The organism is Ruegeria sp. AB9 (genome assembly GCF_056542585.1).
The window spans coordinates 113,244-158,329 of the sequence record NZ_JBQGAA010000010.1; the positions used below are offsets into that span (position 1 = coordinate 113,244).

At 57.2% G+C, this 45,086-nt stretch carries 43 protein-coding genes and 1 pseudogene (1 of these 44 only partly in view); 26 read left to right on the forward strand and 18 right to left on the reverse strand.

The window, feature by feature from the left end; translation table 11 throughout:
• On the forward strand, positions 1-627 hold the end of the coding sequence (mdoH, locus tag ACR0K5_RS18195) for a glucans biosynthesis glucosyltransferase MdoH (RefSeq protein WP_480631059.1). Its footprint begins 1,245 nt before the window's first position; only the last 627 of its 1,872 coding nucleotides appear in the window; its start codon lies off the left edge, out of view; it ends in the stop codon at positions 625-627.
• Here the strand turns inward: mdoH and ACR0K5_RS18200 are convergent, their stop codons facing one another.
• Positions 628-1,452, reverse strand: coding sequence for a CE1 family esterase (locus ACR0K5_RS18200; protein ID WP_480631060.1), 825 nt, complete (start codon positions 1,450-1,452; stop codon positions 628-630). It abuts the gene before it with no gap.
• Positions 1,449-1,922, reverse strand: coding sequence for a rhodanese-like domain-containing protein (locus ACR0K5_RS18205; RefSeq protein WP_480631061.1), 474 nt, complete (start codon positions 1,920-1,922; stop codon positions 1,449-1,451). The genes ACR0K5_RS18200 and ACR0K5_RS18205 overlap by 4 nt, the downstream gene beginning before the upstream one ends.
• 223 nt (positions 1,923-2,145) lie before the next feature.
• Between ACR0K5_RS18205 and ACR0K5_RS18210 the strand changes: the two genes are divergently transcribed.
• From ACR0K5_RS18210 to selD, 8 genes and pseudogenes are all read left to right on the forward strand, one after another.
• Positions 2,146-5,016, forward strand: a complete 2,871-nt coding sequence (locus tag ACR0K5_RS18210) for a monovalent cation/H+ antiporter subunit A (protein ID WP_480631062.1) — start codon at positions 2,146-2,148, stop codon at positions 5,014-5,016.
• Positions 5,016-5,375: a Na+/H+ antiporter subunit C gene (locus tag ACR0K5_RS18215; RefSeq protein WP_480572934.1), complete on the forward strand. Its 360-nt coding sequence runs from the start codon at positions 5,016-5,018 to the stop codon at positions 5,373-5,375. Before ACR0K5_RS18210 ends, ACR0K5_RS18215 begins: the two co-directional genes overlap by 1 nt.
• Positions 5,372-6,916 (forward strand): monovalent cation/H+ antiporter subunit D, encoded by a 1,545-nt coding sequence (locus ACR0K5_RS18220; RefSeq protein ID WP_480631063.1) that lies wholly within the window; start codon positions 5,372-5,374, stop codon positions 6,914-6,916. Before ACR0K5_RS18215 ends, ACR0K5_RS18220 begins: the two co-directional genes overlap by 4 nt.
• Positions 6,916-7,413 (forward strand): Na+/H+ antiporter subunit E, encoded by a 498-nt coding sequence (locus ACR0K5_RS18225; RefSeq protein WP_480631064.1) that lies wholly within the window; start codon positions 6,916-6,918, stop codon positions 7,411-7,413. The genes ACR0K5_RS18220 and ACR0K5_RS18225 overlap by 1 nt, the downstream gene beginning before the upstream one ends.
• Positions 7,410-7,679: a K+/H+ antiporter subunit F gene (locus ACR0K5_RS18230; protein ID WP_480631065.1), complete on the forward strand. Its 270-nt coding sequence runs from the start codon at positions 7,410-7,412 to the stop codon at positions 7,677-7,679. Before ACR0K5_RS18225 ends, ACR0K5_RS18230 begins: the two co-directional genes overlap by 4 nt.
• Before the next feature lie 7 nt (positions 7,680-7,686).
• Complete coding sequence (locus tag ACR0K5_RS18235) at positions 7,687-8,073, forward strand: Na+/H+ antiporter subunit G (protein WP_480631066.1); 387 nt, start codon at positions 7,687-7,689, stop codon at positions 8,071-8,073.
• 5 nt (positions 8,074-8,078) lie between these two features.
• Positions 8,079-9,170, forward strand: a pseudogene (locus ACR0K5_RS18240) (FAD-dependent oxidoreductase); the annotation flags it as partial.
• 27 nt (positions 9,171-9,197) lie between these two features.
• On the forward strand, positions 9,198-10,238 hold the full coding sequence (gene selD, locus ACR0K5_RS18245) for a selenide, water dikinase SelD (protein ID WP_480631107.1): 1,041 nt from the start codon (positions 9,198-9,200) through the stop codon (positions 10,236-10,238).
• Here the strand turns inward: selD and mnmH are convergent.
• Both mnmH and ACR0K5_RS18255 read right to left on the reverse strand, forming a co-directional pair.
• Positions 10,229-11,281: a tRNA 2-selenouridine(34) synthase MnmH gene (gene mnmH / locus ACR0K5_RS18250; RefSeq protein WP_480631067.1), complete on the reverse strand. Its 1,053-nt coding sequence runs from the start codon at positions 11,279-11,281 to the stop codon at positions 10,229-10,231. The genes selD and mnmH overlap by 10 nt on opposite strands.
• A gap of 47 nt (positions 11,282-11,328) precedes the next feature.
• Positions 11,329-11,994 carry an SOS response-associated peptidase gene (locus tag ACR0K5_RS18255; RefSeq protein WP_480631068.1) on the reverse strand — a complete coding sequence of 222 codons (666 nt, stop codon included), beginning with the start codon at positions 11,992-11,994 and terminating at the stop codon, positions 11,329-11,331.
• A gap of 55 nt (positions 11,995-12,049) precedes the next feature.
• Between ACR0K5_RS18255 and ACR0K5_RS18260 the strand changes: the two genes are divergently transcribed.
• The gene (locus ACR0K5_RS18260; protein ID WP_480631069.1) at positions 12,050-13,702 is read left to right on the forward strand and encodes a tetratricopeptide repeat-containing sulfotransferase family protein; all 1,653 of its coding nucleotides are present in this window, start codon (positions 12,050-12,052) and stop codon (positions 13,700-13,702) included.
• Between the two features lie 64 nt (positions 13,703-13,766).
• Here ACR0K5_RS18260 and ACR0K5_RS18265 read toward each other — a convergent pair whose 3' ends face one another.
• Positions 13,767-15,344, reverse strand: a complete 1,578-nt coding sequence (locus ACR0K5_RS18265; RefSeq protein ID WP_480631070.1) for a bifunctional metallophosphatase/5'-nucleotidase — start codon at positions 15,342-15,344, stop codon at positions 13,767-13,769.
• A gap of 107 nt (positions 15,345-15,451) precedes the next feature.
• On the opposite strand from ACR0K5_RS18265, the gene ACR0K5_RS18270 reads away from it, so the two are divergent.
• The 4 genes from ACR0K5_RS18270 to arsC are packed head-to-tail and all read left to right on the forward strand — an operon-like array spanning position 15,452 to position 17,611.
• Positions 15,452-15,790 carry a DUF952 domain-containing protein gene (locus ACR0K5_RS18270; protein ID WP_480631071.1) on the forward strand — a complete coding sequence of 113 codons (339 nt, stop codon included), beginning with the start codon at positions 15,452-15,454 and terminating at the stop codon, positions 15,788-15,790.
• Complete coding sequence (locus ACR0K5_RS18275; protein WP_480631072.1) at positions 15,787-16,218, forward strand: DUF1330 domain-containing protein; 432 nt, start codon at positions 15,787-15,789, stop codon at positions 16,216-16,218. Before ACR0K5_RS18270 ends, ACR0K5_RS18275 begins: the two co-directional genes overlap by 4 nt.
• Complete coding sequence (locus tag ACR0K5_RS18280; protein WP_480631073.1) at positions 16,215-17,273, forward strand: quinone-dependent dihydroorotate dehydrogenase; 1,059 nt, start codon at positions 16,215-16,217, stop codon at positions 17,271-17,273. Before ACR0K5_RS18275 ends, ACR0K5_RS18280 begins: the two co-directional genes overlap by 4 nt.
• A complete protein-coding gene (arsC, locus tag ACR0K5_RS18285; RefSeq protein ID WP_480631074.1) occupies positions 17,270-17,611 on the forward strand; it encodes an arsenate reductase (glutaredoxin) in 342 nt (113 codons plus the stop codon). The genes ACR0K5_RS18280 and arsC overlap by 4 nt, the downstream gene beginning before the upstream one ends.
• On the opposite strand, the gene ACR0K5_RS18290 is transcribed toward arsC, so the two are convergent.
• Genes ACR0K5_RS18290 through ACR0K5_RS18300 form a run of 3 tightly spaced genes read right to left on the reverse strand, consistent with a single transcriptional unit; the run spans position 17,608 to position 19,866 of the window.
• On the reverse strand, positions 17,608-18,924 hold the full coding sequence (locus tag ACR0K5_RS18290) for an MATE family efflux transporter (protein WP_480631075.1): 1,317 nt from the start codon (positions 18,922-18,924) through the stop codon (positions 17,608-17,610). The two genes, arsC and ACR0K5_RS18290, sit on opposite strands and share 4 nt — an antisense overlap.
• Before the next feature lie 2 nt (positions 18,925-18,926).
• Positions 18,927-19,445: a PaaI family thioesterase gene (locus tag ACR0K5_RS18295; protein WP_480631076.1), complete on the reverse strand. Its 519-nt coding sequence runs from the start codon at positions 19,443-19,445 to the stop codon at positions 18,927-18,929.
• A gap of 1 nt (position 19,446) precedes the next feature.
• Positions 19,447-19,866 carry a PaaI family thioesterase gene (locus ACR0K5_RS18300; protein ID WP_480631077.1) on the reverse strand — a complete coding sequence of 140 codons (420 nt, stop codon included), beginning with the start codon at positions 19,864-19,866 and terminating at the stop codon, positions 19,447-19,449.
• A 115-nt stretch (positions 19,867-19,981) separates the two neighbouring features.
• On the opposite strand from ACR0K5_RS18300, the gene ACR0K5_RS18305 reads away from it, so the two are divergent.
• The 8 genes from ACR0K5_RS18305 (at position 19,982) to ACR0K5_RS18340 (ending at position 27,937) form a co-directional block, all read left to right on the forward strand.
• On the forward strand, positions 19,982-20,350 hold the full coding sequence (locus ACR0K5_RS18305; RefSeq protein WP_480631078.1) for a MerR family transcriptional regulator: 369 nt from the start codon (positions 19,982-19,984) through the stop codon (positions 20,348-20,350).
• A gap of 271 nt (positions 20,351-20,621) precedes the next feature.
• Entirely contained in the window at positions 20,622-21,023 is a 402-nt protein-coding gene (locus ACR0K5_RS18310) for a MerR family transcriptional regulator (RefSeq protein WP_480631079.1), read from the forward strand.
• Between the two features lie 42 nt (positions 21,024-21,065).
• Positions 21,066-22,847, forward strand: coding sequence for an acyl-CoA dehydrogenase C-terminal domain-containing protein (locus ACR0K5_RS18315; RefSeq protein ID WP_480631080.1), 1,782 nt, complete (start codon positions 21,066-21,068; stop codon positions 22,845-22,847).
• A gap of 54 nt (positions 22,848-22,901) precedes the next feature.
• Entirely contained in the window at positions 22,902-23,114 is a 213-nt protein-coding gene (locus ACR0K5_RS18320) for a hypothetical protein (RefSeq protein WP_155151783.1), read from the forward strand.
• A gap of 279 nt (positions 23,115-23,393) precedes the next feature.
• A complete protein-coding gene (locus ACR0K5_RS18325) occupies positions 23,394-24,032 on the forward strand; it encodes a glutathione S-transferase family protein (RefSeq protein WP_480631081.1) in 639 nt (212 codons plus the stop codon).
• A gap of 11 nt (positions 24,033-24,043) precedes the next feature.
• Positions 24,044-25,255 (forward strand): acetyl-CoA C-acetyltransferase, encoded by a 1,212-nt coding sequence (locus tag ACR0K5_RS18330; RefSeq protein WP_480631082.1) that lies wholly within the window; start codon positions 24,044-24,046, stop codon positions 25,253-25,255.
• Positions 25,255-25,743: a cupin domain-containing protein gene (locus tag ACR0K5_RS18335; protein ID WP_480631083.1), complete on the forward strand. Its 489-nt coding sequence runs from the start codon at positions 25,255-25,257 to the stop codon at positions 25,741-25,743. The genes ACR0K5_RS18330 and ACR0K5_RS18335 overlap by 1 nt, the downstream gene beginning before the upstream one ends.
• Positions 25,736-27,937, forward strand: a complete 2,202-nt coding sequence (locus tag ACR0K5_RS18340) for a 3-hydroxyacyl-CoA dehydrogenase NAD-binding domain-containing protein (protein WP_480631084.1) — start codon at positions 25,736-25,738, stop codon at positions 27,935-27,937. The genes ACR0K5_RS18335 and ACR0K5_RS18340 overlap by 8 nt, the downstream gene beginning before the upstream one ends.
• 56 nt (positions 27,938-27,993) lie before the next feature.
• Here ACR0K5_RS18340 and ACR0K5_RS18345 read toward each other — a convergent pair whose 3' ends face one another.
• Positions 27,994-28,767 (reverse strand): Hint domain-containing protein, encoded by a 774-nt coding sequence (locus ACR0K5_RS18345; RefSeq protein ID WP_480631085.1) that lies wholly within the window; start codon positions 28,765-28,767, stop codon positions 27,994-27,996.
• 286 nt (positions 28,768-29,053) lie between these two features.
• Complete coding sequence (locus tag ACR0K5_RS18350; RefSeq protein ID WP_480631086.1) at positions 29,054-29,989, reverse strand: DMT family transporter; 936 nt, start codon at positions 29,987-29,989, stop codon at positions 29,054-29,056.
• A 147-nt stretch (positions 29,990-30,136) separates the two neighbouring features.
• Here ACR0K5_RS18350 and ACR0K5_RS18355 point away from each other — a divergent pair, with 147 nt between their 5' ends.
• Complete coding sequence (locus ACR0K5_RS18355) at positions 30,137-31,150, forward strand: hypothetical protein (protein ID WP_480631087.1); 1,014 nt, start codon at positions 30,137-30,139, stop codon at positions 31,148-31,150.
• Positions 31,151-31,156: 6 nt separating this feature from the next.
• On the opposite strand, the gene upp is transcribed toward ACR0K5_RS18355, so the two are convergent.
• The 7 genes from upp to ACR0K5_RS18390 all read right to left on the reverse strand — a co-directional run bounded on the left by upp (position 31,157) and on the right by ACR0K5_RS18390 (position 37,543).
• Positions 31,157-31,789: a uracil phosphoribosyltransferase gene (gene upp / locus ACR0K5_RS18360; protein WP_480631088.1), complete on the reverse strand. Its 633-nt coding sequence runs from the start codon at positions 31,787-31,789 to the stop codon at positions 31,157-31,159.
• Positions 31,786-32,772 carry an adenosine deaminase gene (locus ACR0K5_RS18365; RefSeq protein WP_480631089.1) on the reverse strand — a complete coding sequence of 329 codons (987 nt, stop codon included), beginning with the start codon at positions 32,770-32,772 and terminating at the stop codon, positions 31,786-31,788. Before ACR0K5_RS18365 ends, upp begins: the two co-directional genes overlap by 4 nt.
• The gene (locus tag ACR0K5_RS18370) at positions 32,769-33,980 is read right to left on the reverse strand and encodes a phosphopentomutase (RefSeq protein ID WP_480631090.1); all 1,212 of its coding nucleotides are present in this window, start codon (positions 33,978-33,980) and stop codon (positions 32,769-32,771) included. Before ACR0K5_RS18370 ends, ACR0K5_RS18365 begins: the two co-directional genes overlap by 4 nt.
• A complete protein-coding gene (locus tag ACR0K5_RS18375; protein ID WP_480631091.1) occupies positions 33,977-35,284 on the reverse strand; it encodes a thymidine phosphorylase in 1,308 nt (435 codons plus the stop codon). Before ACR0K5_RS18375 ends, ACR0K5_RS18370 begins: the two co-directional genes overlap by 4 nt.
• A 4-nt stretch (positions 35,285-35,288) precedes the next feature.
• A complete protein-coding gene (locus ACR0K5_RS18380; RefSeq protein WP_480631092.1) occupies positions 35,289-35,681 on the reverse strand; it encodes a cytidine deaminase in 393 nt (130 codons plus the stop codon).
• Between the two features lie 91 nt (positions 35,682-35,772).
• Positions 35,773-36,876 (reverse strand): cupin domain-containing protein, encoded by a 1,104-nt coding sequence (locus tag ACR0K5_RS18385; protein WP_480631093.1) that lies wholly within the window; start codon positions 36,874-36,876, stop codon positions 35,773-35,775.
• Positions 36,839-37,543, reverse strand: a complete 705-nt coding sequence (locus tag ACR0K5_RS18390) for a hypothetical protein (RefSeq protein WP_480631094.1) — start codon at positions 37,541-37,543, stop codon at positions 36,839-36,841. Before ACR0K5_RS18390 ends, ACR0K5_RS18385 begins: the two co-directional genes overlap by 38 nt.
• A 185-nt stretch (positions 37,544-37,728) precedes the next feature.
• Here ACR0K5_RS18390 and ACR0K5_RS18395 point away from each other — a divergent pair, with 185 nt between their 5' ends.
• From ACR0K5_RS18395 to ACR0K5_RS18405, 3 genes are all read left to right on the forward strand, one after another.
• Positions 37,729-40,002 (forward strand): NADP-dependent malic enzyme, encoded by a 2,274-nt coding sequence (locus tag ACR0K5_RS18395; protein WP_480631095.1) that lies wholly within the window; start codon positions 37,729-37,731, stop codon positions 40,000-40,002.
• Between the two features lie 365 nt (positions 40,003-40,367).
• Entirely contained in the window at positions 40,368-42,257 is a 1,890-nt protein-coding gene (gene prpE / locus ACR0K5_RS18400; RefSeq protein WP_480631096.1) for a propionate-CoA ligase PrpE, read from the forward strand.
• Positions 42,258-42,346: 89 nt separating this feature from the next.
• Positions 42,347-43,786 carry an amidase family protein gene (locus ACR0K5_RS18405; RefSeq protein ID WP_480631097.1) on the forward strand — a complete coding sequence of 480 codons (1,440 nt, stop codon included), beginning with the start codon at positions 42,347-42,349 and terminating at the stop codon, positions 43,784-43,786.
• A 255-nt stretch (positions 43,787-44,041) separates the two neighbouring features.
• Here ACR0K5_RS18405 and ACR0K5_RS18410 read toward each other — a convergent pair whose 3' ends face one another.
• On the reverse strand, positions 44,042-44,848 hold the full coding sequence (locus ACR0K5_RS18410; protein ID WP_480631098.1) for an NAD kinase: 807 nt from the start codon (positions 44,846-44,848) through the stop codon (positions 44,042-44,044).
• Between the last annotated feature and the right edge of the window lie 238 nt (positions 44,849-45,086).

The following is a 45,086-nucleotide window of genomic DNA, read 5'->3' on the forward strand; positions in this document are numbered from 1 at the left end:
GAAGACGCCTCGGTCCTGCACTATTTCAGCCCGGACAATCCATTCTATCCGCAATGGCCCGAAATGTCCGAAACACGGCATGTGCTGATTATTCTGGTCATGTACGCAATGCTTCTGGCCCCCAAAGTACTGGGCGTTCTGGCCTTGCCCCTGAGCGGTGTGCGGTATGGAGATTTCGGCGGTGGGCGCAAATTCCTGACCTCGTTCCTGGCCGAGGTTCTGCTGTCGATCCTGTACGCTCCGATCCTGATGGTGCAGCAGATGATCGCTGTGTTCCGTACCGCCTTCGGTATTCAGCGCGGTTGGTCGCCTCAGGCGCGCGATGGCGGCACCTATGGGCTGCGCACGCTGGTCCTGTGCCATGCGCTTGAAACCGTCAGTGGCATGGCGCTGAGTGTCGGTATCCTGTCGGGTCTGGTTTCGGTCTGGCTGGCCCCGATTGCCATCAGCCTCGCGCTGGCAATCCCGCTATCTGCGCTCAGTGGTGTATCGGCAGGAGCCGCGCGCAGAATGGTTGGAATGCGAGAAGATTTCAGCGAACCCGCGATCACCCGATCAGCCCGCCGCTATCGTGACGAGTTGAAACGGTTGGTCGAAGGCAAAGGCAACATGACCCCGGCAGAATAATCAGCTGCCGGGAAGCCCTTCGTACCAATCGACAATCATGTCCACCCAGCCAGCGGGGACCGTGTGGCCCCCGGGGAAAAGCGCAAATTCCAGTGCGCTGCCTTCGGCACAGGTGGTCCAGCGGCGACGCATGAAATCACCTGTTGTGCTGAACCCAGCCGGTTTGTGATCAACACAGCCATTCGCCTTGCGCCAGATTTCGAGGCCCGCATAGATATCGCCCTGCTGAAACCGGCCGCCGCCCAGCAAGCGTCCCTCCAGCGGAACAACATTGTCGGTCCAGCCATGAGTGTGAAACATACGGATCGGGCCTTCGCACGATTCCGGATGCGGACGCCAGAACCCGCCGGACACCGGAACATAGGCCGAAAACGTGTCAGGTGCCTCGCAAGCCAGATAGTTGACCATAAAGGCACCAGCAGAAAACCCGCCCAACATGACACGGTCAGCGTCGATACCAAACCTCTCGGCCGCGTCTTGCACTACTTCGGTCAGAAAGGCAGTTTCGTCCCTCTCACCAAAGCCTGGATAGAAATTCCAGCTTTTGGTGCCACCCCGGTCGGGCCGCTCAAGTCCTTCAGGGGCCATCACCGCGTAACCGCGTTCCAATAACGGTTCGACCAAACGGCGATTGCGCATCGTACCCGATCCGCTGCCGCCGTACCCATGCAAGAACACCATCGTCGGCGCATTGTTCGTATCGGGCAGTTCGATGTGATACGTACCCATCTGCGTCTCGCAGACATCCTGCTGACCAGCACAGCCTGCCGATGCGGCCTGCCCGGTAATTGCAACGGTTGCTGCCAAGCTGAGTTCTCGGATCATCCTGCATCCTCATCAAATTTGCGAACCGGCAATCCGGCCCGAACCCATCCCGGCCCTGCAGCCGAGCCTAGCATACCCTCGGGCACGTCGATGATATTGGTGAATCCCGCCTCGATCAGGCGGTTGCTCAGGCGTGCGGAACGCACTCCGCGCGCGCAGATCAACGCCACTGGGGTTGCTTGATTGCCGCTGGTCAATTCCGTCAGTGCATTGACGAAATCTTCGCGCCGCATATCCAGCGGCACAGCGCCCTCGCCAATTCCGGATGCCCGCCATTCGCGCGGCGTGCGGATATCGACCAGCAGAATACGCCCGTCTACTGCCTGTTCATGTGCGACGGCTACGCTGATCCGGCCACCGCCGTGGTCTTCGGGGATCAGGCGGTATTCCCTGATCGCCAACCCGGCAGCAATGGCGGTACAGCCGCCGATCAACACCCACCTGCGGGTTCGGTTCACTTGCTCGGCCACATTTGAGCCTCCTGTTCGCTGACGGTGGTTTTAACACAAATGGGTTCAAACAGGCGCGTAGAAACACCATACACAGATCAAGATCGCGTCATTTCTTCGCACCCTTGCCGATTTCCTCAAAGACCCATTAGAACTCTGTAAAAAAGTTACAATATCTGGACAGTCGAGAAAATATCCTTACAAAATTGACTTCACCTTGACCGCCCAGACCGGAGTATCGCACTTGTCCCTATTCCTTATCGCGGCCCTTCCTTTCCTTGGCGCTGTATTCCCCGCCCTGCTGATCCGCGCAGGCCGAAACGCAGCCGCATCAGCGGCCGGGTTGACCACTTTTCTGGCTTTGATGGGCCTGCTGATCCACATCCCCTCGGTCATGCGCGGAGACGTCGTGACAGCGCGGTTCGACTGGATACCCGGGCTGGGCCTGAACGCGAATTTCATGCTGGACGGGCTGGGATTTTTGTTCGCGTTGCTGATCCTGGCCATCGGACTGCTGATCATCCTTTACGCCAGGTTCTATCTGTCACGCGAAGATCCGATGGGGCAATTCTATACCTATCTTTTGCTGTTTCAGGGCGCGATGGTTGGGATTGTTCTGTCGGATAACATCCTGCTTCTGCTTATTTTCTGGGAACTTACATCGCTCAGCTCGTTTCTGTTGATCGGCTATTGGAAACACTTGCCTGAAGGCCGTCAAGGTGCGCGCATGGCGCTGGCTGTAACCGGTTCTGGTGGATTGGCAATGATTGCCGGGATGCTGATCGTGGGCAATATCGTGGGATCGTATGACCTCAGCGTCATTTTGCAGAACAAGGAACTGATACAGGCCTCGCCCTACTACATGCCTGCGCTGATCCTGATCCTGCTGGGCTGTTTCACCAAGTCGGCACAGTTTCCATTCCACTTCTGGCTGCCGCACGCCATGGCGGCGCCAACTCCTGTTTCGGCCTATCTGCACTCGGCAACCATGGTGAAAGCCGGCTTGTTCCTGATGGCTCGTATGTGGCCTGTTCTGGCAGGTACAGACGCCTGGTTCTACATCGTAGCCACAACTGGACTGGTCACTATGCTGATCGGCGCGTCAATCGCGTTGTTCAAGGATGATCTCAAGGCGCTGCTGGCTTTTTCGACTGTGTCGCATCTGGGCCTGATCACCATGCTGCTGGGTTTTGGCACCAAAATCGCCGCGGTTGCGGCCGTATTCCACATCATAAACCATGCGACGTTCAAAGCCGCGTTGTTCATGACCGCCGGGATCGTGGATCACGAGACGGGCACGCGTGATATCAAAAGACTGGGCGGTTTGCGTCATCTGATGCCGATCACCTTTACCATCGGAACGATTGCTGCCCTGTCCATGGCCGGTCTGCCGCCACTGAACGGGTTCCTGTCGAAAGAGATGATGCTTGAGGAAACCGTCCACACCACTTGGCTGCACTCGCATTACCTGGTTCCAGGGTTGGCCCTGCTGGCGGCGCTGTTCTCCGCCGCCTATTCTTTCCGTTTCGTCAGCCATGTGTTCCTTGGCCCACAGCGGGACGATTACCCGGGCCATCCGCATGATCCGCCCGTTGGTTTGTGGATCGCACCCGCGTTTCTGGTCGTACTTGTGATCCTGATCGGCCTTTATTCCGCGGCCATTGTCGGCCCACTGGTCGCAGTGGTCTCTAGCGCGGTGATCGGTGGCGAAAAACTGCCCTACTACTCACTGAAACTCTGGCATGGCTTCACACCCGCGCTTTATATGTCGGCCGTGGCCACGCTGGGCGGTCTGTTCCTGCTGGCGCTGCACAAACGGGGTGAGCAGATCTGGAACGCCCTGCCCCGCCCCGAAGCCAAGCAGATCTTTGAGGCCATCATAGACGCGCTGACAAGGTTGAGCCGTTGGATCACGGATGAGATGCACAACGGCGTTCTCAGCCGCTATGCGATCATCTTTGTCGCCTTTACTGTTGGCCTTGGTTATTACGCCTATTCCACTGGAACCATCGGTATTGAAACACGCGTACCGCTGCCTGCGCAGATCATTCCGATTATCGGCTGGATCTGTCTGGTGGGTGCGACGCTGGGCATTATGTGGTTCCACCGTAACCGCCTGTTGTCGCTGGTATTGATCGGCGTCGTGGGCCTGATCGTTTCGGTTGCCTTCAACTATCTCTCGGCCCCTGACCTTGCGCTGACACAGATCTCGGTCGAGGTCGTGACGATGATCCTGTTGCTGCTGTCGCTGAACTTTCTGCCGACCGAAACGCCCTGGGACAGTTCGGCTGCCCGACGCTGGCGGGATGCGGCGATTTCTGTCGTCGCGGGCCTTGGCACCGGCGCGCTGATCTATGCGATGATGATGCGCGATTTTGCCTTCCCGACGATTTCAGACTTCCATCTGGCCAATTCCTATAAAGGCGGCGGCGGCACCAATGTGGTCAACGTGATCCTTGTCGACTTCCGGGGCTTTGATACTTTTGGCGAGATCATCGTTCTGGGCATCGCCGCTCTGATCATCTTTGCGCTGACGGAATCCGTGCTGAGCACCAACGTCCGCAGTTATCTGCTGAACCGCAAACCGCATTGGCCACAATCGGGTGACTCTCACCCCTTGATGATGGTTGTGGTCACCCGCGTAATGATGCCGATCGCACTGATGGTCGGGGCATACATCTTCTTCCGCGGGCACAACCAGCCCGGTGGTGGCTTTATCGCCGGACTGATTGTCGCTATCGCTTATCTGATGCAGTACATGGCCAGCGGATATACCTGGGCCATCGAGCGGCAGAGATTCTATTATCACGGTACCATCGGCTGGGGCGTACTGATCGCTGCGGCAACTGGGCTGGGCGCATGGTTTAACGAGCGTCCCTTCCTGACCAGCGATTTCGGCTATCTTCATTGGCCGCCGCTGGAGGAATTTGAATGGGCCACCGCCATGCTGTTTGATACAGGCGTTTTCCTGGCGGTTCTGGGGGCTGTCATGCTGGCACTGGACAGCCTGTCGCGCTTTGCCTGGCAGCCTGGCATGGCACAGGAATACCCGATGGATATCAACCCACTACGGGATGACCTTCTGGAAGAAGAACAAGAGAAGGAGCAGGCCTGATGGAAGCGCTCGTAGCCTCTGCCGTTGGCATCATGACCGCTGCCGGGATCTTCCTGATCCTGCGCCGCCGTACTTTCCCGGTCATTCTGGGCCTGTCCCTGATCACTTACGCGGTGAACGTATTCCTGTTCGCGACCGGACGGCTGGCTTTGAACGCGCCAGCAGTGTTGAACAAGTACAAGGAAGTGCCCTATACCGATCCGCTGCCACAGGCGCTTGTACTAACCGCCATCGTGATCTCCTTCGGGATGACCGCCGTGATCGTGATGATCTCGCTCAGCGCATACCTGTCCGCCAAGGATGACCATATCGACATGACTGCCCAGGACAGTGTTGACGCACCGGGAGAAGACGCATGAACCATTGGATCGTTGCGCCGATCGTCCTGCCCGCGATCCTGGCCCCATTCATCATCATGGTCCTGCGATACCATTTGGACCTGCAGCGCATCTTCTCGGTCGCCGGTGTTGTGGCTTTGCTTGGGATAGCGCTGACGATCACCGCTCAGGCCTCGGGCGGGGACATTCAGGTTTACGAGCTTGGTGACTGGCCCGCCCCTTTTGGCATTGTCATGGTGTTGGACCGTATGTCGGCCATGATGGTACTGCTGACCGCGCTGCTGGCCTTACCGATTGTACTTTATGCAATAGCCTCGGGCTGGGATGACCGGGGCAAACACTTCCATGCGCTGTTCCATTTCCAGCTTATGGGTGTATGCGGGGCCTTTCTGACTGGCGACGCGTTTAACCTTTTCGTGTTCTTCGAAGTTCTGCTGATCGCCTCTTACGGCCTGATGACCCATGGCGGCGGCTCAGTGCGACTGAAAGCGGGTGTGCAATATGTGGCCTACAACCTGCTGGGCTCGACCCTGTTCCTGTTTGCCCTGGGTACGATCTATGGTGTGACCGGTACGCTGAACATGGCAGATATCGCTGTTCGCGTTGCGGAAATTCCAGCCGAAGACACCGCACTGCTGCGGGTTGGCGCCGTACTGTTGCTGCTGGTCTTCTGTATCAAAGCCGCCGTTCTGCCGCTGCATTTCTGGCTTCCTGCCAGCTATGCCAATGCACCTCTGCCCGTTGCGGCCCTGTTCGCAATCATGACCAAAGTCGGGGCGTATTCGATCCTGCGGATGTACACGCTGGCTTTCGGTCCAGACGTAGAGGCGACACAGGGTCTGGTTGGCGATTGGCTGCAACCTGCTGCGCTGGTGACACTTGCGGTCGGAGCCATAGGCATTCTGGGATCTCAGCACATCGCCCGCATGGTTGCTTTCTGCGCCATAGCGTCCATGGGCACTTTGCTGATCGCGATTGCTCAATTCACGCCCGACGCGACGGCTGCTGCCCTGTACTACGTATTCCATTCGACACTTGCGACTGCGTTGCTGTTCCTTGTTGCTGATCTGGTTATGGAACGGCAGGGAGGAGCCATCACACCAAAGCCGCCTATGCCGCAAAGTGGGTTGATCGCCTCGTTGTTTTTTGTCGGTGCTATCGCGATGGCGGGAATGCCCCCGTTATCCGGCTTTGTTGGCAAGCTGTTGGTTTTGGACGCTTCGCGCGATGCACCTGATGCCACCGCAGTCTGGGCCGTGATTCTGATCGGGTCCTTCGTCACCATCGTCGGCCTGGCCCGCGCCGGGACGCTGATCTTCTGGAAAAGCTATGACGCCAAAACAGTCACAACCGAAGAAACCATCGAAGGCGAAGAGACGTCTGCGCCCACAGCCCCCGAACCGCAACCCGGTCTTGCCTTTACGGCAGTGTTCGGGGCCGTGGCAGGACTGATCCTGCTTACATTGTTTGCAGGTCCGGCGCTGGAGTACACAAGCAAAACCGCAGAGCAGTTGTTTACACCTGAAAACTACATCTCTGCCGTATTGGGAAGGGAAGAGTGATGAAACTGCTACGTCGGATTTTCCCACACCCTCACCTGACCGTTTTGCTGACAATTGTCTGGATTCTACTGGCGAACAAACCTTCGTTGAATTCTCTGGTCTTTGGGTTGATCCTTGGGATCATCATTCCCTTCGTCACCCAGCCCTATTGGCCTGACCGCCCCAAACTGCGCAACTGGCCGATGATTGTCGAGTACATGCTTGTAGTGCTCTGGGATATCATTGTCGCGAACGTGACGGTGGCCCGGATCATCCTGTTCAAACGCAATGATGACCGCGAGCCAAACTGGATCTGCGTTCCACTGGAGTTACGCACCCCTGAGGCGATCACGGTTCTGGCCGGCACGATTACCATGACGCCCGGTACTGTCAGCTGCGATCTGTCGGCACAGGGGCATAACCTGCTGGTACATTGCCTTGACGCACCAAACCCGGACGAGGTGCGCGACCAGATCAAGCAGCGCTATGAACGCCGCCTGAAGGAGATTTTCGAATGATCGAATATGCCATCTACTTCGCCTTCGCCTGTTTCGGCGCTGCGATCATGCTGTGTTTGTGGCGGATTATCACTGCGGATGGCGTTGGCACCCGCGTTCTGGCGCTGGACACGATGGTGATCAACACCATCGCGCTGATGATCCTCTATGGTCTGGACCAGGGCACCGAGATCTTCTTCGAAGCCGCCATGATCATCGCCATGCTGGGTTTTGTCTCAACTGTGGCCTATGCGCGTTTCATGTTGCGCGGCAACATTATCGAATGAGGGCGTCATGACATTTATCGTGGAATTGCTGATTGCCTTTTTCCTGATTGTCTCGGGCATCTTCGGCTTTGTCGGGTCTTTCGGCATGATCAAGCTGAAAGACCCGATGTCCCGTCTGCACGCGCCGACCAAGGCAACGACGCTGGGGGTGGGTGGCGTCCTGCTGGCCTCAATCGCGCATTCCGTCCTGCTGGAAGGAAAGCTGTCATTGCATGAGCTTCTGATCACGCTTTTCTTGTTTCTGACCGCTCCGATCACAGCTCTGTTCATTGCCAAATGGCACATTCATCGCCATGAAAAGCCGGAAGATCTGCCAGATGCCGGCAAGGATGAGCTTTGGGCCACCCACGCAGTCGAACAGGTCGAAGACGTCCCGGATCACAGCGCGAATTAAAACCAATGCACACTCCTCCACTGCCCTTGACCCGCGATCTGGTTCTTGTCGGCGGAGGTCACACCCACGCGCTGCTGCTGCGCAAATGGGGGATGAACCCTTTGCCCGGGGCACGGGTAACCGTGATCAACCCCGGCGCAACGGCCCCCTATTCCGGAATGCTACCAGGATATGTCGCCGGGCATTATGACCGGTGGGAACTGGACATCGACCTTGTTAAACTGGCGCGTTTTGCGGGCGCGCGGGTCATTCTGGGTTCGGTCGACGGAATCGATACCAATCGTCAGGAAGTGCATGTTCCCGGGCACCCATCAGTAGGTTTCGATGTGGCATCGGTCAATGTTGGGATCACGTCGGACATGCCCGCAATGCCCGGCTTTGCGGAACATGCAGTCCCTGCCAAACCATTGGGCCCATTCGCGGCACAGTGGGCCGCTTATCTGGAGAACAGCGGCCCTACCGCCGCCGTTGTGATTGGCGGCGGCGTCGCCGGGGTCGAGTTGGTCATGGCGATGGCACGCGCGCTCAAGGTCAGGGGTCGGGCAGCGCAGGTTACACTGATCGACAATGCGTCTGCCCTGACGGCCACTAAGCCCAAAGCAGCTGATACGATTAGGCGCGCGATGCAGGATCTAGGTATTGATGTGATCGAAAACGCCGAGATCGCCCGGATCGATCTGGATCATGTCGAACTGTTGGACGGGCGCATGATACCGGCCGGTTTTGTGACCGGCGCAGCCGGAGCGCGCCCGTATGACTGGATCGAAAACACCGGGTTGGACCTTCAGGACGGGTTCATCCGGGTAAATAGTTTCCTGCAATCCAGTGATCCCTCGGTGTTCGCCGCAGGAGATTGCGCCCATCTGACGGACAATCCCAGACCCAAGGCGGGTGTCTATGCAGTGCGTGAAGCACCCGTTCTGTTCGACAATCTTCGCGCAGCTCTGGGGGCTGGACGGATGCGCAAGTACATCCCGCAGAAAGATTACCTCAAACTGATTTCGCTGGGCGGCAAATCAGCGCTGGGTGAGCGTTTCGGGACCTCGTTCAGCGGACCATTGATGTGGACCTGGAAAAACCACATTGACCAGACCTTCATGAACCGATTCCGGGACTTGCCGCAGATGAAGCCCCCAGCCCTGCCGCGTGAACGTGCGGCCGGTCTTGGTGAGGCGCTGGGGGATAAACCCATGTGCGGGGGCTGTGGGGCCAAAGTCGGGCGCGATGCGTTACAAGTCGCTTTGAAATCGCAACCCGCCCCCATCCGGCCAGACATCACCCCCCTGCCCGGCGACGACGCGGCACTGCTTCAGACAGGCGGAACTCAGCAGGTCATGACATCGGATCATCTGCGGGCCTTCACCAACGATCCCGCTCTTATGACGCGTATCGCCGCCGTTCACGCCCTGGGAGATATATGGGCTATGGGGGCTGCACCCCAGGCGGCTACCGCCACCATCATCCTGCCCCGTATGTCTGCTACACTGCAAAGCCGAACCATGTTCGAAATCATGTCAGTCGCAGGAGACGTCATGCGAAACGCTGGTGCCGAGATTGTCGGCGGGCACAGTTCCATGGGCGATGAGATGACCATCGGCTTCACATTGACCGGTCTGTGTGAAAACACCCCGATCACACTCGCGGGTGGGCAACCCGGGGATCGTCTGATCCTGACCAAACCCATAGGAAGCGGTGTTCTGATGGCAGCCGAGATGGCCGGTTTGGCCGATGGCGCCTGGATCGCGGCGGCCTATCGGCAGATGACTCAACCGCAGGGCGCAGCGGCCGATTTATTGTCCAAGGCACACGCGATGACCGATGTGACCGGGTTTGGTCTTGCCGGGCACCTGCAAGGCATCTGCGAAGCTTCGAATTGCGGCGCCTTACTATACCTGGACGCTGTGGAGGTGATGGACGGCGCACTGGAACTGGCGGATCAGGGTGTTCGGTCAACCATCTTTGCCGACAACCGGGCAATTGCCCCGAACCTGCCGACCGAGGGCAAAGCCGCCTTGCTGTTTGACCCGCAAACGGCCGGTGGTTTGCTGGCTGCGGTCGCGCCAGAGACTGCTAATACCCTTCTGGATGACTTAAAGAACGCAGGGTATCCGGCCATGATCATTGGTGAACTCACCGACACGTCTGGTCTGTGCCTTCAAGGCTGATCCAGCAGGCTTTCGATCCGGGTGGCCGCCTCGCTCAGACCGGCATCGTTCAGAATAGAGATATCAATATCGGCCAGAACCTCAACAGCGCGAGAGCGACGCGACTTTGTGTAAGCGGGGTCGTAATGCTGCTGCATCAATGCTTGGGTAAGCGCCCGTTTTTGTCCTGCATTGATAAGCTGCATCCAACCATCAACAACCTCGTGCCCACGATGAGAGCGCAGCGGTGACAGTCGGTCTCGCAAACGGTCGCTGTCAGACAGGATATCGTCATAGGCCTGAACCAGATAAGCGGCACGCGCTTCGAGCGGCGCCGTGATGTTCACCCTTGGGGCCGCGCACAAAGCGTTCCAAAGGCTGGGCGGCAATATCAGGTTGCCAATCTTGGAAGATTCCGCTTCAACCACAACCGGGCACGCCGTGTCCATCGCACAGAGCGCCCCTGACAAGGCCGATTCAAAGGCTTTCTGGCTGGGCTGTCCGCCCGGTCTCTCCCCCAACAAGGATCCTCGGTGATTGGCCAGGGCTTCAAGATCCAGAACCTGCACTCCGCGTGCTTGCAACAGCGCCAACAGTTCTGTCTTGGCCGTTCCGGTATAGCCATCCAGCGCCACCAGCCGATGTGGCAAGGGATCGTCATACAAATACGCATTCACCAGCCTGCGATAGGTGCGATAGCCACCATCAATTACATCCGCGCGCCAACCGACTTGCTGCAACATCCAGGTAAACGACCCCGAACGCTGGCCCCCGCGCCAACAATAAACCAAAGGGCGCCAGCCGCCTTCATGATGGCTGAGATGCCGCTCGATGTGATTGGCTGCGTTGCGGAACACCAAAGCAGCCCCAAGCTTGCGCGCCAGAAATGGGCTTTCCTGTACATAGATGGTTCCGACACGGGCGCGTTCCTCATTGTTCAGGACCGGCAGGTTGATCGCACCCGGCAAATGATCTTCGGCAAACTCGGCAGGGCTGCGCACGTCGATGACAGTGTCATAATCATGTGCGTAAAGCTGTGTCAGATCCGGAAAGTTCAGAGCCATGCCGAAGGTCTAGCTTGCTGCCTTTCCAAAGGAAAGGCCGCGTACCCTCATGCGTCGAAAGGTTCTATAAGATCAGGCCCGCTGGCCTTGTTCGAATTCACTGCCGGATCGACACGATGATAGGTCAGCAAATCCTCGGCCCCCGGCTGCATCAGACGAGCAGCCCCCTTTCCCGCCTCACCCAACCACAATGGCCAATATTCAGGTTCGAGAATCAGGGGCATCCGATGGTGGATCGTGCTGAGGTTTTCGTTGGCCGCTGTTGTCACGATTGCACAGGTGCCCTGACGGTGTTCATCTGCTCCCCAGTCCTGCCAGACCCCGGCAAAGGCTATCGGAGCCCCATCCTGGCGGTGGATATACCATGGCAGGCGGGTTCCATGGTCCGTCTTGGTCCATTCGTAGAACCCTGTGGCCACGATCAGGCAGCGGCGCGACCGGCAGGCTTCGCGAAAGGCAGGCTTCTCCGCCAAAGTCTCGGCACGGGCGTTTATCAGCAACGGCCCAGCGGTTTCCTTCTTGTACCAATATGGCAGGAACCCCCAGCGCAGCGCATCCAGATGACGGCCTGATTCACCACTGCGCACCACATGCACCCGATTTGTCGGGCATACGTTGAAATTCGGGACAGTTGGAAGTGCATTTGCGGGGCGCGCAGAAAACAGCTGCGCTATTGCGTCATTGGGAAGAGTTATTGCAAACCGTCCGCACATGGGTAATGAACCACCGGTACATTCTTGTTACTGGCACAGGATCTTACGGGGTCACATGGAAAACCAAATAACGCAATCCCTCAAGAGCAAAGCAATGGCCCTTTTGGATGCGGGCAAGCTTCCACAAGCATTGAAAAAGGCCCAGCTTGGTATCAAGAAATTCCCGAAAGACTCGGACTACCAAGCCATCGCCGGTTTTGTTCTGACCGAGATGAAGCAGTACAGGAAATCCATTCCGCATTTCGTTGAAGCCTCGCGGATGAAGCCGGATGATCCGCAGTTTGCCGAGAACCTGGCGAACGCCCTGATGCAAACAGAGCAAATTGCGCGGGCTTTGGCCTATGCCGAGAAAAAGATCGAACAGTTTCCCAACAACCGGGAACTTATGCGGGTCATTGATGAGATTCAGCGTGAGGGCAAAAACTGGCGGTCGATCGTAGAATTCACCACTCATAAACTGGCTTCTGACCCCGACAACCCGGAATTGCTTGCAAAGCGCGCCCGGGCGTACCACCACATTGGCTTTGTCGAAGAAAGTACACGTGACGTTCAACGTGCATACGATCTGGCGCCGGAAAACATCGTCGTTGCGTTTCAAAAGTCGGTCAATCTGCATCAGGCAGGCGACAAAGAGGGCTCGCTCAAGATTTTGGGTGACATTCTTGAGGTCAATCCTCATCACCCTAGCGCACTCCTGCAAGTGGCAATATTGACGGCAAGAGACAAGGTGCCGCAATTAATGGATACAGTCGAAGAATCCATGGCCGAGCATGACGAACCTTTGCTGGAGCTTGAATTTGCAAAGGCACACCTGATCCAGAAGGGACAAGGTCTTGCCGCTGCAATGCCCCAGTTTGAAAAGGCAAACGGTGTTCAGCATGAGGTACTGCCATATAATTTCGCCGCTGAAGAAGAAAAGCTGAACCAGATTCTGGGCCTTTTCCCTGAAGAAGCGACAGACTTCGGGGAAGTCCAGTGCAATACACCAGTACCGATCTTTGTCGTCGGTCAGCCACGATCCGGCACGACCCTGATGGAGATGATGCTGAGCTCTGCACCTGATATCGCTGGCTGCGGTGAGCTGACACTGATGCCCGAATTGTCGATCAGGTTTCACACATCGGACAAAGTACTCAATGCTGACGCGGTGAATGGGATAGCGCGTTTCTACCGAGAACAGATGCCAACGGTTCCTGCCGACTCTGTTGCTTTCGTCGATAAACTGCCACACAACTTTCAACGCGTTGGTTTCATTTTAGCTGCTTTCCCCAATGCCAAGATCATCAACATGTTGCGTGACCCGCGTGACGTGGGTTTGTCGAAGTGGATCAGGCGGTTCCCTGCAGGCGGCATGAACTACGCCTCAAACCTTGAGGCTATCGCGCACACCGCAAATCTATATCGCCGTTACATGTCCCATTGGGACAATGTATTCGGAGACCGTATTCTGACAATGCCTTATGAGGATCTGGTGGCGGATCCTCTGACGCACAGCCAGCGAGTTGCGGAATTCTGTGGTATCGAATGGCGCCAATCCATGGTGCACCCCGAAAAGAACACCAAACAGGTGCGTACGGCCAGTATCGATCAGGTGCGCAAAAAGATCTCAACTAAGTCAATCGGAGGCTGGCGCGAGGTCGCGGAGCAGATCAAACCGATGCTCGATGGGTTCGACCCGGAACTTTGGCCGGAATACGACTTCAGCTGATCCGCGTGGAAACCGAAAAAGCCGCATCATATCGATGCGGCTTTTGTCATTTCCGAGAACAGATTCACTTCTGTTTAATTCGTCCATCGACATAAGGCTGGTACGGAGCGTTTTCCGCCAGGTACTCCGCGGTTACATCCGCAAGATCGGGACCGAAGTCATAGGCGTTCTTGTCGTCACCTTCGAACATCTTGTACCCGTCACCACCATTACGCACGTAGTTGTTGGTTACGACAAGGTAGGTCTTGTTCGGGTCAATCGGAACAAACCCGTCTCCCTCGGCGACCATCACGTCACTGATACGTCCTTCGTTCGGCGCAACGCTGGAATCCCAGGTAAAGCTCAGGCCCGCGACCTGCGGGAATCGACCTTTCACTTCTTCCACCTGACTGACGCCATTCTCAAGCGCGTCGATCACGGTCTGCCCGGTGATCTCAAAAGTGGACAGTGTATTCTGGAAAGGCAGCACGGTCAGCACCTCACCCATGGTCACATCACCGGGATCGATAGACGCCCGCAAACCACCCGAGTTTGCGATGGCAATCTGAACGCCCTGATCGGCGACCCGCGCCAGCATCGCATCTGCAACCAGATTACCCATCTGGCATTCCTGCACACGACACACAGAACGATCGCCCTCGATGGCCTCGGCCGCGCTTGCAACAACCTTGTTTCGGATTTCGTCCAGCGGCACTGCCAGTTCCGCAATCCGGTCCAATGCGGCCTGATCCTCTGTCACAGTGTTGTCCATGATCAAAGGTTCACCAACGGCTTCAATCACTTTGCCGTCGTCATCAAAGGTGACGTTCAATTCGCCCAGAAATTTGCCGTAGGCATACGCCTGAACGATCTGCACACCGTTGACCACCGTAGGATAGGGACCTGCAGCTTTTTCCGACGCATTCGAAAGATACGTGTTCGAATGCCCGCCAACGATCACATCGACCCCACTTGTCTCCTGAGCGACACGCTGGTCGACACCATAACCCGAATGGCTCAGCACGACGATCTTGTTGACGCCTTCACCGGTCAACCTGTCGACTTCGGCCTGTACCGCCGGAACCGGGTCCGAAAAGGTCACATTAGGGCCGGGCGACGCAAGCTCATGCGTATCGATCGGCGTCAGGCCGATCAGGCCAATCTGTTCGCCACCCACCTCAATCACAGTAGATTTCTTGATGTGGTCGGTCAGAAGTTCTTCGTCGCGAATATCGGCATTGGACATCAAAACGGGAAAATCGACCGTGTCGATAAAGCCGCGCAGCACTTCTGGGCCATCATCGAACTCGTGATTACCAACGGTCATGGCGTCATAGCCAAGCTTGTTCATAAACTCGGCAGCAACTTTGCCCTTGTAGTAAGTGTAGAAAAGTGACCCCTGAAACTGATCCCCGCCGTCCACCAGAATCGAATTCTCGGCACGCTCGCGTGCTTCGTTGACGGCAGTGACAAGGCGCGCCGATCCTCCAAAGCACTTTCCTTCTGCATTGTCTTCTGCATCGCATCCGCTGTCGTATTTGTTGATCGGTTCGAACCGCGAATGAAAATCATTGGTGTGCAAAATTGTCAGTTTGTAATCTGCAGCAGCAACGCCAGCGGTCAGGCCCAGAACCGCAACTGAAGTCAATATTCGGGTCTGCATCTTGGAACTCCCAGTTATTATTTACGAGGATCGTGCGCCTATGACGACCGAGAGTCAAAGAAGAAATCCGGCTTGATTCCAATGTCCGTGCGGGGCATCAGGACTGTATGCTGATTTACAAGATTTTCCGAGCCGACGAATGGGCCGCGCTGCAGAACCAGGGCGCGACAAACGGCGCACCGATTGACGTCGCTGACGGGTTTGTCCACTTTTCTACCGCTGAACAAGCCGCTGAAACTGCGGCCAAGCACTTTGCCGGTGTCGATGGGCTGATCCTGTTGGCCTGTGACGCGGATGCTATGGGCGAAGACCTGAAATGGGAAATATCTCGCGGCGATGCCCTGTTCCCGCACCTTTATCGTCAGATCCGAATAAACGATGTTGTCTGGTCACGCCCCCTGCCCTTTGACGGTGCAGAGCACCAGTTTCCCGAGGACATGACATGACACCTTATGTCGACCCGGAACGCGACCAGTTCGAGGCGTTCAAGGCCCTGGACAGGGACAAGCCGATCGAAATGCTCAATCTGGTGAAATTCCGGGCCGAAGCGCAGTATCCTGCTTCGCATGAGTTGGCGAGGGCTGGGCTGACTGGTGCGCAGGCCTATCAGAAATATGGGGAAGAAACGGCTCCGATCATTGCGCGTTTGGGGGCAACGATCTTGTGGCGCGGGGTGTTTCACACAACGTTGATCGGACCGACGGCTGAGGCGTGGGATGCCGTCTTTATTGTGCGCTACCCGACTGCGCATGCGTTTCTTGAAATGGTAACGGACCCGGTTTACCAGACAGCCGTAACCCATCGTAAGGCTGCGGTGGAAACCTCGCGCCTGATCCGGTGCGGATCAAGTGAAAGCGGGAAAGCGTTCGGATGAAACTGACAGAAAAATTGGGGCTTGCCGCCCTGCACCGCATGGACCCTGAAGCCGCGCACGCAATGTCGATCAAGGCATTGAAGACCGGTCTGACACCTGCGCCGGGGCCAGTGACAACCCCGCGCCTGAAAACCAGTGTCGCTGGGCTGGACCTGCCGAACCCGGTTGGGCTGGCCGCCGGGTTCGACAAGAACGGCGAGGTTCTGACACCGTTGTCCCGCGCCGGATTCGGCTTCATCGAAGTGGGAGCGGTCACGCCGCGCCCGCAGCCGGGAAACCCCAAACCCCGCCTGTTTCGCCTGACCGAGGACAAGGCTGCCATCAACCGTTTTGGCTTCAACAACGAAGGCATGGAGGTGATGGCCAAACGATTGGCGGAGCGCCCCAAAGACGCGGTGATCGGACTCAATCTTGGTGCCAACAAAGACAGCGAAGACCGCGCAGGTGATTTTGTCAAAGTGCTGGCCCATTGCGCCGAAGATCTGGATTTCGCAACCGTAAACGTGTCATCCCCCAATACGGAAAAATTGCGGGATTTGCAGGGCAAAGCCGCGTTGACCGCGCTTTTGAGTGGTGTGATCGAGACGCGCGATGCGTTGCCACGCCCGCTGCCGATTTTCCTGAAAATTGCTCCGGATTTGACCGAGACAGAATTGCAGGACATCGCCGAGGTCGCTCGCGAAACCCGCGTGGATGGCGTGATCGCCACCAACACCACCCTGTCCCGCGACGGTTTGCGCAGCGCACACAAAGACGAAACAGGTGGTTTGTCGGGCACGCCGCTGTTTGAAAAATCCACCCTCGTTCTGGCACGGCTCAGCAAACTGACTGACGGGGGTATCCCTCTGATAGGCGTGGGCGGCATCAGCAATGCCGAGCAGGCCTATGCCAAGATCTGCGCCGGAGCGTCGGCTGTGCAGTTCTATACTGCGATGGTCTATGGCGGCATTTCTCTGGCAACAGACATTGCGAAAGGACTGGATGAACTGCTGGCTCGCGACGGTTTTGACACCGTATCGCAAGCTGTTGGCAGCAAACGAGGGGATTGGCTGTGATCGAGTATTGGCACAATCCCCGCTGCTCCAAATCCCGCGCCGGTCTGGCGCTGCTGGAAGAAAATGGCGCGTCAATCACCGTGCGAAAATACCTTGAAGATGCGCCATCAGCCGACGAGTTGCGCGCTGCCCAATCTGCTCTTGGGCTGTCGCCCGTTGAAATGATGCGGACTGGCGAAAAGCGGTTCAAGGAATTGGGGCTAACCAAAACCTCACCCGACGACGACCTGATCCATGCCATGGCCGAAAACCCGATCCTGATTGAGCGTCCTCTTGCCATTGCCGGAGAAAAAGCCGCTATCGGGCGCCCACCGGAAAACCTGCTGACGCTGCTCTAGGCCACCTGCGCCTCAAGTTTGGGATAGCGCCAGCCCATTGTCACGCCGCGTGCAATATTGAGAACCATCAACGCGGCCCACAGGCCGTGATTACCGAAATTCGGTACCAGTATGAACAGCGCTACCACATAGATCGATACCGACTGAATCATCGCATTGCGCATGGCGCGGGTCCACGTGGCACCGATGTAGATACCGTCGAACATCCAGCTTGCCACTCCGATCATCGGGGCAAGCGCAGCCCAGAAGAGATACTCGCGCCCAGCTTCGCGAACCTGCGGCGAGGTAGACATGAGGTCAATCAGCGCGGGACCGGCAACAAAGAAAACAGCTCCCAGCAAAAGCGCGCCGCCCACGCCCCATTGCGAGGCCATGACAGAAGCACGACGCACCTGATACCTGTCTCGAGCGCCCACTGCGCCTCCGACTAGGGCCTCGGCGGAAAAAGCGAATCCATCAAGCGCAAAGGCCGTGATTTCAAGAAATTGAAGCAAGACCTGATTGGCTGCCAGATTAACGTCACCCAGATCTGAGCCTACAAAAAGAAAGGTCGTGAACGATCCGGTCAACAGAACCGAACGCAGCATGATATCGCCGTTGACCTGCAACATCCGCCGCAGCCGAGCAGCATCGAAAATACGAGCCCAATCGCACCAAATTCCGTCGGCGAATCCATCCCGGCACAACCACACCCCCAAGGCCAATCCGGTCCACTCTGCGATCAAAGTGGCGATGGCGACGCCTTCGACCCCCCAGCCAAGCCCAAGAACGAACCACAGGTCCAGCACGATATTCAGCCCATTCATCCAGACCTGCAGAATGAAAACACCTCGTGTGCGCTCGACGGCAATCAGCCAGCCCGTGACCGCAAAAAGTGCAATGGTGGCAGGTGCTCCCCAGATGCGAATCTCCAGATAGGACCGGGTTAGAGCTTCGACCTCGGGACTTGCCGGGGAAAGGGCGAACGCGCCTGCAAACACCGCCACTTGCGCGAGGATAAAGAACAGCCCGGCCGCCCCGCCAAGCATCAGACCGCGCATCAGCAGAGCCCGGGTTTCAGCAGTATCGCCTGCTCCTCGAGCCTGCGCCGCCATCCCGGTGGTTCCCATTCGCAAGAAACCGAAGATCCAATAGATCGTGGAAAGAATCACAGCGCCGATCCCGACCGCTCCGATTGGTGCCGCCTCGCCCATTTGGCCCACAACACCCGTATCCACCGCGCCAAGAATCGGCACAGTGGCGTTCGACAGGACGATCGGCACTGCGATCTTCAGCACCCGCCTATGTGTAATGGGCGCCGAGGCGGCCTGCATGGTCAGCTCTTTTCCCCCGAAGGCTGTGGTATCAGGAAGTGGCCTGAAGCCTGCGCAAACAATTTCGCGTGATTGTCCTGCCAGGCTTCAACCCGAACCGATGCATAGCGCCGCCCGGACCGGCTGATAAAGGCACGCGCATAAGCGTCTCGCGGAAGTCCCGAGCGCAGATAATCAACGGTAAAGTCGATTGTCTTAGGAAAGCGGATATTTGGGTCGGTTACAATGGCCTCACCGTCGATCTCACCACTTTCGATGCGCGCGAACATATGTTCCCAACTGAGGGTGATGACGGCGGTCACTTCGAGGAATGCTGCCGTTACCCCACCGTGAATCGCAGGCAGGAACGGGTTGCCTATCAGCTTGTCATCGAAGTTCAAAACACCGGTCAGTTCATCCCCGCGACGGTCGAAGCTGATATTGAGAAAACGGATGTAAGGCACACCGTCAACCAGCGCATGCAACGCTGCATCGCGGCGTTGCTTGACCACCTGCATTGGTTCGGGACGAGGTCGTGGCATCTTATTTCCCCTCAACCGTAAAGGACCCGGAGGCAGTTGCCACCGGTAGATCCGTGTCGTCATCCATAGCCGTCGCCCGCACGAAGGCTACGTTCCGCGTGATGTGATAACAGACGGCGTGCGCTTTGATAGTCTGACCCGGCGTCGCCGCTCGCATGTAGTCAATTCGCAGATCGATCGTTGCTGTCCCGCCGGGGGCTGAAGGGTGGCTCATCACTGCGGCACCGCAGCACGTGTCCAGAATCGTTGAGATCGCCCCACCATGAATCACCCCGGTGCGCGGATCGCCAATCAGGTCCTCGTTGTAGGGCAAGGTTATCTCTGCCTCGCCTTCACCGATCTGGGTCAGCGTGAGGTTCAACGCCCGCGCATGAGGTATGGCCTCGATAAATTGGCGGGCCAAAACTGTCTTTTCGACCATAGGTTTGCGTCCTGTTCTTTGCCCGTCCTTTATGAGCCGCTGTTTCAGCAAAGGGCAAGCCCACCTGTTGCGCTTGGGACCGGGACCGCCTAGGTTGCTGACAAGGAGATCGGGAATGTCCAACAACCGTTTGTCATTCAAAGAGATGTGCGCCGAGTTCGACGTAACCCCGCGCACTTTGCGCTATTACGAATATATCGAGCTTTTGCAACCGGACCGGGAAGGTCGGTCACGTTTTTACGGCGCACGGGAATGCGCGCGGATGAAACTGATCATGCGCGGCCGCAAGTTCGGATTTCCTCTTGAAGAGATTCGCCAGTGGCTGCTGATCTACGAAGATCAGGGTAACGAGGCCCAGATGGCCACCTTTATCGAAATGGCTGACCGCCAGATGAGTGAGCTTCAGCAGCAGCGCCAGCAGCTTGATGAGGCAATGGATGAACTCAAAAGCCTGCGCGACCAAACAGCCAAATCGCTGGAATAGCATACGCCGCCACCCTCACTTTCAAAGTCATTCAGGACCGCATTTGTCAGTACAAGTGCGTAATTTCTTTGCTATCTCGGCTGTTTTGGGCCCAGATTTCGATTGACGTGACGGAAAGAAAATTTCGTCCAAAGGCACTTACGCGTTTGGATGTTACGTCAACTTGGAAGTGACGCAGCGTCTGAATTACGTAAACGTCACTCTCATGTTGTAAAGCGTTTACCAACTGCGCAACTCATATCTCATGACGCCAGTGACGAGAGTATGACGAATGACCGAAGATGTGATGACCATCCGCGAAATGTGCGAGACCTATGATGTCACGCCACGCACCTTGCGGTTCTATGAGGCCAAGGAACTTCTGTTCCCGATCCGTGAAGGCCAGAAACGTCTGTTCACCAAACGTGATCGGGCGCGGCTGAAGCTGATCCTGCGCGGCAAGCGCTTTGGGTTTAGCCTCGAAGAAATTCGACAACTGCTGGATTTGTACCATGTGGGCGATCAGCAGGTCACTCAGATGACCCGCACTTTTGAAATTGCGTGCGAGCGTCTGGCTGACATGGAAGCGCGTCGCGAAGAGCTGACGCAGGCCATTGATGATCTGAAAGAGCAGTTGCGCTGGGGCGAGAAAGTTATCGCCTCGATGAAACATGAGAAAAAGGCAGCCGAATAATCTCGCCCTGCCCTCCGGACATATGAATTAAGGGAGCTTCACATGCCCGTTTACAACGCGCCAACCAAAGACACGCAGTTCATCCTGCATGACGTTCTGAAAGTCTCGCAGTCGGATATCCCCGGCTACAATGAACTGGAGGCCGAATTCACCGGTGCCGTTCTGGAAGAAGCAGGCAAGGTTGCAACCAATGTTTTGCACCCCCTGAACGTCGTTGGTGACACCGAAGGCTGTCGGTTGGAAAACGGCATCGTGTATACCCCTACCGGGTTCAAAGACGCCTTCGAGCAGATGAAGGAAGGTGGTTGGACTGGACTCGACATGCCAGAAGAGTATGGCGGTCAGAACATGCCTTATGTCATCGGTACCGCAGTGGGCGAGATGTTCTCGGGCTCCAACCAGGCATTTACCATGTACCAGGGTCTGACCCATGGCGCGGCCTCGGCCATTCTGGCACACGGAACGGACGAGCAGAAAGACAAATATCTGCCTAACATGGTCAGCTGTGAATGGACCGGCACCATGAACCTGACCGAACCGCATTGCGGCACCGATCTGGGCCTGATGCGCACCAAGGCGGAACCACAGGGCGACGGCAGCTACAAGATTTCCGGTCAAAAGATCTTCATCTCGGCTGGCGATCACGACATGGCCGACAACATCATTCATCTGGTTCTGGCCAAGATCCCCGGTGGCCCCGAAGGCATCAAGGGCGTGTCACTGTTCATCGTGCCCAAGTTCATCGTCAACGAAGACGGCACGCCCGGCGAGCGCAACGGCGTTTCGGTTGGCAAGATCGAAGAGAAGATGGGCATCCACGGCAACTCAACCTGCGTCATGAACTATGACGAAGCTACCGGCTGGCTGCTGGGCGAAGAGCATAAAGGTATGCGCGCCATGTTCACCATGATGAACGAAGCGCGTCTCGGTGTGGGCATGCAAGGCCTGTCGCAGGCCGAGGCTGCGTATCAAAATGCTGTCGAGTATGCCAAGGACCGCCTGCAGGGCCGCGACGTGACCGGCGTAAAGAATCCGGACGGCCCCGCCGATCCGCTGATCGTTCACCCCGACATCCGCCGTAACCTGATGGACCAGAAAAGCTTCACCGAAGGCGCGCGTGCGTTCATCCTCTGGGGCGCGACCATGATCGACAAGGCGCACCGCTCGGGAGACAAGGACGCGGACGGGCTGATCTCACTGCTGACACCGGTCATCAAAGGCTTCCTGACGGATGAAGGCTACGACATGACCGTCCAGGCCCAGCAGGTGTATGGCGGCCATGGCTACATCGAAGAATGGGGCATGTCGCAATACACCCGCGATGCTCGCATTGCGATGATTTACGAGGGGGCAAACGGCGTTCAGGCGCTGGACCTTGTGGGTCGGAAACTGGCTCAGGATGGCGGCAAGCACGTCATGGCCTTCTTTGAGATGGTCAAATCCTTCTGCAAGGAGAACGGCGGCAAGGACGAAGCTTACGACGAAGCCTTCATTGAACCGCTGAAAGCCGCGTCGAAAGACCTGCAGGCCGCTGGCATGTACTTCATGCAGGAAGGCATGAAGAACCCGAACAACGCTCTGTCCGGTTCTTATGACTTCATGCACATGTTCGGCCATGTCTGCCTGGGCCTAATGTGGGCACAGATGGCCAAGGCCGCCCAGGAAGCTCTGGACGGTGGTGCGTCGGACAAAGAGTTCTACGAGGCCAAGATCAACACCGGCCGTTTCTACATGGCGCGCCGCTTGCCCGCGACTGCGATGCACCTTTCGCGCATTCAGACCGGCGCGGACACGGTGATGGCACTGGACGCGGCGAACTTCTGATCTCAGTCTGGGTCCGGGTAACAATCCCCGGACCCAGCTTACCGGAGGAACCACATGCCAAAACGTTTTCGCCTGACCCGCCGCTTTCCCGTTGCGATGACTGAAGACGGATACCGCAAGCTCAAAGCGTTCTCGCGCGAGGCAGGGCTGGATGAAGGCGAGGCACTGTCTTTTCTGTTCGAGAATTTCAACAGCGTGATTGATGAGGAGAACCTGACCCACCGCCTGCGCATCTTCAATTCTGAGCTTGAAGCGCGGAAAAGATGAGCCGCTGCGGTGAACATTGAGCGGAGATTTTAGCCTGAATGCCGGACGCCTCCGGCGGGAGTATTTGTGAAAAGATGAAGCGGCGACGCGTCCCTGCCACCGGGCGCACTCGCCATCAGGACAGGGACGACTTCACCTTTTGCGGTCATCGGCTCTCCAGCCTGTACCGCACGGCCATTGAAAATGAAGATGGTTGATCAAAGGTTACTGAGTGATCTTCATCTTTTCAAAAATACTCAAATCCGGCCTAGCCACATGAGCCTTGGGAGGGGCGACCGCATGACCATCAAACTTCATTGCTTCGGAGAAAGCGGTAACAGCTACAAGGCAGCGCTGGCGCTGGAAATGTCAGGTTTGGAGTGGAAACCGGTTTTTGTCGATTTCTTCAAAGGCGTGACCCGCACGCCCGTGTATCGCGCCGAAGTGAATGAGATGGGTGAAGCACCTGTCCTGATCGACGGTGATTTCCGCACCAGCCAATCCGGCGCCATTCAGGCCTATGTGACCGAGAAATCGGGCAAGTTTGGCGGTAAGGACCAAGAAGAGAATTACGACATTCTGCGCTGGGTGCTGTGGGACAATCACAAACTCAGCTCGATGGCCGGCCTGACCCGTTTCCTGATCAATTTTCTCCCGGAACGGCACCGCAACCCCGATGTGATCGCTTTCAATCAGGGGCGACTGAAGGCGGCCTATCAGGTGCTGAACGATCATCTGGACGGTCGCAACTGGATCGTTGGCGATGGTGTTACCAACGCCGACATCAGCTGCTGCGGCTATCTCTACTATCCCGAACCCTTCGGCTTTGACCGCGCCGATTGGCCCAACATCGACGCCTGGCTGACGCGCCTCAGCGAACAGCCCGGCTGGAAACACCCCTATGACCTGATGCCCGGCAACCCGTCGGATCGAGCTTGAGGAGAAGACCCATGACCGAAGCATATATCTATGACGCCCTGCGCACCCCGCGCGGCAAGGGCCGCAAGGATGGCAGCCTGCACGAGGTAACCTCGGTACGCCTGTCCGCCCTGACCCTGAACGCGATGAAAGAGCGCAACAACCTCGAAGGCCACGCCGTTGAGGACGTGATCTGGGGCAACGTCACCCAGGTGATGGAACAAGGCGGCTGTCTGGCGCGCTCCGCTGTTCTGGCCTCGGACTTGGATGAATCGATCCCGGGCCTGGCGATCAACCGTTTCTGCGCCTCGGGCATGGAAGCCGTCAACTTGGCGGCAAATCAGGTCAAGGGCGGCGCAGGCGATGCCTACATCGCTGGTGGCGTTGAAATGATGGGCCGCGTGGCCATGGGTAGCGACGGTGCGGCTATTGCCGTTGACCCTTCGCTGGCGATGGAGACCTATTTCGTGCCGCAGGGTATCTCGGCCGACATCATCGCGACCGAATACGGTTTCTCCCGTGATGCCGCGGACGCGCTGGCGGTTGAGTCGCAGAAACGTGCCGCAGAAGCATGGGCCGACAACCGGTTCGAAAAGTCGGTGATCACAGTCAAAGACCAGAATGGCCTGACCATTCTGGATCGCGACGAATACATGCGTCCGGGCACCGACATGCAAAGCCTCGGTGCGCTGAACCCGTCGTTTGCGATGATGGGCGAGCAGATGCCCGGTTTCGACAAGGTTGCGATGCTGAAATACCCGCACCTTGAGCGTGTGAACCACATCCACCATGCCGGCAACAGCTCGGGCATCGTGGACGGAGCGGCGGCTGTTCTGATCGGCAACAAGGAATTCGGTGAGAAGTACGGCCTCAAGCCGCGCGCCCGCATCAAGGCAACCGCCAAGATCGGTACCGACCCGACCATCATGCTGACTGGCCCGGTACCGGTGACCGAGAAGATTCTGGCCGACAACGGAATGAAAATCAGCGATCTGGACCTGTTCGAAGTGAACGAAGCCTTCGCCTCGGTTGTTCTGCGCTTCCAGCAGGCATTCGACGTCGATCCTGCGCTGGTAAACGTCAACGGCGGTTCGATCGCGATGGGCCACCCGCTGGGTGCGACCGGTGCGATGATCATCGGCACACTGCTGGATGAGCTGGAGCGTCAGGACAAAGAAACCGGTCTGGCCACGCTCTGCATCGCATCCGGCATGGGTGCGGCAACCATTATCGAGCGGGTCTGATGCCCAAGCTGGATCTCTCTCAGATCCCGTTTCAGGGCGGCTCGGCCTATCCCGGCAAACTGGCCGAGGTGACCGCAGGTCGCTTCGTTCAGCGTGTGGGCGATGCAGGCGGGCTTTCCCAATACGGGGTCAACATCGTGCGGTTGGAACCGCAGGGCATGTCTTCGCTGCGTCATTACCATATGGAGCAGGACGAATTTGCCATCATGCTCAGCGGCACCTGCGTGCTGATCGATGACGATGGTGAGCATGAGATGCAGCCCGGCGATTGCGCCGCTTGGCCCGCAGGTGAGGCCAATGGCCACCACCTTGTGAACAAAACCGATGCGCCCGCGACCTTTCTGGTAGTGGGCACACGGACCCCGACCGAGACCGGCTATTACAGCGATTTAGACATGATGGTGAAGGATGATGAAAACGGTTTCTCCTTCACCCGCAAAGATGGCAGCCCGCTGACGGCTGACCAGATTGGAGATGACAATGACTGATTTCACTCTGAGCAAAGACAAAGATGGCGTTGGGATCATCACCTGGGACGTTCCAGGCAAAACAATGAACGTGATGTCCTTCGAAGGACTCCAGCAACTCAACGACTGTATCGATCAGGCGCTTGCCGATGACGAGATCAAAGGCATCGTTGTTACGTCAGGCAAGGAAGGCTCGTTCGCGGGCGGCATGGACCTGAACCTGTTGGCCGTGATGAAGGAACAGGCGGGCGACGATCCGGCCAAAGGTCTTTTCGAAGGCACGATGCAAATGCATGCCCTGCTGCGCAAGATCGAACTGGCAGGCATGGACCCCAAAACCAAGAAAGGCGGCAAGCCTATTGCCACCGTTCTGCCCGGCACCGCTGCGGGCATCGGCATGGAACTGCCCCTGTCCACGCACCGCATTTTTGCGGCCGAAAACCCCAAGGCGAAATACGGCCTGCCCGAGATCATGGTCGGCATCTTCCCCGGTGCGGGCGGCACCACCCGGATGGTCCGCAAAGTTGGTGCGATTGCCGCCGCTCCGCTGCTGCTGGAAGGCAAGATGCTGGACGTCAAGAAAGCCAAGAGCGCGGGCTATATCGATGAGATCGCAGCCGACCCGATGGCTGTCGCCAAGGAATGGGTGCTGAACGCCAAGGACACCGATCTGGTCAAGCCGTGGGACGCGAAGGGCTATAAGATGCCCGGCGGTGCCCCCTACCATCCTGCAGGCTTCATGAATTTCGTCGGTGCGTCGGCGATGGTGAACGGCAAGACCCAAGGGGCTTTCCCGGCGGCCAAAGCTCTGCTGAGCGCGGTTTACGAGGGCGCTCTGGTAGATTTCGACACCGCACTGAAGATCGAGGCGCGCTGGTTCACTTCTGTGCTGATGAACCCCTCCTCGGGCGCGATGATCCGTTCGCTGTTCCTGAACAAGGAAGCACTGGAGAAAGGTGCAGTGCGTCCCGCCGGTGTCCCGGACCAATCGGTCAAGAAGATCGGTGTTCTGGGCGCAGGCATGATGGGTGCTGGTATCGCGCTAGTGTCGGCTCAGGCCGGTATGGAAGTGGTGCTGATCGACCGCGACCAAGAGGCTGCGGATAAGGGCAAGGCCTATACCGAGAGCTACCTGGACAAAGGTATGAAGCGCGGCAAAGTCACGGCTGAGAAGAAAGAAGCCATGCTGGCACGCATCACCGCGACCCCGGATCTGGACAACCTCAAAGGCTGCGATCTGATCATCGAAGCCGTCTTCGAGGACGTTGGCGTCAAGGCCGAGATGACCAAGAAGGTCGAGGCGATCATTCCCGAGGACTGCATCTTTGCGTCGAACACCTCGACCCTGCCGATCACCGACCTAGCTAAAGCATCCGTGCGCCCGGACCAGTTCATCGGCATCCACTTCTTCTCGCCGGTCGAGAAGATGTTCCTGGTCGAGATCATCAAGGGCAAGGAAACCGGTGATCGCGCGGTGGCCAAGGCGCTGGACTATGTCCGTCAGATCCGCAAGACGCCGATCGTGGTCAATGATGCGCGGTTCTTCTATGCCAACCGCTGCATCATTCCTTACATCAACGAAGGTGTACGAATGATCGCCGAGGGTGTGAACCCAGTGCTGATCGACAACGCCGCACGTCAGTTGGGCTTCCCGGTTGGGCCAATCCAGTTGACGGATGAAACCTCGATTGATCTGGGCGCCAAGATCGCGCGCGCGACCAAGGCAGCGATGGGCGACGCCTACCCGGAAAGCCCCTCGGACGATCTGATTTTCTGGATGGAAGAACAGGGCCGGTTGGGTCGCAAGGCAAACGCGGGCTTCTTCGACTATGACGAAAAGGGCAAGCGCACCGAGTACTGGAAAGGCTTGCAGGAGAAATACCCTCACGCCGAAGACCAGCCTGATCTCATCGAGGTTCAGCAGCGTCTGATGTTCGCTCAGGTTCTGGAAGCGGTCCGCGCGTTGGAAGAAGGTGTTCTGGAAGACATCCGCGAAGGCGACGTTGGCGCCATTCTGGGCTGGGGCTTTGCGCCGTGGTCCGGTGGTCCGCTTAGCTGGCTGGACATCATCGGCACGCCTTACGCCGCTGAACGTTGTGATCAACTGGCCGAGAAATACGGTGAACGCTTTGCCTGCCCTCCTCTGTTGCGTGAGATGGCAGACAAGGGCCAAAGCTTCTACGGGCGTTTCAACCCCGAAGTAAAAGCCGCTTAAATCAGTAATGCAGGCGCGTGAATTCACGCGCCTGCATCGTTCATGTCAGTGTTTGGTTAGATCTGCCATTCGGGTCGCAGAAACAGAACCGGCGCATTTGGACGCCCCGGTCGACCCGGCCGCCTGACCCCAGAGGGCGGACGGATCGGAAATATCGGATCCTGCGAAATGGGTGCAGGCAGGGCACCCAATGGATTGGCAAGGGCCGACATATCGCCCTTGCTCGTAATTGAGTTGACAAGGTTAGTCGCAACCTCTTCGTCAGCGACTTCGTATTTTGGCCCGTTCGGATTACCCCGCATGTTAAACCGGCCCGAAGGGCAATAAGCCTGCAAGCCGCCTTCGACAAAAATCACCTGATCATTGTCGAAGAACAGGGAACGCACCTCAAAAGACGAACCCGGCGCCTGCGACGCCATCCGGCCCGTGCCATTCAACATTCGTGCGGAAACCACAGAAAATCCGCTGTCCTCAGCGTTAATCTTGGACAGGTTCAGCGCCATGCCCTGCTCGGGCATCAGCCAAACCGGCCGCCCGTTATACGCGGCGCGTGCAGGTACAAAAACCGGCAAATACTCTGAGCGGCGCTCATCCGCGGGAATAACCACGACACTGGTCGAGATGCGCCGGACCTCTTTGAACCCGTGATCCAGCGTTCGAACCAGATCGCCGACAACGATGCGCTCAACGGGTTTCCAGCCACTGGTGGTGGCAATCTTGGTGCCATGCAAAAAGCCGCCCCGGCGCGCGTTTACCGCCTGGTTCAAACTGGAATTATCAATCTCAGACGACCGATCCAGATAAACAGAAATACTCGTAACTTCAGACACGTGCCCAACCCCCTTTGGCACAAACTCACTATGCCTAAAGAGCTAGCACTAAAAAGGAAGGCTGTCTTATTTCGGACATATTTGCGCCCAATTTAGGTCGAATCTACGTGAATATCGGAGATTTTTGTAAACACTCGCACTTAAATATCAGTCTTTTTTGCCGATTCTGAAACGAATGACATGCGCCAAGCTTTCGAATCCACGCAATTATGCCCGTGCTAAATAGTTTGATCTCTCGTGCAAGTGCGACGGGCTGACGAATAGGGTGACCTCAACCCGACACCCTTCAGATGGCCTCCTGCGGCTCGGATACCTTTCTGGTCCGCCAACCCAGCAAAGCCCCTGCTACTGCGATCAGCGCGATACCGGCCACCTGCATTGCGCCGATGGTTTGCCCTAAGGCTACGAAGGCAAAAAGCGGGCCGAAAATCATGACTGAGTACTCAAATACGGCCACATAGGACGGCTCCCCCACCTGATAAGCTTTTATGAGCATGAAGACCGCAATTGTTGAACCGATCGCCTGAATAACAATCCAGGGTAAAGCTGGTCCCATTTCCCAGACCCACCCACGTGTAACAAAACCATCCGGTCCTTCCGGCGTGGCCACCGGCATGAAAGTAAACACAGCGACACCCACAGCCCCGGCCAACGCAAGTGTTGCCACCATTGCCGCCAACATGGCCACGGTACTTTCCTGCGAACAATGGGTCCGTGTCAGGATTGAACTCAAGGCATAGAAAAACCCAGCGGAAAGCGGCAACAACGAAAGCATGTCAAACTCGACCGGGTTCAATTGCAGCACCAGAAGGATACCGGTGAACCCGATCAGGACAGCAAGAACACGCCAAGGCCCAATGGTTTGCTTAAGAAACAGCGACGAGATCAGCAGCACAAAAATCGGCGATGTGAACAAACCCGCCAAGGCCTGAGCAATCGGCATCAAGGCCAGCGACGCAAAATACAGCAGCAGCGCCGTGGTTATCAGCAAACTGCGCAAGATCACCACACCCCACTTCTGCGGCCGCAACCCACCCAAACCCAGTATGGATAACCCGATTAGCAGCGGCATCATCATAAAGGCCCGTGTCAGATGGAACTGCCAAAGGCCAACTGTTTCGGCCAGCAGGATCACAACATTGTCGATCACGCCAATGATCGCCATCGCACCGACCATCAGGACCGAGGCCAACACAGGAGAAGATGATGAATTTACCTGCATAGTCGCGCCTCAGTTGCGATCAAAGATCAGCGGTTTTAGTCCTGTTGGGTATCCAGCACATTTCAGAAAGGCTGCGCAACAGGTTTGCGCCCTGTGAATGCACCATGCTAAGCTGCAGCAAAACAAAATCGAGCAGACCTCAACCAGATGACGGCCCTGAAACAGTACCAGCGGATCGAAGCCACCGGTCTGTGGCGCCCCTCGCCCGATGAACAACGGCGCGAGGTTGTCGTATCAATTGGCGAAGCGACCCTGACCATATCCGATTTCAACGACAGGGCTTTGACCCATTGGTCTCTGGCAGCGCTTGAACGGCAGAACCCAGGGAACTTTCCTGCTATCTTCAACCCTGACGGCGACCCGGACGAGACGCTGGAACTGGGAGAATCCGAAACCACGATGCTTGAGGCAATCGACCGGCTGCAACGCGCGATTGACCGCTCGCGCCCGCATCCCGGTCGGCTGCGCTGGCTGAGCGTTGGAGGTGTCGTAGCTGCAGTTCTGGCTGTATTGTTGCTTTGGCTGCCCAGTGCGTTGCAAAACCACGTGGTTTCTGTCGTACCCGAGGTCAAACGGCAGGAAATCGGTGACACGATTCTGCGCCGGATCGAGCGTGTCTCGGGCCAGGCCTGTACGTCTCAGGATGCGCAGGCATCGCTAGAACGGATGGCCCGTCGTACCGGCGTGCGTCAGATCATTATTCTGCCAGCAGGCGTTCAGGACAGCCTCAGCCTGCCCGGCGGCACCGTTCTGTTAAGCCGCACACTGGTTGAGGACCATGAAGACCCTGCAGTTGCAGCAGGTTATGTTGTTGCAGAACGTGCACGTACTGCGCTCAAGGACCCGCTGGAAGATTTGCTGGACCGAACCGGAGCATCGTCAGCCTTTCGGCTGTTGACGACCGGTGGACTGACACCTGAGATCATCGATACCTATACCGAACAGGTGCTGTCGCGGCCCCGCCCTTCCGTTTCGGACGAAGATTTGCTGGCTATGTTCTCGCAAAGCGCCCTGCCCTCTACGCCTTACGCCTACGCTCGGGACATTACCGGTGAATCCGTACTGGGATTGATCGAGGCAGATCCCATGGCAGGCCGGACCCTGGAACAAGTGCTGCCGGACCGCGATTGGGTCCGGCTGCAGAACATCTGCGGTGAATAAGCCGGATTACTTGGTTCCGAACATCCGGTCGCCTGCATCCCCCAGACCCGGCATGATGTAGCCTTTCGAGTTCAACTCACGGTCCAGTGCGGCGGTGACGATGTGCACATCCGGGTGCGCTTCTTTCATGCGCGCGACGCCTTCCGGCGCGGCAAGCAAACAGAGGAAACGGATATCCGTCGCGCCAGCCTCTTTCAGCAGGTCAATGGCCGCGGCCGAGCTGTTGCCGGTTGCCAGCATCGGATCCACCGCGATAACCAAACGGTCTTTCAGGCTCTCTGGCGCTTTGAAGTAATACTGCACTGGTTTCAGCGTTTCTTCGTCACGATACAGGCCAACGAAACCGACGCGCGCGGAAGGAACCAACTCAAGCACCCCATCCAGCATCCCGTTTCCGGCACGCAGGATCGACACCAGCGCCATTTTCTTACCTGCCAGAATGGGGGCGTCCATTTCTTCCATTGGGGTTTCGATATGGCGCGTGGTCAATGGAATCTCGCGCGTGACCTCATAAGCCAGCAGCAGAGTAATTTCGCGCAGCAACTGCCGGAAGCCGGCGGTCGAGGTGCCCTTGTCCCGCATGAGCGTCAGCTTGTGTTGCACCAGCGGGTGATCGACGACGGTCAGATGTTCGCTCATGTGTTCTCCAGTCTTTTCTTGACCCGCGCACGGGTATCATCATCGCAAAAGGCAGCTTCAAGGGCCGTTTCATTCAGGGCTCCAAAATCTTCGGCGTCCCACCCGAAGGCTGCGTTCAACATCTCATATTCCCGCCGCATGGTCGTGTGAAAAAACGGGGGATCGTCGGTTGATACCGTAACCTTGACGCCTGCATCGCGAAGTTTTGCAATCGGGTGGGAATTGAAATCGGGGAATAGGCCCAGAACCACGTTTGACCCTGGACAAACCTCAAGCGTGATGTCGCGGTCTATCAATTCGTGGATAAGATCAGGATCTTCGATGGCACGGACACCATGGCCAATACGTTCGACGCCCAAATCGCGAACGGCATCCCGCACGCTTTCAGGGCCGCCAAACTCGCCTGCATGGGTGGTCAGACGCAGACCGGCCTCGCGGGCGCACTCGAAGGCCCATTTGAAATCGCCCTGCGTACCGATGGATTCGTTTCCGCCCATGCCGAAACCAGTAATCCAATCTCCTGCGGTCTCCGCTGCACAACGGGCGCTGCGTTTGGCTTGTTCCGGACCGAAATGCCGAACGCAGGTGATGACACCACGCAGAGTTATGTCGAGTTTGCGTTCGGCTTCATCCGCCGCGTCCTGAATCGCATTCAGATAGTCACGCCACGCGTGCAGATCACCACCCCCGCAGAAATCCGGGCTGAGGAAAGTTTCAGAATAGACCACGCCATTCTCAGCGCTTTCCTCGAGAATAGCCAGTGTAAGCCGGCGGAAATCTTCGGGCGTTTTCAGCACCTCGCAGGCAGCTTCATACACACTCAGGAAATGTGCGAAATCACGGAAATCATAAGATCCATCCGGCTTGAAAATACCGCTAAGGTCCACGCGCTTTTCATGCGCGAGCTGACGGATGAATGCAGGTGGCGCTGCGCCTTCGTGATGCAGGTGCAATTCTAATTTGGGCAGGTTGGCGACGCTCATAAAAAGTTCCTTCCCGGTCCCTGCGCCGGAATGCTCAGGTGGTGGGCGATACTGGCGGCAATGTCGGCGAAATCCACTTGGCCTATCTGCCCAACACTTTGCTCAGCAACCAAAACCGGCACCTGTTCCCGCGTATGATCTGTTCCGGTCCAGCTCGGGTCATTGCCATGGTCGGCAGTCAACAGCAGCAGGTCGCCCGGGCGGAGTTTGGTCAGGATCTTCCCGATTTCCCGGTCGAACCATTCCAGCGCTCGGGCATAACCACTGATGTCGCGGCGGTGGCCATAAAGGCTATCGAATTCGACAAAATTGGCGAAGGTCAAACTACCCTCTTCGGCCTCATCCACCAGATCAGACAGGTGCTGCATCAGTTCGGCATCCGACCCCTTGCGCAGCGTGTCGATACCCTGCATCGAGAAGATGTCGCCGATCTTGCCCACTGCGTGCACCTTCCGCCCCGCATCCTGCACCCAATTGGTCAGCACTGGTGCGGGCGGCAGTATGGCGAAATCCTTGCGGTTGGTTGTCCGTTCGAATCCAGCCTCTGGCGTTCCGACAAAGGGGCGCGCAATGACGCGTCCAACTTTCATTTCATGCAAACGCGGGGCAAGCGCGCGACACATGTCGAGCAGCCGTTCCAGCCCAAAGCTCTCTTCATGAGCGGCGATCTGAAACACACTGTCGGCGGAGGTGTAGCAAATCGGCCAGCCAGTGCGCATATGCTCGGCGCCCAATTCGGCGATGATCGCGGTACCCGAGGCGTGGCAGTCGCCAAGGATACCTTCGGTTCCGGCGGCCTCTGCCGCTGCGCGGCTCAGATCCGCAGGAAACGCCGGAACCGTATCGGGGAAATAGTGCCAGTCCCAAGGCACGGGCAGCCCGGCCAGTTCCCAGTGGCCCGAAGGCGTGTCTTTGCCGGGCGAATGCTCGCGCGCGCAGCCCCACAGCCCTGTAGGTTCGGCGTCCAATCCAGGAGTTGCCTCCCCAGACGCCAGCCGCGCAGCCGCGCCCAAACCCAGCGCGTCGAGGTTCGGCAGGCTCAAAGGGCCAGACCGCCCCCCTTCCGCCCGTCCTTCGGCACAAGCCCGTGCGATATGGGCCAGCGTATTCGCTCCGGTATCCGGGACGTCACCGTTGAAAAAACGGGCTGCATCAGGTGCTCCACCAATTCCGACGGAGTCCATCACCACAAGAAAGGCGCGGCTCATTGGCTGATCCTTTCGTGTATCAGGTCGGGAAGGGTTGGCGCTGTCTCACTGATTGTAACCGCATTCAGAACACTGTCTGCGGCCCGTCGCGCTGAATCTTCCCGTGCAGCATGAATGACGGCAATTGGTGAACCCTTTGACACACGATCACCCAACCGGAGTATGTTGGAGATTCCAACGGCGGGATCGATCTCGTCGCTTTCGATCTGACGTCCTCCGCCCAGCGCCACCACGGCAAGACCCAGCGCCTCGCCGTCAATGGCAGAGATATAGCCGTCCTTCGGGGCCGGAACTTCCTGAATGACATTTGCCTCCGGCAGGAACCGGGCCCAGGTTTCGACGAACTGAACAGGACCACCTACAGCAGACATCATGCGACCAAACCGTTCTGCGGCGCGTCCGTCACGGATGATTTCGGCGATTTGATCACGCCCTTCTTCAACCGAAGCGCACATTCCTGCATCAACCAGCAACACACCGCCTAACTCGGCAGAAATCTCTGCCAAAGGCGAAACATCTGAACCGGTCAGGACCTTCATCACTTCCGCGATTTCCAACGCATTACCCAACGCCGGAGCCAATGGCTGGTTCATGTCCGTGATCACCGCTGACGTCCGACACCCCGCTGCGTTTGCCGTCTCGGTCAATGCTGTGGCCAGCTTGTGAGCATCCTCCGTCGTTTTCATGAAGGCGCCGCTGCCGACCTTGACGTCAAGAACCAGCGCATCCGGGCTCGCCGCCAGTTTTTTGGACAGGATCGACGCTGTGATCAGGTCCAGGCTCTCAACCGTCGCGGTCACATCCCGCACCGCATAAAGGCGCTTGTCTGCAGGCGCGATCTGGCCCGTCGCACCGACGATGGCTGCGCCTGTTTCGCGCAAAATCTGTGCTAGACGATCCTGCCCAATCTGACTGCTGACACCCGGTATCGCCTCAAGCTTGTCCAACGTCCCGCCGGTATGCCCCAGACCACGGCCCGAGATCATTGGAACATACGCCCCGCATTCAGCAAGTGCGGGGGCAAGAATCAAGCTGACACTGTCCCCAACCCCGCCGGTCGAATGTTTGTCGATCACCGGGCCGTCCACATCCCAGGTGAGAACGTCCCCACTGTCGCGCATGGCAACTGTCAAATCCGCACGCCCCTGAGCGCCCAAACCGCCCATACAGACGGCCATGGCAAAGGCCCCGGCTTGTGCGTCGCTGACGCTTCCGTCTGCAAGACCCTGCGCAAACCAGATCAGTTCCTCGCGACCCGGCACTTCCTGCCTGCGCAGTTTTGCTATGATCGAACGAGCGTCCATGCGTTCAGACATCCTCCATATGAGAGGCGTCGAATGCGCCCGGCAACAAATCCCCGATGGTTGTCTCGAATTCGGCGCCATCCACGGTAGCCAAAGTGACTTTCACATCGCGCTGTCCGAACTCAGCCAATTTCTGACGGCATCCACCGCAGGGTGGCACGGGCTGAGGGCTGGAGGCGACCACATAGACCTCTGACAGTTCCTGCTCGCCGGCAGCAACCATCGCAGCAATTGCACCCGCCTCGGCACAGGTGCCTTCGGGATATGCCACGTTCTCAACGTTGCACCCGGAATAGACCTGACCCGACGAGGACCGAAGCGCGGCACCAACCTTGAAGTTCGAATAAGGCGCATAGGCGTTTTCCCGGACCGACAAGGCGGCGTCTTTGAGCGACATGGCGATTCCCCATTTTTGATCATCTGGTCAGAAATTTGCACCGTAATGTAAAAAGACGGGGGATTTGAAGCCCCCGAACCATGTTTTTCGGTCAGCCCAGCGTTGTGTTGAAGGTACCGGGCAAGGTGACTTCCAGCAACTCGACGTTGTCCGAGGGTGAGGACAGCCGCGTGCGCATCCCGGGCGGGATGACAAAGGCATCCCCTTGCTCCAGCCGGTAGGGCTCGCGCCCGTCGCCTTCCAGGGTCACCTCGCCGTCCATCACGAAGGTAAAGTGAATGTCGGTATCGTGGCTGGCCCATTCCGGATCGCCCTGCCCCTTGCGCACGACTTGAACGCCCGCGACGCCTTTGGTGTTCCCGGCAATTGTCGTGTCGCGGCAGATGTAACCCGGAAGACGGAATGGTACCCATTCTGCGTCCTTGGCCTGGTTATAGACAAACCGTTGCCCCTGCCATTCGCGGTCCGGACGGACATGCGGCGTAGGAAGCTGCATGTCGTGATCGATTTCCGTGACATGCTCAGCCGGCACACCAATCTCGATGACCTGAACATTGTCCGACGCCTCCAGCACTCGGTGCCGAATTTCCGGCGGCTGGATAAAGCAGTCCCCCGCCGTCAGGCGCATTTTCTCACCCTGATCTTCATAGACGACATCCACCCAGCCATGGATGCAGAAGATCAGTTGAAACCCGACTTTGTGAAAATGCACCATGTCAGGCACCGGGCCACCATCCGGGATGCGGATATGGCTGGCAATGATCGATCCGCCCAAACGATCCGGCACCAGATCGCGATAGTGCATCCCGGCCCGACCGATGATCCAAGGCGCCTGGTCTTTGAGCCTGCGCACCACAAAGGAATGCACTGTTTCAGGCATCACCAGCGGAGGATTTCGTTCCTCAATCTCGATCCGGGTACCATTTGGCGCAACAAGAACGCGTTGGCCATCGGCGAAGCCGTTCGGATCATCCGTCAAGATACGCAATGTTCCCGGGCCTTCAGGCGCGTCTTTTTCGATCCGCAATCGCAGACCGTGCCCTGAAAATACTGCGACACGTGGATCGTCCGCTGGATAGATCATGTCCATCTGCATCCCCAACACTTTGGTGTAAAAGGGGATGTCGTTTCGAATTTCCCGGGTAGGTAAGCGAAATTCAGCTTGGGTCTGCGAGGGATCGGATGTCTTTGTCATGAGGCGTCTCGTCGGATTTCGATTTCGGCCATCCGATCAGAACGGAGGCCAAAATGCCAATCGAAAAGTACATCTCGAGCGTTTCTTCCAGCACGAAAAGCCGCGTTTTCATTACAGATGACAAAGTTTCACTGTTCAGCCCGGTAAATTCCTCGAGCAGCTGAGCGATGACGGCAAGACAGCCAGCGGCAAAGAACACAATCAGAAAGGGCGCCCGCTGTTTGAAAGCACGCCATCCTGTCGGGATGCCATGCCAAATGACGCCACCAAGTACAACGCAGACCAATGCAATTCTGACGGCCGTGATGTCCAGCGCGACGTCCAGACTGTCGAGGATCAGGAAGGAAACACTGCCTTCAGGATAAACACTTGCCTCCAGTTCGCGCTCAGCCAGCAAAAGGCATGTCAGTCCGATATACAACCGAGTGATGCCCGGATATCGCCACAAGGCTGCCAGCCCAGCAACAAACAAGCAAGCGGCGGAAACTGTTTCGAACAGACCGCCTTCCTGATTGAAAATCGCCGCCTGTTCTGGCCAGATGGTAATCGCGCCAAGAAGCACAGCACCCAAAACCACCGCGCCCCATAAGATTAGCGGTGCAAAACCAGTTTCGGCCACAGGACCGGAGGACAGGTCATCGACCTGATCATCTGCCTTGTTTGTCATAGCTGCTTCGTCTTGCCTGAGTGTTTGTCAGTTTCGCAAAGTTGGTTAGATGTAAAAAAAATATGAAAAAATTCAACCTATATTCGTTTTGCAGCTGCGACAAGTCGGCAAAGTTACGCTACGTAGCCAAGCTCGGATGAATAGTTTAATGTTAAATCAAATTCTCAGAGGGAACTGAATCTCCAATGTCTGACACCCCCAGCCTGCGTCAAGCCGCCCTTGACTATCACGCCCATCCGAAACCTGGAAAACTTGAGATCAAGGCCACGAAACCGATGGCCAACGGTCGCGATCTGGCCCGCGCCTATTCGCCCGGCGTGGCCGAGGCCAGCCTTGAAATCAAAGCCGATGCCGCGAACGCAGAAAAATACACCGCACGCGGCAATCTTGTCGCGGTGGTGTCCAACGGCACCGCTGTTCTGGGGCTTGGCAATATCGGGGCGCTGGCCTCAAAGCCGGTCATGGAAGGCAAAGCCGTCCTGTTCAAGAAGTTCGCAGGCATTGACTGTTTTGACATCGAAGTCGATCAGCCCGATCCTGAAAAGCTGGCGGATATCGTCTGCGCGCTTGAACCGACATTCGGAGCCATCAACCTGGAGGACATCAAGGCACCTGATTGTTTCATTGTTGAAAAGCTGTGTCGCGAGCGAATGAACATTCCCGTTTTCCACGACGACCAGCACGGTACTGCCATTGTTGTGGGCGCCGCTGCCAAGAACGCTCTGCATGTGGCCGGGAAATCATTTGCTGACATCAAGGTCGTATCAACCGGCGGTGGAGCCGCGGGGATTGCCTGCCTGAACATGCTGGTGAAACTGGGTGTGAAACAGGAAAATATCTGGCTGTGCGATATTCACGGGCTTGTCTACGAGGGGCGTGCCGAGGATATGAATTCCCATAAGTCGCAGTTCGCGCAGAAAACGGAATTGCGGACTCTGGATGATGTGATCGGCGAAGCGGACCTGTTTCTGGGTCTTAGCGGTCCGAATGTCCTGAAACCTGAAATGGTCAAGAAGATGGCCGACCGACCAATTATTTTTGCTCTGGCCAACCCAACGCCTGAAATTTCGCCTCAGGACGCGCGTGAGGTTGCCCCAGACGCGATCATCGCCACGGGGCGCAGCGATTTCCCCAATCAGGTCAACAACGTGTTGTGTTTCCCATTTATTTTCCGGGGGGCTTTGGATGTGGGCGCGACCGAGATCAACGATGAGATGCAGATTGCCTGCGTTGACGGCATCGCAGAAATGGCCCGTGCCACAACAAGCGCTGAGGCCGCAGCGGCCTATAAGGGCGAGCAGTTGACCTTTGGGCCGGATTACCTGATCCCGAAGCCATTTGACCCACGTCTAGTGGGCGTAGTGTCATCGTCGGTTGCCAAAGCAGCTATGGACAGCGGTGTCGCCAAACGCCCCATTGAGGACCTTGAAGCCTATAAGGAAAAGCTCAACCAGACTGTCTTCAAGTCTGCCCTGTTGATGCGCCCTGTATTCGAGGCCGCGGCTGTCGCATCCCGTCGCATAGTTTTTGCTGAAGGTGAAGATGAAAGGGTGCTGCGGGCTGCACAAGCCATTCTTGAGGAAACAACAGAAACGCCGATCCTAATCGGACGACCCGAAGTGATCGAAACCAGATGCGAAAAGCTGGGCCTGACCATTCGCCCGGGCACAGATTGTCAGATCGTGAACCCGGAAAACGATCCGCGCTATTTCGACTACTGGAACTCCTATCATCAGATCATGCAGCGTCGAGGCGTGACGCCGGATCTGGCCAAGGCGATCATGCGCACCAATACAACCGCCATTGGCGCGATCATGGTGCATCGCGGTGAAGCAGACAGCATGATCTGCGGCACGTTTGGCGAATACCGCTGGCACCTGAATTATGTCGAACAGGTGCTGGACGACGGCGATCTGCGCCCGCATGGCGCTTTGTCTCTGATGATCCTGGAAGACGGTCCCCTGTTCATTGCCGACACACATGTTCGGCAATTGCCGACACCCGAAGAACTGGCCGAAGCGACGATCGGTGCAGCAAGGCATGTTCGTCGGTTTGGGATTGAACCCAAGATCGCGTTCTGTTCGCAATCGCAATTCGGCAATCAGACCGAAGGATCCGGAAAACGGTTGCGTGCCGCATTGGAAATCCTGGACCGAAAACAGCGCGATTTTATTTATGAAGGCGAAATGAATCTGGATGCCGCTCTGGATGCAGACCTTCGGGCGCGTATTTTTCCGGGATCGCGCCTGGAGGGTGCGGCAAATGTGCTGATCTTTGCCCATGCGGATGCGGCCAGCGGCGTACGCAATATCCTGAAAATGAAAGCGGACGGGATCGAAGTCGGCCCGATTTTGATGGGTATGGGCAACAAAGCGCATATCGTCACCCCGTCCATTACCGCGCGCGGACTGCTGAACATGGCTGCCATCGCGGGAACTCCGGTGGCGCATTACGAGTAATCCTGTAGCCTGACACCTTGCACCGCATCCCTCAACGGGGTGCGGTTAACATAATGCTCATACCTACACCGCAAAACTCGTCGCATCTCAATGGTTACCATGGCGCAGACGGCAAAGTGGCACATTTGCCCAACGCTGAGTCGTCTCTGATCGATATTTTTGCACAACCAAGTTTGCAAGTTTGCAAAATACCAACTTCAACGTATAAAATCCAATGCAGGAAAAGAGGTTTGCAAAAATTTGCAAGCCATTGCGCGATTTCCTGCAAATATTTTGCGATAAACTGACGCGTCGTCATTTCACGCGCTTGCCCCAGAGTTTTCTGGGTCCTAACACAAGGCGCAAGTCGTTGTGAGGAGGACGAGATGGCGTATCAGGACGTTTATGACAGCTGGAAAACTGACCCCGAGGCGTTCTGGATGGACGCTGCAAAAGGGATCGACTGGGTCAAAGAACCCAGCAAAGCGTTGTTCGACGAGAATGCGCCATTGTACGAATGGTTCAGCGATGCGCGCGTCAATACCTGCTGGAACGCAGTGGACCGCCACGTGGAAAACGGGCGCGGTGAACAAACTGCCATCATCTATGACAGCCCCATCACCCACACCAAGCGCGAGATTTCTTATGTTGAACTGCGCAACCGCGTGGCCAATCTTGCCGGTGCGCTGCGGGCGAAAGGTGTCGAGAAAGGTGACCGCGTCATTATCTATATGCCGATGATCCCCGAAGCGCTTGAGGCGATGTTGGCCTGTGCCCGTCTGGGTGCTGTGCATTCCGTTGTGTTCGGCGGATTTGCGAGCAACGAACTGGCGGTCCGTATCGATGACGCCAAGCCCAAAGCGATCATTGCTGCGTCCTGCGGGATGGAGCCGGGGCGCGTGGTCCACTACAAACCACTTCTGGACGGCGCAATAGACCTGGCCGAGCACAAACCTGATTTCTGCGTTATCTTCCAGCGTGAACAAGAAGTTGCTCAGCTGATCGAAGGCCGCGACTACAACTGGCACGGGTTCCAATACGGCGTTGAGCCTGCGGATTGTGTACCTGTCGACGGCAACGATCCGGCGTATATCCTCTACACGTCCGGCACCACCGGTGCGCCTAAGGGGGTCGTGCGCCCCACCGCCGGACATCTGGTTGCTCTGAACTGGACCATGAAGAATATCTACAATGTCGACCCGGGTGACGTGTTCTGGGCAGCGTCCGATGTGGGCTGGGTCGTGGGTCATTCCTATATCTGTTATGCGCCCCTGATCCACGGAAACACGACGATTGTGTTCGAAGGCAAACCGGTCGGCACACCAGATGCGGGCACCTTCTGGCGAGTTATCTCGGAGCATAAGGTCAAAAGCTTCTTCACTGCTCCTACCGCGATCCGCGCCGTCAAACGTGAAGACCCGAAAGGCGAATTGATCGCCAAGTACGATCTGTCTCATCTGCGGGCGCTGTATCTGGCGGGCGAACGCGCTGACCCGGACACCATCGTCTGGGCACAGGATGCGCTGAAGGTTCCGGTGATCGACCATTGGTGGCAAACCGAAACCGGCTGGGCCATTGCCGGTAATCCACTGGGCATCGAAGAGCTTCCGGTCAAGCTGGGTTCGCCTGCGAAACCGATGCCGGGTTATGACGTGCAAATTCTGGACGAAGGCGGTCACCCTATGAAAGCCGGCGAACTGGGGGCCATCGCGGTCAAGCTGCCGCTGCCTCCCGGTACATTGCCGACCCTTTGGAACGCCGAGGCACGGTTCAAGAAATCTTATCTGGAACACTTCCCCGGTTACTATGAAACCGGCGACGCCGGAATGATCGACGAGGACGGCTACCTTTACATCATGGCGCGCACCGATGACGTCATCAACGTCGCGGGCCACCGCTTGTCCACCGGTGGGATGGAAGAAGTGCTTGCCGCTCATCCGGACGTAGCCGAATGCGCGGTGATCGGTGTTTCGGATCAGTTGAAGGGCCAGATGCCTGTTGGTTTCCTGTGCCTGAACACTGGCGCGGACCGGGACCACGGCGACGTGACTCAGGAAGTCGTCAAGATGGTACGCGAAAAGATAGGCCCGGTGGCTGCCTTTAAGCTGGCCGTCGTGGTCGACAGGTTGCCCAAAACCCGTTCAGGCAAAATCCTGCGTGGTACGATGGTGTCGATTGCAGACGGCCAGGACTACAAAATGCCTGCGACAATCGACGACCCTGCCATTCTTGATGAGATCAAAGGGGCCTTACAGACAATCGGTTACGCCAAGTAATCTGAGGGCGGCGAAAGCCGCCCTTTTTCGTGTCTTCTCTTGCAACCAGAGGCAGCCTCCCTACTGTCGCAGTAAGACAGTGAGGGCCCATGACACAAACCGACATCTGGCGTCTCAGCGCCACAGACCTGACTACCCTGACAAGACGCGGTGATCTGAGCGCAACCGAGGCGGTTCAGGCCTCGATCGAGCGAATGGATGCGGTTAACCCCGGCCTGAACGCAGTTGTGGAGGATCTGCGCACCCAGGCATTGGAACGTGCACATGCTCTGGATAATGCGCGGGCGAGTGGTCAACCGACGGGGCCGCTGCATGGTGTGCCAGTCACGATCAAAGTGAATGTTGATCAAAGAGGCCATGCGACAACCAACGGAGTAATCGCATTGAAAGATGTGATTGCACCGGATGACGCGCCAGTTGTCAGCAATCTGCAAAAGGCCGGGGCAATTGTTGTTGGCCGGACCAACACGCCTGAGTTTTCTTTCCGCGCAGACACGGACAATCCGCTTTATGGGCGTACACACAACCCTTGGGGTCGCCATATCTCACCCGGCGGGTCATCGGGCGGGGCCGGTGCAGCAGTCATGACCGGAATCGGCGCCCTGGCCCATGGCAACGATATCGGCGGTAGCCTGCGCTTTCCTGCTGCGGCGAATGGCGCAGTCACTGTGAAACCCGGACTGGGGCGTGTCCCTGCCTGGAACCCAAGCCAAAATGCCGAACGTGGTTTGCTGGCACAGTCGATGTCCGTTCAGGGCCTGATCACCCGATCGGCCGCCGACCTGCATCTGTCCATGCCCAGCCTGATCGCCGCCGACGCGCGCGATCCGTTTCATGTGCCGATGTCCTGGCGCGGTGATGCATTCGACGCGCCTGTCAAAGTGGCCTTCACCAAGAACACATTCGGCTATGCCCTGCACCCCGAGGTCGAAAAAGCGCTCGACACAGCGCGCGAGGCGCTGATCGACGCGGGTTATGTGGTGGAGGAGATTGACCCCCCGGACGTTTTTGAATGCGGGCGGATTGGGTACCGCACGCTGATGGGCGAAGTGTTGACACTTATGAAATCAGATATCGAAGCGGCTGGTTCCAAAACCATTCAGAACATCTTTGAGATCTATTTTCAGGAATTCCCACCGATCGTCGAAACCGAGATGATTCAGATGCTGGCTAAACGCAGCCATTATGCGCGCGAATGGTCCCTGTTTCTGCAGGATTATCAACTGGTCCTGTCGCCTTTCCTGCCGCAACCATTCTTCAAACCCGACCGCGACACAGAAGGCGCAGAGGGTGTGCATGAGGTTCTGGGGTGCGCCGTGTATTCGTATGCAATGAACTTTCTCGGCCTGCCCGCAGCTTGCGTCCCGGCCCGGTTGGCTGAATTGCCGAAGGGACCTCAGCCGATCAATGTTCAGATTGCCGCACAGCGCTGGCGCGAAGATCTGGCCGTGGACGCCGCCGCCGCAATCGAAGCGCGCGTGGGTCAAATGTGCCTGCCATTGTGGGAACGGATGGACGCAGCGCGATAGTCAAAAAAAAAATAGACCCCGGGTCATTGTACCCGGGGCCCGACTGCTAAAATAAGCCCGGATTTCTGATGACGAGCGTAGCACCACCCACCCTCGCCAGCGCGAAATTTGCGCAATCATTCGAATACGCCGTTCAGGTGGCCACTCACTCCCACCTTGGCGTGTTCTCCGGGCACGTTCACATTAGCCAATTGTAAATGGAATCCCTGTGAACTGCTTCACACAGACACAGAAAAACCTCGCAGAAACGCAAATTTATGTGAATTGCTCGGAAATCAGCCGTTCTTCCAACCCGTGTCCGGGGTCGAAAAGAATGCGGTGAGCAATAGCAGGCTCTGACCTGATCTCAACCCAATCAATGTCTGGGAATGCTATGGAATCAGCGGCGACGATGACAGGTCGCTTATCCGCATCCAGTACATCGAACCGTACCTTCGCGATTTTTGGCAGCAATGCACCACGCCATCGGCGGGGGCGAAATGCAGCTATTGGTGTCAACGCGAGAACGTCCGAGCCAATCGGCAGAATAGGTCCGTGCGCCGAGTAATTATATGCCGTTGACCCGGCCGCAGTGGACAGCAAGGCGCCGTCGCAGACAAGTTCATCCATGCGCTCGCGGCCATCAACGCTGATTTTCAAACGAGCAGCCTGTGGCCCAGCGCGCAGCAATGACACCTCGTTGATTGCCAGCGCCTCGTGCAGCTTTCCGGATTGATCCATCGCCCGCATCGCAAGTGGATTGATGACCTCTTCCTCGGCATCCTCCAACCGCGCCATCAGGTCGTCTTCATGGTACTCGTTCATCAGAAACCCGATCGTTCCCCGGTTCATTCCGTAAACTGGCGTATCGAGATGCTGCATGTTGTGCAGGGTGTGCAACATGAAGCCATCACCGCCTAGGGCAACCACAACATCTGCGTCGCGCGGCGCTGCGTTACCGTGTTTAGCGACCAGAATGTCACGGGCCGTTTGCGCCACTTTGACCTCACTGGCAAGAAAGGCGATTCTCTTTTTCATGTTTTCCGGTTTCCGGTGCTGCACATTTGGTTCCGAAACAAACATACCTTTCCCCGATAGGCCAGTCTTGACGCCCCAGCGGGCCAAATCGTCGCTTTAAGCCTTTTGCAAATGTGGCGTTTCCGATAGGAAATCCGCAAGAATTTTACCCAGCCATGTGGAGCGCCCATGAACGCCAATCTTCGTGACACCGGATTTTTCACCCAGTCTTTGTCGGACCGTGATCCTGAGCTTTTTGGCTCGATCACGTCGGAACTGGGTCGTCAGCGCGACGAGATCGAGC

Bases quoted from the DNA above. Each gene is read 5' to 3' on its own strand.
- ACR0K5_RS18200 (WP_480631060.1), bottom strand. From the start codon at position 1,452: ATGATCCGAGAACTCAGCTTGGCAGCAACCGTTGCAATTACCGGGCAG.
- ACR0K5_RS18215 (WP_480572934.1), top strand. From the start codon at position 5,016: ATGGAAGCGCTCGTAGCCTCTGCCGTTGGCATCATGACCGCTGCCGGG.
- ACR0K5_RS18220 (WP_480631063.1), top strand. From the start codon at position 5,372: ATGAACCATTGGATCGTTGCGCCGATCGTCCTGCCCGCGATCCTGGCC.
- ACR0K5_RS18225 (WP_480631064.1), top strand. From the start codon at position 6,916: ATGAAACTGCTACGTCGGATTTTCCCACACCCTCACCTGACCGTTTTG.
- ACR0K5_RS18230 (WP_480631065.1), top strand. From the start codon at position 7,410: ATGATCGAATATGCCATCTACTTCGCCTTCGCCTGTTTCGGCGCTGCG.
- ACR0K5_RS18235 (WP_480631066.1), top strand. From the start codon at position 7,687: ATGACATTTATCGTGGAATTGCTGATTGCCTTTTTCCTGATTGTCTCG.
- selD (WP_480631107.1), top strand. From the start codon at position 9,198: ATGAAGCCCCCAGCCCTGCCGCGTGAACGTGCGGCCGGTCTTGGTGAG.
- mnmH (WP_480631067.1), bottom strand. From the start codon at position 11,281: ATGGCTCTGAACTTTCCGGATCTGACACAGCTTTACGCACATGATTAT.
- ACR0K5_RS18255 (WP_480631068.1), bottom strand. From the start codon at position 11,994: ATGTGCGGACGGTTTGCAATAACTCTTCCCAATGACGCAATAGCGCAG.
- ACR0K5_RS18260 (WP_480631069.1), top strand. From the start codon at position 12,050: ATGGAAAACCAAATAACGCAATCCCTCAAGAGCAAAGCAATGGCCCTT.
- ACR0K5_RS18265 (WP_480631070.1), bottom strand. From the start codon at position 15,344: ATGCAGACCCGAATATTGACTTCAGTTGCGGTTCTGGGCCTGACCGCT.
- ACR0K5_RS18270 (WP_480631071.1), top strand. From the start codon at position 15,452: ATGCTGATTTACAAGATTTTCCGAGCCGACGAATGGGCCGCGCTGCAG.
- ACR0K5_RS18275 (WP_480631072.1), top strand. From the start codon at position 15,787: ATGACACCTTATGTCGACCCGGAACGCGACCAGTTCGAGGCGTTCAAG.
- ACR0K5_RS18280 (WP_480631073.1), top strand. From the start codon at position 16,215: ATGAAACTGACAGAAAAATTGGGGCTTGCCGCCCTGCACCGCATGGAC.
- ACR0K5_RS18290 (WP_480631075.1), bottom strand. From the start codon at position 18,924: ATGCAGGCCGCCTCGGCGCCCATTACACATAGGCGGGTGCTGAAGATC.
- ACR0K5_RS18295 (WP_480631076.1), bottom strand. From the start codon at position 19,445: ATGCCACGACCTCGTCCCGAACCAATGCAGGTGGTCAAGCAACGCCGC.
- ACR0K5_RS18300 (WP_480631077.1), bottom strand. From the start codon at position 19,866: ATGGTCGAAAAGACAGTTTTGGCCCGCCAATTTATCGAGGCCATACCT.
- ACR0K5_RS18305 (WP_480631078.1), top strand. From the start codon at position 19,982: ATGTCCAACAACCGTTTGTCATTCAAAGAGATGTGCGCCGAGTTCGAC.
- ACR0K5_RS18310 (WP_480631079.1), top strand. From the start codon at position 20,622: ATGACCGAAGATGTGATGACCATCCGCGAAATGTGCGAGACCTATGAT.
- ACR0K5_RS18315 (WP_480631080.1), top strand. From the start codon at position 21,066: ATGCCCGTTTACAACGCGCCAACCAAAGACACGCAGTTCATCCTGCAT.
- ACR0K5_RS18320 (WP_155151783.1), top strand. From the start codon at position 22,902: ATGCCAAAACGTTTTCGCCTGACCCGCCGCTTTCCCGTTGCGATGACT.
- ACR0K5_RS18325 (WP_480631081.1), top strand. From the start codon at position 23,394: ATGACCATCAAACTTCATTGCTTCGGAGAAAGCGGTAACAGCTACAAG.
- ACR0K5_RS18330 (WP_480631082.1), top strand. From the start codon at position 24,044: ATGACCGAAGCATATATCTATGACGCCCTGCGCACCCCGCGCGGCAAG.
- ACR0K5_RS18335 (WP_480631083.1), top strand. From the start codon at position 25,255: ATGCCCAAGCTGGATCTCTCTCAGATCCCGTTTCAGGGCGGCTCGGCC.
- ACR0K5_RS18340 (WP_480631084.1), top strand. From the start codon at position 25,736: ATGACTGATTTCACTCTGAGCAAAGACAAAGATGGCGTTGGGATCATC.
- ACR0K5_RS18350 (WP_480631086.1), bottom strand. From the start codon at position 29,989: ATGCAGGTAAATTCATCATCTTCTCCTGTGTTGGCCTCGGTCCTGATG.
- ACR0K5_RS18355 (WP_480631087.1), top strand. From the start codon at position 30,137: ATGACGGCCCTGAAACAGTACCAGCGGATCGAAGCCACCGGTCTGTGG.
- upp (WP_480631088.1), bottom strand. From the start codon at position 31,789: ATGAGCGAACATCTGACCGTCGTCGATCACCCGCTGGTGCAACACAAG.
- ACR0K5_RS18365 (WP_480631089.1), bottom strand. From the start codon at position 32,772: ATGAGCGTCGCCAACCTGCCCAAATTAGAATTGCACCTGCATCACGAA.
- ACR0K5_RS18370 (WP_480631090.1), bottom strand. From the start codon at position 33,980: ATGAGCCGCGCCTTTCTTGTGGTGATGGACTCCGTCGGAATTGGTGGA.
- ACR0K5_RS18375 (WP_480631091.1), bottom strand. From the start codon at position 35,284: ATGGACGCTCGTTCGATCATAGCAAAACTGCGCAGGCAGGAAGTGCCG.
- ACR0K5_RS18380 (WP_480631092.1), bottom strand. From the start codon at position 35,681: ATGTCGCTCAAAGACGCCGCCTTGTCGGTCCGGGAAAACGCCTATGCG.
- ACR0K5_RS18385 (WP_480631093.1), bottom strand. From the start codon at position 36,876: ATGACAAAGACATCCGATCCCTCGCAGACCCAAGCTGAATTTCGCTTA.
- ACR0K5_RS18390 (WP_480631094.1), bottom strand. From the start codon at position 37,543: ATGACAAACAAGGCAGATGATCAGGTCGATGACCTGTCCTCCGGTCCT.
- ACR0K5_RS18395 (WP_480631095.1), top strand. From the start codon at position 37,729: ATGTCTGACACCCCCAGCCTGCGTCAAGCCGCCCTTGACTATCACGCC.
- prpE (WP_480631096.1), top strand. From the start codon at position 40,368: ATGGCGTATCAGGACGTTTATGACAGCTGGAAAACTGACCCCGAGGCG.
- ACR0K5_RS18405 (WP_480631097.1), top strand. From the start codon at position 42,347: ATGACACAAACCGACATCTGGCGTCTCAGCGCCACAGACCTGACTACC.
- ACR0K5_RS18410 (WP_480631098.1), bottom strand. From the start codon at position 44,848: ATGTTTGTTTCGGAACCAAATGTGCAGCACCGGAAACCGGAAAACATG.